Origin of the sequence: Acinetobacter sp. YH12233 (assembly GCF_013417725.1) — a bacterium.
Lineage (GTDB): Bacteria > Pseudomonadota > Gammaproteobacteria > Pseudomonadales > Moraxellaceae > Acinetobacter.
The window spans coordinates 57,672-115,342 of the sequence record NZ_VPDK01000003.1 but is presented as its reverse complement, the minus strand read 5'-3'; the positions used below and the strand labels follow the sequence as shown (position 1 = coordinate 115,342).

Below are 57,671 nucleotides of genomic sequence, written 5' to 3'. Positions count from 1 at the left end.
CAGATGCGGAGCGTTATTATCAGGACTATCAAGACGCCATTCATGCTATCGGCAAGGCATCAACAGATAAGGATGTTTATAACGGTCCCGGTATTTCCATCAAACTGTCTGCACTGCATCCACGTTATCAACGTTCACAAATGGATCGTGTGAATGATGAACTGTATAGCAAGGTACTGAATCTGGCAGTTCTGGCGAAAAACTATAATATCGGCCTGAATATTGATGCCGAAGAAACTGAGCGTCTGGAAATTTCCTTAGAGCTTTTAGAACGCTTGTGTTTTGAACCTGAACTCGATAACTGGAAAGGCATTGGTTTTGTGATTCAGGCCTACCAGAAACGCTGCTTCTATGTCGTGGATTACATCATTGATCTGGCTAAACGCAGCCAGAAACGCCTGATGATTCGTCTGGTGAAAGGTGCGTATTGGGATAGCGAGATCAAGAAAGCCCAGATCGAAGGTATGTCTGATTATCCGGTATTTACCCGTAAAGTGCATACTGACCTATCCTATATTGCCTGCGCACGTAAACTACTGGCAGAACCGGACTATATTTACCCACAATTTGCGACACATAATGCGCAGACTGTTGCCACGATTTATCAGCTCGCTAATCCAGACCGCTATTATGCCGGTCAATACGAATTCCAATGTCTGCATGGCATGGGTGAACCGCTATATGAAAATGTGGTAGGTGATAAAGCGGCTGGTAAACTTGGTATTCCATGCCGGATCTATGCGCCGGTCGGTAACCATGAAACCCTACTGGCCTATCTGGTTCGTCGCTTGCTAGAAAATGGCGCGAATACCTCTTTCGTCAATCGCATTGCTGACAAGAGTTTAAAAGTCGAAGACCTAATTGAGAATCCGCGTCAAACCATTTTAAAAGCAGCTCAACAAGAAAATGCCTTAGGTGCCAAACACCCGCAGATTCCTTATCCAAAAGATTTATACGGTGCTCTGCGTCCAAATTCGTCCGGTTTGGATCTGGCCAGTGACGCAGACCTGCAAGCCTTAAATGAAGTTGCAACTGACTTGGCGAATAGCCAATTCCAGGCTGCTGCAATGGGTACTGCTTTCTCAGAAATTAACAGTCATCCTGTACAGATTATCAACCCAGCCCAGCATCAAGATGTGGTGGGTACTGTATATGAAGCAACGACTGAACAGGCTGAAATAGCCCTGACTCAGGCCGTAAATGCACAAAGTTTCTGGAGCAACTTGCCAAAGAATGAACGTGCTGCCTGTCTCAATAAAGCCGCTGACCTGATGCAGGAACGTCTGTTACCACTGATGGTCCTTCTGTCTCGTGAAGCCGGTAAAACTTATGCCAATGCGATTGCGGAAGTTCGCGAAGCAATTGACTTCCTGCGCTATTATGCTGGCCAGATGCTGGACCTGTCTAATGATGTACATATTCAGCCTTTAGGAACTGTACTCTGCATTAGTCCTTGGAACTTCCCGTTAGCGATCTTTACCGGACAGATTTCGGCGGCATTGGTTGCTGGCAATACAGTCATCGCAAAACCTGCTGAACAGACTCCGTTGATTGCCGCTCAAGCTGTGCAGATTCTCTGGGAAGCGGGTATTCCACAAGATGTACTGCAATTATTACCGGGTCGTGGTGAAACCATTGGAGCTCAACTCAGCCAAGATTCACGCATCCAAGGCATCATGTTTACCGGTTCTACTGAAGTAGCAAAAATTCTACAGAAGACCGTAGCAGAACGACTGAATCAGTTTGGCGAAAGCGTCACTTTAATTGCCGAAACTGGTGGTCAGAATGCCATGATCGTAGATTCATCAGCGCTCACCGAACAGGTTGTGCTGGATGTAGTTAACTCAGCTTTTGATAGTGCTGGTCAGCGCTGTTCTGCCCTGCGTGTACTCTGTGTGCAGGAAGACAATCTGGATACTGTGCGTAAGATGCTACAAGGAGCCATGCAACAGCTACGTGTCGGCAATCCGGTTCTACTCAAAACCGATATTGGTCCAGTGATTGATGCCGAAGCACAGCAGAATATCCAGAAACATATTGATCAGATGCGCAGTAAAGGTCATCAAGTTCATCAGCTGATGTTTAATCAAGATGCTTCTGATCTGGCTCAAGGGACTTTTATTCCACCGACCTTGATTGAACTGCCGAATTTAAATGATCTTGAGCGTGAAATCTTTGGTCCAGTACTACATCTGATTAGCTATAAAGCCGGCGAGCTGCCACAACTACTAGATCAGATCAACAGCAAAGGATATGGCCTGACTATGGGCCTACATACCCGGATCGATGAAACCATGCAGACTGTAATTTCAAAAGCACATGTCGGGAACTTGTATATCAACCGAAATATTGTCGGTGCTGTGGTGGGTGTACAGCCCTTTGGTGGTGAAGGTCTGTCTGGGACTGGTCCGAAAGCCGGTGGTCCACTTTATATCTACCGTTTAATGCATCAGGTGTCTGAGAAGAAACTGGCTCAGCCTTATGCGATGCAGTCTGCTCAGGCACTACTTAAAAATCCGGTGTCGCAAGATTTTAAGGATTGGGTAAGCAAGACTTTTCCACGGGTTTCTTTGCAAGCTCCTGCTCAGATTGCAACGGGACATAGCTTTAGCCTGCAAGGTCCAACGGGTGAAGAAAACCAGTACATGATCTTGCCGCGTGAGAGTGTGCTCTCTCTAGCAGAAAATGATATGGATCAGATTCAGCAAATCTTGGCGATCTTATCGGTTGGTAGCCGCCCGGCCGTACTCGCAGACAATACTTTTATACTCAAGTATCTGCAAAGCATGCCCGCGAGTGTGGTGAAAGCTATTAAAGTTATCAAAGATATTGAATCAGGTGATTTTGAGGCTGTACTGCATCATGGCGAGACCACTGCATTGATGGATTTGCAGCAACGTATTACAAGACGACAAGGAGCTATTGTAGGTATCACGCATTTAAGCTCTGGAAATTATGAGATTCCAGTGGAGCGTTTCGTGATTGAACATGCAATCAGTATCAATACCGCAGCTGCAGGTGGTAATGCTAGTCTCATGACCATGTCAGGCCTATAAACAGCTTTAGTACTTAAATTATTTTAATCCCTTTCCTCTTATGGTCAAATCTCTCCCCTTTGAAGATTTGGCCTTTTTTTAACAGCTTTTCCAGCCTGTTTCCCTGAATAGCCTTAGGCAGAACAGCAAATTTTTGCTACCATCTTGGCTTTCAAAATATTTGCGATTTTTTACTGCATATGACCTCATCTTATCAGCAACAACTGGATGTCAAAGTTGAACGCATTAGCGTGCAATTTGCCGAATATCAACCACCTGCCCTTGAAGTATTTGAGTCGCCTGAACAGTACTATCGCATGCGTGCTGAATTCCGGATCTGGCATACTGAAGATGACCTGTTCTATGCCATGTTTGAACGTGATCAGAACAATAACAAGAAAGTGATCCGTATTGATGAATTCCCTGTGGCTGACCGCAGTATTAATGACTTAATGCCGCAATTGCTAGAAGCCTTCAAAGCCGATGCAACTCTAGGCCACCGCCTATTTGAAGTCCACTTTCTAGCAACACTAAAAGGTGAAGTACTGGTTTCCCTGATCTATCACCGTAAACTGGATGAAAGCTGGGAACCTGCAGCTAAAGCACTGGCTGAAAAATTGAAGATCAAGCTGATTGGTCGTAGCCGTGGCCAGAAATTTGTCTTGAGCGATGAGTTTGTCGTAGAAGAACTCACTGTATTTGACCGTAAATATCAGTACAAACAGATCGAAAGCAGCTTCACCCAGCCGAATGCGCAAGTCTGCCAGAAAATGCTGGAATGGGCATGTAATGCCGCGCAGCAATCTGACAAAGATCTGTTAGAGCTGTATTGTGGCAATGGTAACTTTACCCTGCCATTGTCTACCCGTTTCCGTCGTGCATTGGCAACTGAATTGGCCAAGTCATCTGTGTATGCGGCTGAATGGAATATCGAGCAGAACGGTATCGACAATATTCAGGTAGCACGTCTATCTGCTGAAGAATTTACGCAAGCTTTTAATGGTGAACGTACTTTCCGCCGTCTGCAAGAAGCCAATATTGACCTGTCAACTTATGACTTCGATACGGTATTCGTCGATCCCCCACGTGCAGGGATCGATGATGAAACACTGAAACTGCTACAGCGCTTTGAACGAATCATCTACATTTCTTGCAATCCGGACACATTACACGACAATCTGAAACAATTGTCCCAAACCCATAAAATTACCAAGTTTGCCTTGTTCGATCAGTTTCCTTATACCCACCATGTAGAGTCAGGCGTACTGCTGGAAAAACGCTAAAAATATTGTTTCAATTTATTTTTTTGTTACATAAATGGAGCTTTTGTTAGCTCCATTTTTTATATATAAAATTAGTAACTTATGCATGAATTATCTTGTTTCAATCAAATAATATCGTTCAAAATGTCTTCTGCAATCGAAAATTTAAAATACTGACTGCTGCTTTTATCACATAGGTCCTATTGCTTTATTTATTAAATTGGATATATTTCACCCTATGTTAGGTTGTGTATGAAGGCTCTATGAGTTTCTGGCAGAAGTTGTTTTCAGATGAACAACAAAATGAACACAAGAACCAGATTGCTTGTGTTGAAAATGATTGCTCTTGCAAGACAAATGAACAGCTCCTTGAAGCACTGTCTAAAGCAACTGATGAAGATATCATTATCGGAATCAAAAAAGTTCTAGCTTCTCGCGGTTATAGCCGTAAAGAACTCAATGAACTTCAGCACCTGCCGCTGCAATAAGCAGCTTAGGTCTTGATAAAAAGCATTTGCATACGCAAATGCTTTTTTATATCTATCATTTGGATTTTTGCCTACCCTTCTTTGCTTTTAATCAGGTGGAACCTACTCCTTCTATCTAAACCTAAGTGTCTATATCTTTATTTCTTTTCAAATATGCAGATAAATGACTTTTCATATTTGCTTAGGCTATTTAAACATTATAATTTTAGATCTATCCAATCAGTTCACATACAGCATTTATAAGGTTCGAGAAATTTAAGGATGACTGTCTAGACAACGAATTCTGGATAGAATTAAGTTCTAAAACATCGATTAATTCACAAAAAAACAGTACACTTGCTGTTTAAAATACACTTGTTATTAAATGGCTTAATCTTTACATGCAGCGAACTAAACGGTTTCCCATAGGTGCGCATCTTATGGTTAAACATTTCGGTTATACTCATCACGGGATTTATGCCGGGCGTGGTCGTGTCATCCACTATTCCGGTTTTGCACATTTATTTAAAAAGCATCCAATTGAAATCACCTCAATTGAGAAATTCAGCAATGGCAAACCGATTCAGATCCAGTATTATGCCTCAGCAAAATACAAAGGCCGTAAAGTGGTTCGTCGTATGCGTTCCAGAATGCATGAAAATAACTATCACCTGATTATCAATAATTGTGAACATCTCTGTACCTGGGCAATCACTGGTGTAGAAAGCAGCCCACAAGTCATTCAGATGATGAATCGCCTGACGACGATCGGTTATATCAGCTCCATGATGAGCTTTATGAATAGCCTTTTCCTGACCTTGACGACCACCTGTTTCGCTCTAGCTCTCTATATCAAGAAAAAGCTACGTGACAAGGCCAAACAACGTTTAGAGCAATATCGTGAGCTACATGAGCAGGTTAAAAACAATAGCCCAGATCTTGGCAATCATTTAAAACATCGCTAGGGTCATAGTTTCTTGCTTTTAAAATTTTTAAGCCAGCCACTCAAAAATAATTTAAAAATAAGATGATTTTCATTTAATTTATTTAATGATTAGCTTTTCAATAAAATCAGTTTAAACCTAAGTTAAATAAGCTTTTTTAGCTTTAATCGCTTCAGGTAATTCTTGTCCTAAAGAACTCAGGGTTTCACGTTCGATCAATCTTACAATAGAGTCTAAAGGCAGATCATTATCCTGAAATCCAAAAGGCTCTTCCAGTTCCGCACTCAGTTCATCTAACCCTAACAGCATATAGGCAATCAGGCCGACTAGAATCGGAGTCCATAAACCAAGACTGGCTTCCAGACTAAATGGCAGGATAAAACAGAAAGAATAAACAGCACGATGCAACAGCACCGAATAGGAAAATGGTAACGGCGTCGACAGGATCCGGTCACAACCCGCCTGTATATCGCCTAAAGCCACTGTATGCTGATTCAGATTGTTATAAATAATGTCTGTAATCTTGCCTTGTTTATAGAGCAGAACCAAATCTTTCTGGATTTGTTCCAGTACCCATTGTGATGCATTGATATGCGTGGGCAATTGATCAAATGCAGCAACTTCAAAATTAGTGTGGGCTTGGTAATGCTGAATACTTTGCTGCTTCTGTCTCAAACGGTCACGTAATAAATGAGTAAACAGCATCATTCGATACAACAGGATTTCACGTGACTGATCATCAAGGACATAGCTATCACGGCATAAATGACGTGTCGTAGCAATCAGCGCTCCCCACAGCTTGCGCCCTTCCCACCAACGGTCATAACAGGCGGTGTTACGAAAGCTGAGAAAAATCGACAGAATCACCCCGAAGATGGTAAAGCCTATGGCCGGCACTGCAGGAAAGCTAAAAAAATGCGCCTGACGCAGATAGACCAGCAAGCCTGAAAGAAAAATTACCAGCCCCAAGGCAGGCAGAACTTTAGGCAAAATTGTGCCATGCCATGCAAACAGCAGACTAAAGCTATTACTTTTATCACGAACAATCATTCATTCTTTCCTGCCACGATTGAAAAAGCCCAACCGGAGTTGGGCTTTTTAGGGATTTCGCTTAAATTATTTGCCAGGTTTAAAGCTGTCTTTCAAATCTAGAATACGGTTGAACACTGGTTTGTCGCTGGTATGATCATATTGATCCGCTACGAAATAGCCTTCACGTTCAAACTGGAAACGATCTTCCGGTTTTGCCTCAGCCAGCGCAGGCTCAATAACTGCTTGAACCACTTTCAATGATTCAGGGTTCAGATTCGCCAGGAAGTCATCCCCAGTTTCTGGATCAGATTCAGTGAACAGACGATCGTAAATGCGAACTTCGGCAGGAATACCTTTGGTTGCAGATACCCAGTGAACTACACCTTTTACTTTACGGCCTTCAGGATTTTTACCTAAAGTTTCAGGATCGATTGAGCATTTCAATTCAACCACTTCACCGTTCGCATCTTTAATCACTTCATCACATTTGATGACATAAGCATGACGAAGACGCACTTCACCACCCGGGATTAGGCGTTTGAAGCCTTTAGGTGGCTCTTCTTCAAAGTCTTTATGGTCGATATAGATTTCTGAAGTGAGCGGAATAATACGTTCGCCCATATCTACGTTTGGATGACGTGAATGAGTCAGATCCATATCCGCTGGCAAATTGGTTAAAGTCACTTTCAGTGGATTCAATACTGCCATACCGCGAGCTGCAGTATTTTCTAAAGATTGACGGATGCAATATTCAAGCATTGCTACATCAACGATACTGCCATCGACTTTAGACACACCTACACGCTTACAGAAATCACGTAGACCTTCAGGCGTGAAACCGCGACGGCGCATACCGACAACTGTCGGCATACGTGGATCATCCCACCCATTGACATAACCGCCTTCAACCAGCTTACGCAGCTTACGTTTAGAAGTGATGGTGTAATCAACATTCAGACGGCTAGATTCGTATTGACGTGGAACTGATGGCGATTTAACTTTTTCCACCACCCAGTCGTAGAATGGACGGTGATCCTGGAATTCCAGTGTACAAAGTGAATGCGTAATGCCTTCAATCGCATCTGATAATGGATGCGCATAGTCGTACATTGGATAAATTTTCCATTTATCGCCAGTTTGGTGATGCGCAGAATGCAGAATACGATACAGGATTGGATCACGCATATGCACATTTGGTGAGTTCATATCTATCTTGGCACGCAATACCGCTTCGCCTTCAGCATATTCACCAGTACGCATTTTCTCGAAACGCTCAAGGTTTTCTTCCACAGTCGCATCGCGTTGTGGCGAGTTTTTACCTGGCTCTACAAAGTTACCGCGGTTTAGCTTGATCTCTTCCGGAGTTTGCAGATCCACATAGGCATCGCCCTGTTCAATCAGTTGAATTGCCCATGCATATAACTGATCAAAATAGCTTGATGCATAGCGTGGTTCACCATTCCACTGGAAGCCCAGCCATTTCACATCATTGGCAATACCATCCACATATTCCTGCTCTTCTGCATCGGGGTTGGTATCATCAAAACGCAGGTTGCACAGGCCACCAAATTCTTCAGCAATACCAAAGTTCAGGCAGATCGCTTTTACATGACCAATATGCAAATAACCATTTGGTTCAGGCGGGAAACGGGTGACCACTTGCTGGGTACGACCAGCTGCTAGATCGTCAGTAATCACCTGACGTACAAAGTCTAAGCCTGGTTGTTGTTCCTGCTGCTGCACTGAATCGACTGCATTCTTATTTTGGGTCGGGTTGTCGGGCAGAGACGTCACAACATCATTTGGCTTCATGATTAATCATTCACTTCTAAAGTTAAAAAGGGATTAATGAATATGCAGTAGCTCACGCGGTCTAACTGTATTCACTAAATAAAGGTTCTTTAGTTTAACTATAGGTGAATGATCTCTCAACCGTTAACTTAGGTATTTGATTTCAATTCGTTCATTTTCAAATTGGAAAATACAATAGCTTACCAAATCGTAAAATATCCGCTTTTGACTGAGCCAGCAGATCAGTGCATGCTCTTAGGGTCAGACAAGCTTTATGAAGACGCATGATCTCGAAGAAATGACTTTGTAAATCAATGCATAAATAAGATACGATTTTTATGTTTTTAACAAAGAAAATTATGTTTTTGCTTGCCTTGTCGATTGTAGTTTGCTTATGCTTCCTTCATTCAGAAAAAACCATGGCATTAGTCCATGATTAGGAGATTACACAATGAGTTTTCCTCAAGTCGAATTAAACACCAATAAAGGTCGTATTGTTCTTGAATTAAACGCTGAAAAAGCACCTAAAACAGTAGCTAACTTCTTGCAATATGTACGTGACGGTTTTTATGACGGCGTAATTTTCCACCGCGTTATTGATGGTTTCATGATCCAGGGCGGCGGCATGGATGAAAACTTCAAAGAAAAAGCAACACGTGATGCGATTGAAAACGAAGCTGACAACGGTTTAAGCAACGATGTAGGCACCATTGCAATGGCACGTACTCAAGCACCTCACTCTGCTTCTGCTCAATTCTTCATTAACGTGAAAAACAACTCTTTCCTTAACCATACTGGCAAAACTGCACAAGGTTGGGGTTATGCCGTATTTGGTAAAGTAGTTGAAGGCATGGATGTTGTTGATGCAATCAAAGGTGTTCGCACTGGCAACCGTGGCTACCACGCTGACGTTCCTCTAGAGAACGTTGTGATCGAATCTGCAAAAATCATTTCTGAGTAATTTTAAATCCTCCCTAATCCTCCTTTAATAAAGGAGGGAACCACCATTTTTAAAGATGGTTTTTCTCCTCCCTGAGTAAGTTTTAAAGCACTGCTTTTAAAACGAAACGCAAGAAAGGGAGGTCGGGAGGGATTAAAAAATAAGGAAAAGATTCGTGACCTATCTGTTTATCTCAGATTTACATTTGTCACCTGATCACCCTCGACTCGTTCGGGGGTTTTTAGATTTATTAGCAGCTTATCAGCATAAAAATACCCAACTGTATATTTTGGGCGACTGGTTCAATGCCTGGATTGGAGATGACTACACTGCTCCCTGGCTGGATGAAATCGTCAGTGCTTTAAAACAGTTTAACCAGGCCGGCAATCAAATCTATTTTCTCATCGGTAACCGTGACTTTGCCTTAGGCCAAGATTTTCTGGATCAATTTTCCGGACAGCTTTTACCTGAAATGACCAGTTTAAATATCGGTTCGATCCGATACCGGATCGAACATGGCGATGCACTCTGTACCGATGATGTGTCCTATCAACGTTTCAGAAAAATCATCCGTCATCCCTGGATGTTAGGTTTTTTAAGAAAAATGCCTCTTAGCTTTCGAGCCAGACTCGCCAACGGTTTCCGCAAGAAAAGCCATGAAGCACAGCAATTGAAAAGCTATGAGGTTATGGATGTAAACCCATCTGCGGTAGAAGCAGCACTCAAAGAAGCAGATGTGCTGATTCATGGACATACTCACCGCGCTGCAATCCATGATGTAAATGGTAAAAAAAGAGTTGTTTTAGGAGATTGGAAAGCTGATTATGCTGAGATTTTAGAGCTGGGCAGCTCGGATATTGATATTCATAACATTCAGCTAAAAATCTGGTATTACCCATAAAAAAAGCAACTGCGAGCAGTTGCTTTTTATATTTTATTTAACTTAAACGGTATAACTGGTTAAAACCAGTATAGAAACTTTTACCATCCAGATTAAATGGATATTGTTCACCATTTTCAAGTTCAATCATCTTGCCCACATTGACCATAATCATACCATTGATGGTATTTTGCTGACGTTGCATTGGTACAACTTTGACTTGAATTTCACAACCATTAATGGCGGTCGCGATAGACCATGTATTTAAATTTTTCAAAATATTCACTCATAATATGAGCTTTTTGTGATTAAACAAGGAGAGCTATAGACTAAAAATAAATCTTATTTCTGGGTTTGCTAGAGTTTTTTTAACAGGAAAACCTGTCTTTCGTGTATCACAATCAGCTAAAAATAAACCAGCGAAAACAGTATTCGCTTTAAAGTAATTATCTTATAACTCTTTTTTGACCAAATAGCAAAATTACATTGTAATGACATATGTCAAGAGTAGTATTTTTCAGATGCTTTTTCGCCTATCTGAATGTCCAGTAAAGAAGTATTTCAACATATAAAACAAACCGATCAACATCATGATACTAAAGCCAGAGATCAAATCACCTGAATCAAGAAAGTTTAAAACTGCCAGATATCCACTAAGCAATGTATAAGTCAGCATTAAAGACGAATAAGATACGTTGCCCTAAATGATAACGTTGTTGTTTTTTTGCTCATGGATCTGTTTTTGCTGCTCAAAAAATATATCAATTTCTTCTGGTTTCATTTTACAATCCCACCCATCTTATTTTTTAAACTACTATAGCTAAAGTAAATAAAAAAGCTCTGACAAATCAGAGCTTTTATAAAATATCTTCTATGTAAGTAATCAATATTGAGAAACCACAATTTACGACTCTCTGATATTTTTATAATCAATAACCGCCTTCTGACTTGATGACTTCAGCATCAGGTTTATATTTCGCCAAAAGTTCACGAAGCGAATTCATCAGAACACTGGTATCAACCCCTACTGCAACGAACTCAGTTCCAATGTCCAAATATTTCTGGGTAGCTTCATGCTGCGTCGATAAAATCCCAGCAGCCTTACCTGATGCACGAATCCGCTGAATAGCGTCTACTACTGCTTTTTGTACTTCAGGATGGTTCGGATTCCCCTGATAACCCATAGTCGCTGAAAGATCTACCGCCCCAATAAATACACCATCAATCCCCTCAATCTTGAGGATTTCATCCAGATTTTCCAGACCTGTCACCGATTCAATCTGAATTAACAAACAGATATTTTCATGAGCAGTCTGATAATAATTCGGGATACTGTTCCAGCGTGTCGCACGTGCCAGCGCAGCACCCACACCACGAATTCCTTCCGGTGGATAACGGACTGCTTTGACCATTAATTCGGCCTGCTCCACAGTTTCTACCATAGGAATCAATAAGGTCTGTGCGCCAATATCCAGTAACTGCTTGATCAGTTGTACACTGCCGATTGGTGGGCGTACTACAGCTTGAGATGGATAAGCAGCGATACTCTGTAATTGAGAGAGCGTTGTTCTTAAATCGCTTGGGGCATGCTCGCCATCAATCAAGAGCCAGTCATAGCCTGCATTTGCCGCAATTTCTGTTCCATACGCGTCAGCCAGTCCGACCCACAAGCCAATTTGCTGCTGCGTCTTTAATTTACGTTTAAAGTAATTGGTATATTGCATCGGCCCACCTATCTTGCATGCTATTGCCTGAAGTCCTTATTAAACTCCTGTTACCAGAAACTGCCAATATACAAAAGCTTGCTTTTTATCTGATTTAACTCTTAGTTTTTCATAAAATTTCACTCAAGATTATATAAATATAAACTTTGCCGATGATGTTTTTATTGTAATAATCTTTTGATCAGAAAAATCTAGATGCCTAAAGCATATTTCTAAACGCCTTATCAAAAGATTGGAGTCCATCAATGGATTTACTCAAGATCGCTCAAACCCGTTATACCACTAAAGCTTATGACCCTAACAAGAAGGTTCCAGCAGAACAATTTGAACGTTTATTAGAAATCTTACGCCTGACGCCATCTTCGATTAACATTCAGCCCTGGCATTTTTTTATTGCCGACAATGATGCCGCTAAACAGCGTATTGCCAAAGCACTAGTTGGAACTTATGCCTACAATGCTCCCAAAGTGCTGGACTCTTCACATACCATTTTATTTTGTACCAAAGCCGATATTGACGAGTTACATCTGGACAATCTGTTAAATCGTGATGATCTCAGTGGTCGTTTTAAAGATGAGAGCGCCAAAGAAGGTCAAAAGAATACCCGTACCGGCTATGTACATTATTATCGTAATGAAAAAGGCGATATTCAGCGCTGGGCAGAAAACCAGACCTTTATTGCATTGGGACAGATCTTACTGGCTGCAGGAAGTGAAGGTATTGATGCCACACCGATCGGTGGTTTTGATGAAGACATTCTGAGTGAGGAATTACAGTTAGCTGAACAAGGCCTGATTCCATCAGTACTGCTTACTTTAGGTTATCGCAGTGAAAATGATTTCAATGCCAAATTGCCTAAATCTCGTCTGCAAGCTGAAGATATTTTCACCAAACTGTAAGCATTTTATGGTATAAAAGGGGTCTAGTGCCCCTTTTCTTGTCAATTCGGGCCTAATTTTTGCTTTATTCTCCAAACATCCAACTAGAATAACAATTAGAGGTACCCATGTCTGTTTTACCATCCAGCTCTTTAAAATTCGAATGCAAACACTGCGATAAGATCTATTTACATCACTATGCTAATGCCCAGCATCGTTATCCGCATTGTCCAGACTGCAAACAGGCAGGCTTATTGCTTGGACGGGCTGAAAAAGAAGACCTGTTACGTTATCCGCTTGAATTTGCATCTTCCTATGTTAAACAGACATTGCATATGCTAGGCAAACAACACTAATCACACCTAGAATCAACCCGATCACACTTGCAGGTTTGAGTCGTTCTTTAAAGATGAACAATCCTGCAATCACACCAAAAATCACCACCAGAATATTCATGCCCGCAAATACAATCGCTGGCGTATCTTTGAGCATCATGTGTGCTTTGACGTAAAAAGCAATATTGGCAAAGTTCAACGCACCCAATAACAGACCGAAACCAATATCCTTGCCAGAACCCAGATGACGATATTGCAGCAGCAGATAGATCATCGACAGAATCATGGCGCAGATAAACATCAAGTTCAGTGCCACAGCAAATTGTAGACCAAGGCTGGTGGTATATTTCAACAAGACATCAATCAGTGCATAACCAAACCACACCAGACCCAGAAAAAACATTCCCTGCCTGGAGCTTTCTGATGCCTGACGGTGTGAGAATAGAATGCACAGTACGGAACTTATGCCTAAGACAATACCCAGCATCTTGAGCTGGTTAAATTGTTCCTGAAAAATGAAATAAGCAGCGGCCAGTGATAGTACAACCGATAATCGCTGGGCAATTTCAGTTTTTAAGATTCCTGCTGTCTGTAATGACTTGGCCAGAAATAGAAATACGCTCGGCAATAAAACGCCAAGCGCCAGAATCAGTAGCCATGGAGTCTGACTCATGGAAATATGCTGGATGTCTGGCTTGAACCAGAAAAAACACAATACGCTGGCTGTAACATAATTCCAGCTAATCATGTGGATGGGGCTCAAGCCTCTATTTTTAGCAATTTTTAAGAGTATCGAGACTGCAACACTACATAATGCTGCAATAAAAATCAGTTCCATATGCTGCTCTTATTCTTCATCTTTATTTAAATATAAAAAAGCCCACATTCGCTGTGGGCTCTTCTTATAAATTATTCACAAGGAATTATTTATAACGCTCAACCATTTTCTCTAAAGAGATTGGGCGAATCTTGTCTGCATTACCTGCAGTACCAAATGCTTCATAACGGTCGATACAGATTTGCTTCATTGCATCTACAGTTGCGCTGAAGAATTTACGTGGATCGAATTCGCTTGGTTTTTCAGCCATCATACGGCGCATTGCACCTGTAGACGCTAAACGCAAGTCAGTATCGATGTTGATTTTACGAACACCGTGTTTGATCGCTTCAACCAGTTGCTCAACAGGAACACCATAAGTTTCTTTGATGTCGCCGCCATACTGATTAATCACAGCCAGCCATTCTTGTGGCACAGAGCTTGAACCGTGCATTACAAGGTGAGTATTTGGCAGTGCTTCATGAATTTCTTTAATGCGGTCAATTGCAAGAATATCGCCTGTAGGTGGACGAGTAAACTTGTATGCACCGTGAGAAGTACCCACAGCAATGGCTAATGCGTCAACATTGGTATCTGCAACGAATTGACGAGCTTCTTCAACTGAAGTTAGCAGTTGAGAATGGTCAAGTACGCCTTCAGCGCCTACACCATCCTCTTCGCCTGCCATACCTGTTTCAAGGCTACCCAGACAGCCGATTTCACCTTCTACTGAAACGCCACATGCATGTGCCATTTGTACAGTACGGCGAGTCACATCAACGTTGTATTCGTATGAAGTTGGTGTTTTACCATCTTCACCCAGTGAACCGTCCATCATAACTGAAGTAAAGCCTAACTGGATTGAACGTTGACATACGTCAGGGCTAGTACCATGATCCTGGTGCATTACCACTGGAATATGTGGCCATTCTTCAACTGCAGCCAAGATAAGGTGACGTAAGAATGGTGCACCTGCATATTTGCGAGCACCTGCAGATGCCTGCACGATCACAGGTGAATTCGTTGCATCTGCTGCGAGCATGATTGCGCGCATTTGTTCTAAGTTGTTTACGTTAAACGCTGGTACGCCGTAAGCATGTTCGCCGGCGTGATCCAAGAGCTGGCGCATCGAAATAAGAGCCATAATATCCTCCCAGGTAATGGGCCATATTCTACATGTTCAACTATTGCAATACAGCCAAAAAATACAATATTTTATAAAAAATCCCTGCAAAAGCAGGGATTTTTACTTGCATAGTCTGAGTTAAGGTGTCATAGGCTCAGAAGCACCTGATACAGATTGATCTACAGTTGCGGCATCTGCAGGTGCATTGGCAATTTCAGCCGGAACATCTGTATTTTTTTCATCCAGAACCGGTTTATCAATCGCATCAATTGCGGCTTGCTGTTCCGGACTAATGCTCTCTTCATTTACAGCTGTTGTATTTTCTACGTTCTCTGCCGGTGTATTTTCCTGCTGGGTACAGGCAGTAAAAATAAAAGATGCTGCCAGCAATGCAGCTAAAGTGAGGTGCTGTTTCATCAAAAGATCTCATCTTCATACTCTATTGTCTGCATCTTATGACAGCTTTATTGCACTTTAATGAATCATTGATGAACAGATCTGGAATAAATAAGCGATAAAAATAAAAAAAGCTGGCATCAAGCCAGCTTTTTACATTAGGGCATGCGATTAAGCACGCTCTAACAATACCGCAACTGCAGGAAGTGTTTTGCCTTCAACGAATTCAAGGAATGCACCGCCACCAGTCGAGATGTAGCCAATTTTGTCAGCAACTTCGTATTTGTCGATTGCAGCTAAAGTATCGCCACCACCAGCAATCGAGAAGCCTTCAGATTCAGCAATTGCTAAAGACAGTGCTTTAGTACCTTCACCGAACTGATCTACTTCGAATACGCCGACTGGACCATTCCAAAGGATTGTTTTAGACGTTTTCAGGATTTCAGCAAATGCTTTTGCAGTTTCTGGACCCACGTCAAGGATCATGTCATTGTCTGCAACATCTTCAACTTTCTTCACAGTCGCTTTCGCTGCAGCCAATGAACCCAGGAAGTCATCAAAGTTGATTTCAGAGGCATCAGCAACCACAACATCAGTTGGAAGCGGAACTGAAACTTTTGCGGCAATCGCTTTCGCTGTATCGATCAGGTCATTTTCACACAGTGATTTACCTACATTGTAACCAGCAGCTGCAAGGAACGTATTTGCGATACCACCACCAACGATCAATTGATCACAGATATCAGACAATGAAGTCAAAACATCAAGCTTGGTAGAAACTTTAGAACCCGCAACGATCGCAACCATTGGTTTTTCAGGCGTTTTCAATGCACGGCCAAGAGCATCTAGCTCAGCTGCCAATAAAGGACCTGCTGCTGCTACTTTAGCTAAACGAGCGACACCTTCAGTTGATGCTTCTGCACGGTGTGCAGTACCAAATGCATCCATCACGAATACGTCACAAAGTGCTGCATATTTTGCTGCAAGTTCAGGATTGTTTTTCTTTTCACCCACGTTGAAACGGCAGTTTTCCAGTAAAACCACTTGACCCGGCTGAACTTCAACACCGTCCAGATAGTCTGTGAAAAGTTTTACTTCCTGACCCAATGCTTCAGTCAGATAAGCTGCTACAGGCGCAAGAGACTGTTCAGCCTTCGGCTCACCTTCAACTGGACGACCAAGGTGTGAATACACCATGACAGCCGCGCCCTTTTCTACTGCAGCTTTAATTGTTGGTAATGCAGCACGTAGACGCGCATCGCTAGTGATTACACCATTTTTAACCGGTACATTTAAATCTTCACGGATCAGAACACGTTTACCCGTCAGGTCAAGGTCAGTCATACGCTGAAAGTTCATTGTAGAGCTCTCTTTATAGATATTAAAAACGAGGCGATTTTAAATGATTATGCAGAAAAAGGTTAGCATCTTTTGCAGAAAACATTATGAATGCCAAAGTTTTGTTATGATAGAAAAAAGCTTCTTCCAGATTCAGTACCTATGTCGATACATCCTGATCCTAATCTTAACCGTCTTAATGTTCTGGGCGAGCCTTTGGCAAGCTGTTGTTTTGATCCCATTACTGGGTATTTCCGTAATGGCTTTTGCCATACCGCACCTACCGATCTGGGACAGCACACTGTCTGTGCACAGATGACCTCTGAATTTCTGAATTTTTCCCAGAAAGTGGGCAATGACCTGATTACACCATTACCAGAACTGGGATTTCCTGGACTGCAACCTGGTGATTTCTGGTGTATCTGCGTTACACGCTGGGTAGAAGCTTATGAAGCTGGACAAGCGCCACCGATCAAGCTGCAAGCCTGTCACAAAGCTGTCCTTGCTTACGTTCCTCTCCATATTTTAGAAGAATACGCTGTCTAATGAATACCGCAAAAATCATCTTGGCTTCTTCAAGCCAGACCCGTAAAGAACTGATGAACCGTCTACGTCTTGATTACGTATCGGTCGTCCCGGACATAGATGAATCACCCCAAGGTGAAAATCATGCGGATGAATTAGCCAAACGCCTGGCTTTTGAAAAAGCTCGTCATATCGCTGAGCTACATCCTGATGCGATTGTAATTGGTTCTGATCAGGTAGCCTGGCGTGAAGGCGCACCAGATATCTTTATGGGTAAGCCTTTAACAATAGAAAAGGCCATTCGCCAGCTGCAGGCCAATTCGGACAAGATTGTGTATTTCAGTACAGCGCTCAGCGTTCAGCAGAAATCTACCGGTTTTGAACGTACGCTGGTAGAACATTACAAAGTCAAATTCCACAAACTGTCTCAAGCGGAAATTGAGCGTTATGTAGAGATCGAACAGCCGCTGCATTGTGCCGGTAGTTTTAAATGTGAAAGCCTTGGGATTAGTCTGTTTGAAACCATGATCGGTCAGGATCAAACTACCCTGATGGGTATGCCAATGATTCAGCTATGTAATATTCTTCGTGAGCTAAAGATTTTAGTTCCTTAATCTCCTTTATTTTAGGCTTTATTTATGTCCCTACCTCTAGACGTTTTAGGCGGTATTACCGCTGAACAATTCCTTGCCGAATACTGGCAAAAAAAACCGCTGCTGGTACGTAATGCCATGCCTGAAATCGCAGGCCTGCTAGAGCCTGATGATGTGATGGAGCTAGCACTTGAAGAAAATGTCACTGCACGTCTGATCAAGCAGAAAGATCGTGATCCAAATCAGTGGTCGGTCAAGACATCTCCTTTATTAAAAGCTGACTTCCAGAAGATGCCTAAGCTTTGGACTTTACTGGTTCAGGCTGTGGATCACTATTCTTTCGACCTGTCTGAACTCTGGAAAAAGTTTGCCTTTATCCCTCAATGGCGTCGTGATGACATCATGGTGTCTTATGCACCTCAAGGCGGTTCAGTCGGTCAACATTTCGACTTTTATGATGTTTTTCTGGTTCAAGGCTATGGTCATCGCCGCTGGCAACTGGGGCAAATGTGTGATGCTGAGACCGAACTTGTACCGGGGCAGCCATTAAAATTATTGCCAGAAATGGATGTGAATTTTGATGAAGTCCTTGCACCCGGTGATTTGCTGTATATTCCACCCGGTCTGTCTCATTACGGCGTAGCAGAAGATGACTGTCTGACTTTCTCTTTTGGTTTCCGTATGCCAAATGTCAGTGACATGATGGACCGTGTAGGCGATAAATTTTCGGAAAATGAAGTCTTACGCAATCCATTGACTGACATCATTCGCGATCATATCAGTGCTGCGGGTGAAGTCACAGGCAATGAACTTGAATATCTGAAAGGCAAAATCATGGAGCAGTTGCATAACTCCAATGTGCTTGAAGATGCCATCATGAGCCTGATGTCAGAACCAAAATATGAAGAGAATATTCCGGAAGCTGAAGAAATTGGTACAGGTGATCTGGAAGAAGCACTTGATCAGGGCTATAGCCTGATGCTTGAACCCGCTTCACGCTTACTCTATACAGAAGAAGATGGTGAAACCTTATTCTGGGCCAATGGTGAGGGAATCTGTATTTCTGAAGCATTTACTTCAAAACTGAAGCAGATTGCTGATGGTGCGCGTGTCTTATTGGATGAAGATTTCACTGACGAAGATATACTGGAGGATGTTGCTGAGCTATTGAATGATTCTGTACTGATGCTAGTGCCACCGGCTGAAGAAGAGTAAGTTTTTATATCTCGGTCATTTTAAGTCTATAAAAAAAGAGGATCATATGATCCTTCTTTTTTATGTATGTATAATTTTGAGATGATTAAGGCTGATAGAGTTCCATCACCACGTGTACGCAAGTATCGCCTTTCGCAGACTGAATATCCAGCATTCCACCCATGCGTTCAATACGCATTTTCATACTGCGCATACCAATGCTCATGCCATTTTTCTGCACCATCTCCGGATTAAAACCGATACCATTGTCCTGAATTTTTAAAGTCAGTTGATGTGGTTGTGTATATTCCATACTCACACTCACTTTTGTGGCCTGACTATGCTTGATAATATTGGTCAAGCTTTCTTCTACCACACGGATCAGGGTCAGACATTGTAAAGCCGTAGGTTCACGCTGCCAGACTTTAGGAAATGACCATTCTACGGCGATATCTATTTCTTCCAGCAATTGAGTAAATCGGTAACGTACTGGCGCAATCCAGATCACTGGCGTTTCAGGCACTTTATTGTCAATAGAAGAACCGCTATCGATGATTTGACGCAGGTCATCCCTAAGCAGCTTCAGCATAGATAAAAACTGTCGATTGGAAATGTTTTCGGTACTTTGATCCACCAGAATCATGGAACGCACAATCGAGCCACCTAGTCCATCATGCAGTTCATGTGACAGATTAATCCGTTCCTGCAAACGCACATTATCCAGTTCCAGCTTATGCTGATCACTCAGGCTTTTATTTAGATCTGCACTGACTTGCCGTACTTTGGATTCCAGCTGCGTATTAAATTTTTCGATTTTTTTAATATTACGATTCAGTCGTGTCCCCATAATTAGCACAACAAACAGAATAATAATCGGTGATGTATAAGGTGATAAAGGTGAGAATTCACTAACCGCCGTTCGCCCCAGAATAATCAGATCTATAATGACACACAGCAAAATTCCCCACAGACAAAGCATCAGAAACAGATATTCGCCATTTCGAGTTTTAATTGCCCAGTAGCTAACATAGATGACACAACTAATATAAAGCAGCACATAGCAGACAAAAGCAACACTTAGCACTGCTTCTAAATGATCTAAAGAACTGGCTATGATGAATAGACTGAATAAAGCAGTCACCCCGATAAGTCCCCGCTCCAAACGCTGAAATTTCTGCTTCAAGAACCGAATTAGATACAGACAAAAACAGTGCATATAGAGGATAAAGAAAATCAGATTGGCTTTACCGGCCCATATACTGGAGGGAAAAGGAAAATTCTCTGTGGTTAATACATTGGAGATAAACAGAATCCACAATAATGAACTCAACGCCAGCCAGCCAAAAGTGGTTTCTGAACGTCGGAATAGCCAGATAATCAGGCTAATGACTCCAATCGTACCGGATAGAATCATATTGATCTGAAAGAGCGTACGGCGATCCCAGATCTTTTTTGAGTAATGCTGGTCATTGGCCATGATGTTGTGAAATTCAATTCTGCCAAGCCCTGCACCCTGGAAACTATAGCCTCGTACATAAATCAGCAGTTCATTGTCTGTCTGCTTCAAGCCCGCAATGGGCAAAATCCAGTAACGTGGTACATTCCAGCTTTTAGACAAAGGCTCTTGCAGGTTTTGATCCGACCACAGCAGATCATCATTCAGGAAAACAGCTCCAGCAGAGTTCAGATAATCAATACCAAAAACAATGGGTTCAGCGAGACGTATATTGTCCTGACAAGACCAACCCCAGCGAATTTTATACCAGGCACCCCCATTATATTTCGGCCAGTTATTTTTCCAGTTATCCGGTAATGTTACAGGTTGCCAGCCCGCCTCCGGAATTTCGAGATGACTTGGGACTTGAACTTTTTGTTGCTGTTCAATGTTCACCTGACAAAGCTCGTTAATCTGAAAATTATTCTGTGCCAAGCTGATGCAAGAGAATAGGCTCAGCCAGCTCCCTATCATTAATAGAGCGAAGAGCCTTAGTCTTTGCCCAAACATCTTGCTAACAGACAGCATTCGCACTAAAGAATACCTAAATGCCGGGCGGTGCTGACTGCTTTGGTCCGCTTGCTAACAGAGAGTTTGCGGTAAATATGCTTGATATGACTTTCAACGGTATAACGTGACACGCAGAGTTCATCAGCAATTTCACGATTGCTGAGCCCCTGTGCCACCAATGAAAGAATTTCTTTTTCCCGTTGAGTCAAGCTTTCCTGTTCAGGATCAAGTACGATCTGCTCCAAAGAGGAAGATGGCTCTGAACTGGAAATCTGCTTGAGAATTTCCCGTGCAATAAAAGGATCAATGGGTGCGCCGCCACGCAAAATACTACGAATTGCCAGACTTACTTCTGTATCATCACGTTCCTTGAGTACATAACCAGTTGCTCCTGCTTTAATTGCTTTTAGCAGACTGTCCTGAATACTCCAAGCGGATACGACGAGTATCAAAGTTTGTGAACCGAGCTCATGTATTTTTTCAATAATGGAAATGCCATTTCCATCTGGCAATCCAAGATCAATCAGTGCTAAACAGAACGGTTCTTGCTGCAGAAGATATTCGGCTTCCCTGACATTATTGGCGAATAGCAATACCTCATCACTATACCCCAGATCCTTCAATATGTTCTTTAAACGGCACTGAATGACATATTCGTCTTCAACAATTAATACAGGTACCGGTAGCACGGCGTCTTGTGCTGTCATAAGCACACCCCTTATCGTTATTCTTATCACCCCATTGAAATTAAAATATAAACAAAAAAAGAAGAAAAATCATGAGTTTTTTTAACTTTATTGTGAGTAGCTCTAAGTATGAATAATTTTGAAAGCAGAGTTCTTGTTCTTGGAAAATTTAAATTTATAAACCATAAAAATGCCATCTATTTTCAGATGGCAATTTTTTATCTTCCAAATATTAGGAGCAGTTTATTTTTTGCTTTTCTTCTCAGGACCATATTGCTGCTTCAAATACTCCACAATATCTTTGGACTCAAACATTTTTGTATTGGTATTTGGGTCAACCAGATAAGGAACCTGAATATTATCTCCCATTACTTTTAAGACCTGTTCACGCTTACCACCCGGTAAAGGTTCATATTTCCCCGGTTTTAAACGCAGTTTTGCCAGACCTTGATCCTGCCAACGTTCTTTTGCCACATTATGATAGATGTAAGGGATTTCCAGTTCAGACAATACGCCACGGACAATACGGGTATATGGACTGGCTTCAAAGCCCCACAGCTCAAGAAGCTGTTCAGGCGCAGGGCTATTCTTCGACAACGGTTTAGCCATGCCACCACGTAGACCATTCACCATCGTACCTGCAATGGCAGCAACCGGCACTTTTGGATAATTTGAATATTTGGCTGGAGTCTTACCTGTCTTGCCATAATGCTTAAACAGGTGATGAATAATATCCTGAGATTCGTATAGCTTATCTCCGGTATTTTCATCTACTAAAAATGGAAACTGAAGTTTGCCACCTTGCTGTTTCACTTCGGGACGAAAGCGTTTACCGCCTCGTGGGCACGGATACACTTCATAATCGAGATTCAGTAAAGTCATGACCTCACGGACACGACGACAGAATGGCGATCCTTCATATTCATAAAGCTTGAGAGGCTTTTCAGGCTGATTCGGAAATGGTGTTCCAGTGGTACCACGTCCACCTTCCAGAAATGCGGATGCCAATGCCTGTGCTACTTTAATCTGATGGCCTAACATATCGTCTGTCCTCTTTATTATTTTCAAACCGTGAAAGCAGCAATCTAAACTGCCTGACTTCCACGGTATAGCTTGTTTTTGTATATTTTCAATAACCGGAATTAGTCCACCAGTTGCTCTTTGGACAGGACAATGCCGTTGTTATCAGCATAGACATACTCGCCTGATTTAAAGGTCACGCCACCAAAATAAAGCGGCACATCTACCTCACCAATCCCCTTACGGTTGCTCTTTTGAGGAATAGAAGCTAAAGCATGTACACCAAGATCAAGCTCAGCAATCGCATCGACATCACGGACACAGCCGTAGATAATTACACCATTCCAGTGGTTTTTCACCGCAGACTCAGCAATCAGGTCACCCATCAATGCACAACGCATCGAAGCACCACCATCTACAACCAGAACCTTGCCGGTACCATCTGTCGCCAATAACTCTTTTACTCGAGAGTTATCTTCAAAACATTTTACGGTCACAATCTGGCCGCCAAAGCTTTTACGTGCACCATAGCTTCTAAAGAATTTGCCATCCAGGCATGGGGTGACCACCTGCAAGTTTTTATCCGGATTGTCATCAAGCAGGTCACAAGTTACAAATGGTACGCTGGACACGATTTTTTACCCTCATTTCATTTTTTGTATGGCTAAATTATCATAAATTTCAAATTTCACAGTCTGATTCAGCGCTGCATATACCATAGTATGAGCCACCTGCTCTGCTGTCACTGGCTTGTATTTAAAAGAATCGGGGATGAAATGCGAAAACTTGTCAAACAGGTTCTGTGCCGCGTCTTCCAGTAAACGCTGATGATCTCGCTCACCAATCAACAAAGAGGGTCGGAACAAGCTGATACGCTCCAGAGACAAGGTCTGGATATAATCCTCTAATTCACCCTTTACCCGGTTATAGAACAGTCTGGATTTTGAATTGGCACCCATCGCACTAATCAACAGATAATGAGCATCCGTTTGCTGCACTAGTTCGGCAAAATGGGCGTTGATGGTGTAATCGGTATTATAAAAAGCTTCTTTGGAGCCGGCTTTCTTTAGCGTGGTACCCAGACAGCTAAAGGCATGAGTATGGCCACTGACATCCTGATCATTGAGCATTAAGAAATCCTCAACGACCACCTGCTTGACCTTGTGCCACTGTTCAAATTCTGGTTGATGTTTACGCACGATGACGCTAATACGCTTACAACTAGGTTCATTTACCAGCTGTTGTACCAAAGTCTTTCCGACCAAGCCTGTAGCGCCAATCACGATAGGATATGTAATGGTTTTAGTCATTTTTTGTACGATCTCCCTGCTTAGATACTAATCTAACGTTTTCTTTAGAATTTTTCTGCAACTAAAATGTTGTCAAAGCATGTCAAGACTTGACTTAAGCCCATAGTTTCCTCAAAATATGGCACTTGTTTACGGGCTGGTGATAGTTCTTCTGATGTGGTTTTCAGTTGAGTTTCAGCCCGCCCAGACCAATCTATTTCAAGGAGTGCACGAGTGGCAAACTCTGCTCAAGCAAAAAAACGTGCTCGTCAAAACGTTAAAGCACGCAAACACAACGCAAGCTTGCGTTCTATGGTTCGTACATATCTTAAACGTACAGTAGCTGCTATTGCTGCTGGCGACTATGCTGTTGCTACTGAAGCTTACAAAAAAGCTGTTCCAGTAATCGACCGTATGGCTGACAAAGGTATCATCCATAAAAATAAAGCAGCTCGTCATAAGAGCCGTTTGAACGCGCAAGTTAAAGCATTAGCTTCTAACTAATCGCAAATCAAAAGAAGCCCTTTTAGGGCTTTTTTTGTGCCTGAAATTTAATACCAAATCAACAATAAAGAATGATGAATACCAGATTATTCCCAATTCTAGTCATAGAAATCTTTTACTTAGACAAAAACAGAATAAACTATTCATCCTTATCCATAGAATGAGGTGTTGTGGTCTGATCTTGCTGCGCATTGTCTGTATCACGCTGACAGGCAGTTAATCCCAGCATAACGACCAGACTTAAAATTGTGATTATTTTCATGATGACTCCTATGCTTCCAAAATTGGTTTAAATATCAGCATAGTGATATTTCATCATTACTCTATTTCACTTTCATACGATAAATGTAAAAAAGCTCAACCTAAATGATTGAGCCTTTGAATTATTTATTTACCTTTAATTCGGCATTCTGAAATTGGGAAATATCCAGCTCATGCACTTTGCCCCGCCAGATCCATTTTAGTTTAGATTCCTCAAATACATCGCCTTCAAACCAGACAAACAGACCTTCCATCATTTTCGGCCAGTCTTCACGACTGACTTCCTGATGCCCAGACATCACTGCAATCATCGCTGCCAGAATGGTGTCATGACTGACCGCCAGACTGAGTCCATACAGCGTTTTCGGATGAGTGTTGTAAATTAATTCCAGTACATCCACTACGCCATTAATGGGATGTTTCATTCCGGGCAAGGCATTATTGACGAAGCTATTGATAAAGCCCAATGCCCCCTGTTTTTTGAAATATGGCCCTGCTTTTTGAATATCCAGTACAAAGCTGCCTGGCTCAACTAGCAAACCCTGTTCAACGATTTCAATCTTATGGGTATGCGGTGCTTTATCCGTTGCATCTGCCCCCTCGATCATCAATGCTGCGGTATCTACACAGCGCTGAATCGGACTCGATATACAATGCTGGATATGCCGATCTGTCTGATTGACCAGATAAGCGCCCCATTCCTGCGCCAGATCACGTCCTTGCGGCGTCAACTGCAAATCATAACCTGCCAGTCCCTGACCAGCGACATCTTCACGCAGAGAATGCCGCGTAAACAGAGTCACAGGTGTCTTGGTATCAGGCAATAAATCTATTGCACTGAGCATACTTGGTGGAAGCAGTTTTAATGCCACAATCTTGCCAACTGATCTATCAACGGAATCTTCCTCACTATACCATGAACGGCTATGAGCTCAATCATTGTCTTGCATGTCCGCCAGTGCCTGTAAGGCTAGTATTTTCATAGCTTCATTCTTATAGGCGATAAATCCGCCATTCAGTAAGGTCTTGCGCTGATTGTAGATGAATGGCCGACCTTCCAGATCAACCAACCCTCCACCAATTCGCTCGAGCATGCATTGACCGGCACTGGTGTCCCATTCCGAGGTTGGATGGAAACGAGGATAAATATCTACCCAGTCTTCAAGAAACATGCAGAATTTATAGGCACTTCCTGCCTTGAACTCGGTGTACGCGCTAAGTTTAACCAGGCTTTGCAGATACTCGACATATTTAGGTTTTTGCTGGCTGCTCTGACTCAGACCGACAAAGACATCCTGATGATTTATAGCTGCTTCATAACCAAACCATGCCTGATTCTGAATATCGTATTTTAAAGGCATGCCCTGTTCTGGGCAGAAATAAATTAGCTGCTGCGCAGGAACCGCCAAAATAGCAAAGGTAGTCAGACTGCTTCTGACCAGACTGAGATTAATCGTGAATTCTGGGCGCTGATGCAAAAACTCTTTAGTGCCATCCAGAGGATCAAGTAACCAGAAATCTGTCCAGGCATGACGCTGATCCTGCTGCCCCTCTTCTGACAATAAAGGCAATTCTGAGATTTCCGCTAAAGCTTGGGTTAAATAACTATTCACCCGATAGTCTGCCTGGGTCACAGGAGAATCATCACTTTTCTTGACAATATCAAACGCAGCACCTGAACAATAACGCTGATATTCTTCTCGCAAAATTTCACAGGCCTGTGTCAAAATGGGCACAAACTGCAAAATCATCGGATCTTGTGGTGCTATTGTCGCTTTAAACATAGAAAACCTTATATGTCGAATTGCTCAGAAAAACCGCCTGTCATTTTTGATATGGACGGAACTTTACTTGATCTTGCCTACGATGATTTCATCTGGAACGAGTTATTACCGGTCCGTTATGCTGAAACACATGGCTGTAGTCTGGAACAGAGCCGCGAAACGCTTTATGCATTCTATCAGCAACATAATCATACCCTAAACTGGTACTCTTCTCGCTTCTGGACGGCTAAAGTCGAAGTCGACGTTCTGGCCATGCAAATCGAGCATAAAGATAAGGTTAGCTTACGCCCTTATTGCCTCGAATTACTCGATTATCTTAAAAATAATGGCTATCCCATCTGGCTTGCCACCAATGCCGACTGTGCAGGACTCGCCTTCAAACTGGATCATCTGAATCTCAAAGATTATTTTGATGTGATTGTCAGCTCGGAAAGCATTGGACATGCCAAGGAATTTGTAGAATTCTGGCAAGGTCTGAATGCTTTGCACCCCTTTGATCCTGAGCAGGTCTATTTTATTGATGATACCGAAAAAGTCCTGAATGGTGCCAAGGCTTATGGCATCCAGAACCTGTTCTGTATCCAGCAACCATCTTCCAGTAAAGTTGCACGCCAGACTTGTAATTACCCGATGCTGCACCAATTAACAGATTTAATCACTCATTTAAATCAGTCTGAGGTAAACAAGCAATATGCGTAAATCGTCTTTACCCGAAGATGCGGTAGGCATGCGTATAGATAAATGGCTGTGGGCGGCACGTTTTTTTAAAACCCGTTCCATTGCCAAGAATGCTATTGAGGGCGGTAAAGTCCATCATAATGGTGAGCGTGTAAAAGTATCTCGCGAAGTCCGTGTGGGTATGGAGTTGTCGATTCAGCAAGGTATCGACAAAAAAACCGTAGTTGTAAAAGAACTTTCTGATGTTCGTGGTCCTGCACCTGTGGCACAGAAACTGTATGAAGAAACTGAAGTCAGTATCGCTCGCCGGGAATTGATTGCATCACAAAGAAAGTTGCATAATCTAGCGCGTCCCGATCATCGGCCAAGCAAAAAAGATCGTCGAGACATCAGTCGATTCAAGAATGAAAATAGTCAGAACTTTGATCAACATTGGTCATATAATGATGATTAAATTCAAGCGTCAGCATGTGTCGTAACACTGCTGGATTTTATAGAACACAAGGGAAATTTCTGTCACTATATTCCTGTGGAACGAAGCTCTAATGTAAGACATCCACTTGAGTACTAAGTTTGTGACATCGTATTGAGGTTGTAAGATGGATGAGAATAAAAACAAGGCGCTCAATGCTGCCTTAAGCCAGATTGAAAAACAGTTTGGTAAAAACACAGTGATGCGTCTTGGTGACAATACCGTGCAAGCAGTTGAAGCTGTATCTACAGGTTCTTTAACGCTTGATATCGCACTGGGTATTGGTGGTTTACCGAAAGGCCGTATTATCGAGATTTATGGTCCTGAATCTTCAGGTAAGACCACAATGACATTGCAAGCGATTGCTGAATGTCAAAAAGCTGGCGGTACATGTGCATTCATCGATGCCGAGCACGCGCTTGATCCTCAATATGCCCGTAAACTCGGTGTAGATATTGATAACCTGCTGGTTTCTCAGCCAGACAACGGTGAACAGGCACTTGAAATCGCTGACATGCTGGTACGTTCTGGCGCAATTGACCTGATTGTAGTCGACTCTGTTGCTGCATTGACGCCTCGCGCCGAGATTGAAGGCGAAATGGGTGACTCACATATGGGTCTGCAAGCACGTTTGATGAGCCAGGCACTGCGTAAAATTACCGGTAATGCCAAGCGTTCAAACTGTATGGTGATTTTCATTAACCAGATCCGTATGAAGATTGGTGTAATGTTCGGTAGCCCAGAAACAACTACTGGTGGTAATGCACTGAAATTCTACGCTTCTGTACGTCTGGATATCCGCCGTATCGGTCAGGTGAAAGAAGGCGACGAGATTGTAGGTTCTGAAACCAAAGTCAAAGTTGTGAAAAACAAAATGGCGCCACCATTCAGAGAAGCTCTGTTCCAGATTCTGTATGGCAAAGGTGTTAACCATCTTGGTGAACTGATTGACCTTGCAGTACAGCAAGAAATCGTTCAAAAAGCGGGTGCATGGTATTCATATCAAGGCGACAAGATTGGCCAAGGTAAAAACAATACCATCCGTTATCTTGAAGAACACAAAGAGCTGGCGGATACTATTGAAAAACTAATCCGTGAGCAACTGCTTACTACAGGCAAAGTAGTCGAAGATAAAGACGAAGAAGAACCAGCAGACTTTCTGGATGCATAATCCTTGAACGTCATAGCAGAGCGCCCTACGGGGCGTTTTTGTTATTATGGAATAGATATTTTTATCGAGATCAATATGTCAGACGCAAAATTCAGCAAACTTTTGGACTATGACGCGATTAAACAGCAGTTTGGTGATGCTGAAGATTCAGCCACTTCTTCACCTGTTGAGTCACAGGCTTTGCCAGAATTTGATCCGGAAGACAGCTTATTTGGTAACTCCGATAAAGAGCAAAAGAAACCCGGTCTAACCGGCTCGCGTTTGCGTTCTTACGCCTTTGCTGTACTGACTCGCAAGGAATACTCCAAGGCTGAACTCATTGAAAAACTGGCGCTTTATGCAGAAGATCGTAATGATGTGGTCACTTTGGTTGAAGAGCTATCTAGAGAAAACTATCAAAGTGACCAGCGTGTTGCTGAAATCATGTTGTCGAGCCAAAAGCGTAAAGGCAAAGGTCCCAATCAGATTAAAATGAAGCTGAAAAGCAAAAAAATTGATACTGCCCTGATCAGTGAAGAACTAAAAGAAACGGACTGGGTACAACAGGCTTATGAACTGAAGCTTAGAAAATATGGTCCAGAAGTGACGAAAGACCCAAAACTTAAAGCCAAACAGATCCGTTTTCTAATGTATCGTGGTTTTGAAATGGATGCGATCATGAAAGCGATTAGCCGCAAAGCCGAAGATTAATTCTTTTGTATTTGTGAAAAATATGCTTAGGCTATTTTTTTATTTTCCTCTTTGCCATCCTGCTTAACTTAAATAGTTTCCCTTAATTTACAATTAATCCCGAACAACAAAAAGCTTTCAAAAGCTCAAATTAAGATAATCTATTTTCATGATTGAATTTCAATGTTCCAAACAATTCAAGTATCCAAGGAAGCGGCATTAGATAGAAATTTAAAAGTAAACATTAAAGAAAGGGAAAACAATGAAGATTAAGATTGAAAAATAAAGAGAGAATAGAGAAATTTTATAATTATAAATCTGGTGGCAACCCTACCAGCAAAGCTCCGGCACATCATAGATCTACTACCGTTGCTACCTTCCGGTCCTGGCGGGGTTCATAGAGTACAATTGCGAAGTAACCGGCAGGGCTACCATTACAGGAACAGAGTATAGAGATTTTTATTGAAGTTGCAAGGGCTGTATTTCAAATTTTCGGCATAAGCTATCCGTTTGATTATTTTAAAAACAATATGCCCCAAGATGCTGATTTTTTAATATTCTTCACAATTAATTCATGAATATCGAAATTCACATGATCTTTGTAAAACCTTGTTGCAATTTCTAAAAATGCCGTTTTAAATGTGAAGCTATAAACGGGTTATCTCTTTTAGAATAAATGAGCTGCGGATACATAATCTCGCCAAGAATCATGGAACTTATATGATGTTTAAGAAACAGGTATTGTGTGCCCTCACTGCACTCTGTACAACCTCTCTTTTTGCTGCGATTCCTATCGAATCACGTGGACTCAGCCAAGGTGCTCAATCAAATAATATCAGCACTCAATCTGCCATTGCGACAGGCGCAGATGCACCTCAGACCAATACCAGCTGGCAGCTTATGCAAAAAAACCAGCAGCTTGAAAATGATCTACGCAGTTTACGTGGAAAAATCGAAGAACAAGAAAATGAGATCGAGAGATTAAAGAGCGAATTAACCAACCGCTATGCCGATCTGGATCAACGTCTGGAACTATTGCAGCAAAAAATTGAACCTGCTGAAGATACCTCCGCGGAGGATAACCAACAGGATATTTCTCCCAGTTTAAGCTCTAATGCTCCAGTAGCCACTAATCAGGCATCTACAACGCAACAGCCGAGTGAGCAGGAAAAAGCGGCTTATACCATTGCACTGGATGCCTATAAAAATGGTGGTGCAGCTAAAGCCATTGCACCCATGCAGAATTTTATCAAGAATAATCCGAATAGTGTCTATATCAGCAATGCTCACTTCTGGTTAGCTGAGTTTAACCTGTCCATTGACCCACCGAATTTTAATGAAGCAAAGAAGAATTATCTGATCGTGGTTGACCGCTATCCGAATTCTGCAAAAGCCTCTACTGCCCTTTATCAGCTTTATAATATTAGTAAGGATGTAGAAAAGAACGCTACTCTTGCTTCACAATATAAAGCGAAACTACTCAAGAATTATCCGAAAGCTGAAGAAGTTAAATTTTTGAAGTAAATAAAAAGTCCCATAAAAAAGACACCACGAAGGTGTCTTTTTTAATTTTACTTTCATTTCTATAACTTAACGCACAATGCCACGCTTGGATTGTTCGAGTGAATCAATCAGACGTTGTGCTTCAGAAACTTCTGGAAGAATCTCGTTACGGATTTTCTCAATAGCTTCCTGAGTCGTTAAACCAGATTTGTAAATCAACTTAAAGGACTCACGTAAACCGTTAATTACGTCTTTCGACCAGCCTTTACGACGCATGCCTTCAACATTCATGGCAAATGCATGTGCCGGATTACCCGATACCATCACATAGGCAGGAACATCTTTCAGAATCAGTGAAGCGCCCCCAATCATGCTGTAAGAGTCAATTTTACAGAACTGGTGAATACCTGAGTTACCACCAATCACGACATAATCGCCTACGTGTACGTGACCCGCCACACCAACATTATTTGCGAAAATATTATGATCACCAACCATACAGTCATGTGCAATATGGGTATTTACCATTAACAGGTTATGACTGCCAATCTTGGTAATACCTTTATCCTGAACCGTACCGCGGTGCAGACTGCAGTGTTCACGAATCTTGTTATAATCACCAATTTCCAGCCAGGTTTCCTCACCTGCATATTTCAGATCCTGGCAGACTTCACCGACGCTGGCGAACTGAAAAATTTCATTATGTTCACCAATACGTGTGAAACCACCTACCACGACATGTGAATGCAGTTTGGTACCAGCACCAATCGTGACATTTGGCCCAATAATACAGTAAGGGCCAATCTGTACATCTGCAGCAATTACTGCAGATGCGTCAATGATGGCAGTTGGATGAATTAGGGGATTATTGCTCATGCCTGCTCGACTTTCAGATGGGAAACCATAATTTCCGCGGTTGTTGCGACAATGCCATCTACTGTGGCAATACAATTATATTTATAAATGCCACGTTTTTGCATCACTAATTCAGATTTAAGTACTAATTGGTCGCCAGCAACCACTTGTTTTTTAAATCGAACCTTTTCAGCGCCAGCAAAAAGGAATAATGAACCTTCTTTTGGAGTTTCATTATTCATGACAAAACCAAGAATACCTGAGATCTGTGCTAATGCCTCTACGATCAATACACCTGGCATGATTGGATAGTTCGGAAAATGCCCCTGTAGAAACTCTTCATTAATTGAGACGTTCTTATAACCAACAATGCCATTTTCGGTAATATCGACAACGCGATCAACCAGCAGAAATGGATAGCGATGGGGCAAATATTCACGAATCTTTTGAATATTCATTGGCAATTCAGGCTTCGTGAATGTAGGCAAATTCGACTCTGTCATCATAATTATTTACGCAACTTAAATGTTGATTCAATGGACTCAATTTGAGATTGCATATGATCCAATCGTTTCACCAACTGGGTCAATGGCACATCTGCTAATTGTCTTAAGCGAACCACTGTGCGTTTCCATTGCTGATTTGGCAACAATCCCATGCCTGAAGAATAAGTACCTTCTTCAGTAATGTTATTTGTCACCATTGACATTCCTGTCAAGGTCACATTATCGGTGATATGTAGGTGTCCTGCTACCCCACAGGCCCCTGCGAGAATACAGTTTTTGCCAATTGTGGTACTACCGGCAATCCCGCATTTGGCTGCGATCGCAGTGTTTTCACCAATCTTGACGTTATGGGCGATTTGCACAAGATTATCAATAATGACACCTTGTTCCAGAATTGTGTCATCCAGTGCACCCCGGTCAATACTACAGTTTGAGCCGATCCGGACATCATCTGCAATACGGACTGAACCCAACTGGACAATTCGATGCCATTTCCCTTGATAAGGTGCAAACCCAAAACCTTCACTACCAATTACGGTATTGGCATGGATCCGAACACGATTACCGATTTTTGTAGCACCTGTTAAAGTCACATGTGCATCAATAAAACAGTCCCGACCAATTTCAACCTGGTCATCGATCTGAACGTGTGACTGGATAATCGTATTTTCACCCACCACACAATTCTCACCAATAACGGCATAGTGGCCAATATAGGCACTGTCAGCAATGATGGCAGATGGATGAATTTGTGCGGTACTTTCAATTCCCTGAATCGTATGTTTTTTCTCAAAAACGTGAGTCAGAATTGCAAAAGCCAGATAAGGATTGGCTACGACAATGAAGTTCTGCTGGGAAGTTAGCTGCTCTTTTAATTCAGCAGTCACAATTAAAGCGCCCGCCTTACTCTGAGTTGCCTGTTCCAGATATTTATCTGCATTGACAAATGCAAGGTCATGAGAGGTTGCATTTTCAAGACTTGCCAAACCTCTCAAACATAAATCTGCCTGACCTACATACTCACCTTGGACAAGACGAGCGAGGTCAGCTAACTGAAGTTTTTGATGATTCATCGATTATTTAATTGCATTAACCTTTTGAATCATTTTATCAGTTAAATCATACTTCGCGTCATAAGCAAGTACGGAATTTTTATTTAAAACCACATCTAGCTTGTTTTCTTGGCGTAATTGTTCAGCAGCACGCTTCAAATTTCCTTCAAAAGCCTTATTTACACTTTGCATACGCGTTTGCACGGTTGCCTGTACCTGTTGCTGCACCCCTGCCAGTTGAGTCGCTTTGCCTTCAAATTCTTTGGCTATTTTTTCACGTTCTGCTGGTGTTTTTGCAGCCTGACCTTTTTGCTTGATTGCAGCAAGGTCTTTTTGAAACTGTGCAATCTGTGCGGTTTGCGGCTTGATTTCATTTTCCAGAGTGGCATTTTGCTGCTTTAAATAGGTACTGTTTTGTACCACTTTTTCCAGATCAACAATTCCGTAATCATCCGCATGTGACAATGAAGTTAATCCCGCTAAAGCAATACCCATTGCCATCATCATTTTTTTCATGTTTTTACCCATTCAAAAAATTTTGCTCACAAAACCTGATGGCTTCATGAGCAAAATTTATATTTAAGATCAAAGTTTTCTTAGAAAGTACGTCCAATTTCAAACTGAACATTTTGAGTTTCATCACCGTCTTTATCATTCAACGGGTATGCATAGCTCAGTGATAATGGACCAATCATGGTAATCCAGGTGAAACCAGCACCTACGCTATAACGCATATTGCCTGCATCGAAACCAAAGTTATCTTTACAGTACTGTTTACCACTAATCGAGCTGCCATTCACGAAAATATTATCATTAGATACATCACACTGAGTATCAAATACTTGAGCACCTTCAGCAAAAAGTACCGGACGAACCTGACGCGCCCAATCTCCCTTAAATGGAACAGGCAGAACTAACTCAGTACCAAACTGAACTAAAGCATTACCGCCCACTTCTTCTGGGGATGGATCAGTTCGGCCGATGTCAGAGAAATATACGCCTGGATATTTAGGACCTAAGGTACTGTTTTCATAACCACGTACCGAACCATAACCACCGGCATAGAAGTTCTTATAGAAAGGCAGATCATTACCATAGCCTAAACGGCCATAACCACGCAGAACAAAGTCTTTGCCTAATGGGAAGAAAGCCTGTGCGTCATAGGTGAGCTTTTGATATTCCACATCACTACCTGGCAAGGCAATTTCTGCATTGACACGATGTGACATACCTGTAGTCGGGAACATTGGACGGTTCAAGGTATTATAAGACCAGCCCAGATTCAGGTTATAGGTCAAGAAATCGCCTTTAAACTCTTGACCATATGAAATAGTATCAAGTGGAGCACCATTTGCATCTACACAGTTGCCTGTTGCAGATTCAACCTGACTTGGACAGAAGTCACCACGCTTGGTTTCTTTACCACCATTACGTTCCAAATAGTCAGCCACATATGTAGATACATATGGCCCTGTGGTCACTTCAGTCTGGTCTATATTCAGACCCAGGCTTACACTCTGGTTCTCATCAATTGGATAACCAAAGTTAATACCACCACCCAAGCTGTCTGTAACATAGTTATTTACGTTATAGTCATCATCCAGCTTTGTTTTACGGTAGTAAAGATTATAACCGCGACGTACACCATCAATCGTGAAGTACGGGTCCATTACACTCAAGTTATAATAATCTTGAGTTTCAGAACGTGACAGATCAATCGAAACGCTGTTCCCTGTACCCAGGAAGTTAGTCTGACTTAATCCAGCCTGGAACGTTACACCACCACTTTGAGAGAAACCAACAGCTAGAGTACTTGTACCTGAATGCTGTTCTTCAACTGCCACATTCAAATCAATTTGATCCGGTGATCCTGGAATACGAACAGGTTTGATATCGACTGTTTTAAAGAAACCAGTACGTTCTAAACGCACTTTAGACAGGTCAATCTTCTCATTGCTTGCCAGCGCACTTTCCATCTGGCGCATTTCACGACGCAATACTTCATCGGCAGTTTTAGAGTTACCTGTGAAGTTGATCCGACGTACAGTCACTTGCTGACCCGGATTAATATAGTAGTTCAGGTCAACCTGTTTAGTTTCGTTATTGATTTGAGGTACAACATTTACTTCAGCATAGTAATAACCAGCATTACCATATTTACGTAGCAATAGCTGCTTGACCGCATTCACTCGTTCCTGAGAGTAGGTATCACCTTCTTTATACAACTGCAAAGCTTGTAGCTCTTCAGGTTTATAAAGCGCATCGCCCAGGAATTTGGTTTGTCCAAACTTAAACTGTTCGCCTTCATTCACTGAAACTTCAATAAAGACATTCTTTTTATCTTCACTCAGGTTCAGACTTGAATTGGTAATATTGAAGTTGATGTAACCACGGTTCAGATACATCGCACGTAAAGCTTCCAGGCTCGCAGCCATTTTTTCACGTGCATAACGGTCATTACGCGAAATGACCGAGCTCCAGCCACTTTCTTTAACAGCGAATGCCTGTTTGATATCTGATTCTTTAAAAACAGTATTACCGATAATATTGATATCAAAAACTTTAGCGGCTTTACCTTCAACAAAATCAATCAGCACTTCAACGCGGTTATTTGGTCGCGGTGTCGTTGTTACCGTAATATCGGCATCATAACGACCTTGCTGCATATATTGCTGTTCCAGCTCGGTTTCGACTGTTTGCAGTGCAGATTTCTTCAGCACCTCACCTTCAGCCAGACCCATTTTTTTCAGGCCTTCTTCCAGTGCTTCCTTTGGAATCAGCTTATTGCCTTTCAACTCAATTTTCGAAATTACCGGACGTTCTACGACCTGGAATACCAAAGTATTGCCCTGTTGAACGGCTTTAATGTCATCAAATAGTCCAGATGCATACAAACTACGAATCGCATTGGCAATAATCGGATCATTCACCCGGTCACCACTGTTGATTGGCACCAAGCCGTACACATTTTCTGGAGTTAAACGTACCAATCCATCAAATTTTATATCTTGTACAATGAAGTCTTCTGCCGCATATACTTGTTGTGCTACTGCCATTGCACTAACGAGTGCCAAAGGCATAAATAAATGTGTGTGCTGCATGCCAGTCTTTTCCGCTGTTAATTATTCCATTTACGTTATTATAAACGCATAAAGTCATTAAATAATGCCAAAAGCATCATACTGCCGAGCAGTACCATACCAATTTTTAATCCAATCAATTGTATTTGTTCAGAAACAGGTTTACCACGAATTAATTCGATAAAATAATAAACCAGGTGTCCGCCATCAAGCATTGGGATTGGCAATAAGTTTAATATCCCTAAACTTACACTCATTAGCGCCATAAAGGAAATAAAAGTTTCCCAACCCATTTCCGCGCTTTGTCCTGCCACTTTGGCAATGGTAATCGGGCCAGAAAGATTATCCAGACCAATCAGACCACGTACCATTTTGACGATCGAGTTCAGAATCATTGAAGACAGATGTGCTGTCTTGTCAAAGGCCATCACCATCGCCTCAACAGGCGTATAGTGAATCGTCTGTTTATATTCAGCAGGAATTGTCACCTTGCCCGGATCGCTTTGAACTCCGAGCATACCGGTTACATTCCCCATATTGTCACGTTTGCCTTGCGGCATGACCTGAAGATGCACGACCTGATTACCACGTAATACATCTATCTTAAGTAATTTTTCTGGTGATGCCTGTACCACTTGTACCACATCGAACCAGTCTTTCATCTGTACACCATCAATCGCCAGAATCTTGTCACCTTCTTTAAGACCCTGACGAATGGCTGCACCATCTTCACTCAGTTTGCTCACCACAGCCGGAATTTCCGGACGATATGGCAAGAAACCTAATGTATCAAGGGGTGACTGACTTTGATCTTTAAGAAAGTCTTGAATTGGTAACTGGAATATCTTGTTTTCACCCGCACGGTCTGCCTGAATCGAGACCACACCAGTTTCACCCACACGATCCACCAAGGCATAACTCAGTTTTTCCCAAGTTTCGACTTGTGTACCATCTACAGCAACAATCTTGTCGCCCGGCTGCATCTGTACCTCGGCTGCAGGTGTGTTTGGTAAAACCTTACCTACACGAGTATTCAGCTGTTCCTGTGCAGGTAAAAAAAGTACCCAAAACAGGACAACAGCTAAAAGCAGGTTAATGAGAGGACCCGCAGCAACGATGGCAATACGTTTCCAGGGATGCTGACGGTTAAAGGCTTTAGGCAAGTCTTCTTCTGCCACACTGCCTTCACGCTCGTCCAGCATTTTGACATAACCACCCAAAGGCAAAGCTGAAAGCTGATATTGGATACCGGATTTTTTGGAAGTCCACTTTAGAAGGGTTGGTCCAAAACCAATGGAATAGACCAGTACTTTAACGCCCAGTTTACGTGCCACAATGTAGTGACCAAACTCGTGAATCGCAATTAAGGGACCGAGTAATAGGATTGCGGCTGCAATAATAAACAAGGCGTTCATGTCTTAACTTCCTTTATTCACAACATATTGCTGTGATAAACCTCGTGCTGTGTGATCTGCATGCAGGATAGTATCCAGATCGTGTGCTGGTTGATTGTCCATCTGGTTCAGGACAGTTTCAACCACCTGAGGAATTTGGGTAAATCTGATTTGCTGATTTAAAAATGCAGCAACTGCAATTTCATTGGCCGCATTCAAAATTGTAGGCGCAATTCCACCACTCTTCATGGCTTGACGCGCTAATTTCAGTGCCGGAAAACGAACCACATCCGGTTCCTGGAAATTCAGTTGTGAATGCTTAACCAAATCCAGAGCCGGGATATGGGTACTGATCCGTTGTGGCCATGCCAAAGCATGTGCAATTGGCGTGCCCATATCCGGGTTGCCCATTTGTGCCAATGTTGACCCGTCCACATATTGCACCATGGAATGAATAATACTCTGTGGATGCACAACAACTGTAACAAATTGTTCTTGAACTGCAAACAAATGACACGCTTCGATAAGTTCCAGTCCCTTATTCATTAAAGTAGCGGAATCTACGGAAATCTTTTGCCCCATTGACCAGTTAGGATGTTTGCAGGCTTGAGCAGGTGTCACATCATGCAATTGTTCAAGCGAATGGTTCAGGAATGGACCGCCAGAAGCAGTCAGTAAAATCTGATGAACACCGAGCTTAGGTTGACCATTACGTTCGGCATCAAAGTAGTTTTGAGGCAGGCACTGGAAAATTGCATTATGTTCAGAGTCGACAGGCAATAATAATGCACCATAATCTCGCGCGGCTTGCATCATGATGTCGCCGGACATGACCAAGGCTTCTTTATTGGCCAACAGGACACGCTTACCCGCTTTGACTGCAGCCAATGTAGGAAGCAGGCCTGCCGCCCCGACTATTGCTGCCATCACAATATCAACATCAGCATGCTCTGCGACTGAAATTAAGCCCGCTTCATCCTGAAGAATTTCGATATCTGATAAGCCCTGCACTTGTAGCAACTGAGAAAGCTCATCGACCTTATTTGCAGGCACTACAGCCACTTTAGGACGGTACTGCCGACAGATTTCCGCCAGCTCAGTAATACGACTTTGCGCTGTCACAGCGAAAACCGAGTAAGCTTCAGGATGTTGCTGCAAAATTTTTAAAGTACTTTGACCAATTGAACCTGTAGCACCCAGTATACAAACAGCTTGTGACATTTATAAATCTACGCCAATAAGTTTTAAAACATATATGCCTGTTGCAAAGATAGGAGCTGCAGCAAGCAAAGAATCAATACGATCTAGTACACCACCATGACCCGGCAAAATACGGCCCGAATCCTTGATTCCAGCACGACGCTTAATCATGGATTCAAACAGGTCACCTAGCACTGAACTAAACACAGTAATAACAGAAAGGATCAGGAACAGACATAGCTCTGGCCAGGTCATATCCAGATAAAGTGAAGCGACGACAACCACGATGAGCATGGAGGTAAGAATACCGCCGTATAGACCTTCTAGCGACTTGTTTGGGCTGACATTTGGTGCGAGTTTTTTCTTGCCGAATTTGCGTCCAACAAAGTAAGCGCCACTGTCTGCACCCCAAACCAGCAGGAACAGGTACATTAACCACCATGGAGAGTTTAGCCAAACCGAGAAGATTGCTGTAACAGCAGCAGAAACCAGCACAATCCCGATGCCATGCAAGCTGACATTGTACCAGCCATCATAATCAGGATAGGTTTTAACCCAGTAAATACTCAGCAACCAGGTCAGGATAGATGCTGACCACAATAATAAGGCCACATCCCAATAGTATAAAGCCAGTGCAGATAAGGCTGCAGTCAGTAGACCATAGCCCCACGCCACTGGCTTGATTACATTTTTACATTTTCGCGGCATGAGTTTAAACCACTCATAGCCTGCCACCCCGGCAGCCACAACCATCAATGCGAACATTGGATATTGTGATTTGGTCGCAAACATACAGCTCAGTACGACTGCAACCAGCACCAATGCGGTTATAATCCGCTCAAACATGTGTATTAATTCTCAAGTCTTTCTTGAAGAATCTGCTCTGATGTTTTACCGAAACGACGTTCGCGCCCGCCAAATACAGCAAGTGCGTCATCGAATTCCTCTACGGTAAATTCTGGCCATAAGGTCTCAGTAAAATACAGCTCTGCATATGCTGCCTGCCAGAGCAGGAAATTGGACAGGCGGAAATCTCCACCGGTACGAATCAGCAGATCAACAGGCGGCAAGTCACTCAAACTGACATATTGACCGAACACATCAGTATCAATTGCTTCAAGATCTAATTTATTTGTTAAAACATCCGCAGCAATCTGCTTTGCAGCTTGTGCCATGTCCCACATTCCACCATAGCTGATTGCAATAGTAAGCGTCATACTATCGAAATTAGCAGTCCTTTGTTCTGCTTGCAACATCAATGCTTGCAGTTCAGGAGATAAACGCGACCGATCACCAATAAAACGTAAAGCAATATTAAATTTTTGCATACGTGGCAACTGTTCATGAATCGTGTCTTCCAACAACTTCATGAGCAAGTCGACCTCATATTGGGGACGGTTCCAGTTTTCGCTGGAGAATGCAAAGACCGTTAAAGCCTGGATATTTCTTTTTCTACAATGTTCAACAATCGGGTCTAGAACCGTTTTTCCTTCACGGTGTCCATCGCCTTTCTGCATCTGATTTTTTTTGGCAAAACGATTGTTGCCATCCATGATGATGGCAACATGTTTTGGAAGACGGGAATTTTCTTCAGAAGCGGTCATTGATGAATTAGACCTTCATCAATTCAGCTTCTTTCGCAGCCAAGCGTTTGTCTACTTCAGCAACAAATTTGTCTGTGATTTTCTGAATTTCGTCAGATGCACGACGTTCATCATCTTCAGAAATTTCTTTTTCTTTCAACAATGCTTTGATGTCACCTAAAACATCACGACGGATGTTACGGATCGCAACTTTGGCATTTTCAGCTTCGTTACGTGCAACTTTCTGCATGTCACGACGAGTTTCTTCAGTCAACGCTGCCATTGGTACACGGATCGCGTCAGCAGTAATCGGGTTCAAGCCAAGATCAGACTCACGGATCGCCTTATCAATTGCAGCAACCATTGAACGTTCAAACGGTTGAACCAGCAATGTACGTGAATCTTCCACGCCTACGTTGGCAACCTGGTTCAATGGCACATCAGAGCCGTAGTAAGGAACCATGACACCGTTCAAAATCGATGGATGCGCACGTCCGGTACGAACTTTTGCGAAACCATGTTCTAACGAGTCAAGAGACTTGTTCATACGCTCTTCTGCGTCTTTTTTAAGATCGTTAATCATATGATCTTCCTTACTTAATTCTTAAAAGATGTATTTACTAAATTAGGAGGTAGTATAAAGGGCTTTGTAGCTCACGTCATTAATTGGTGACGTGAGTTCCTTCTTTTTCACCCATCACCACTGAAAGCAATGCGCCAGATTTGTTCATGTCAAATACTTGAAGTGGCACATTGTGGTCACGACATAAGCAGATCGCGGTTAAATCCATGACGCCCAACTTCTCGTCCAGCACCTGATCAAATGTCAAAGTATCGTATTTCACGGCATCTTCGTATTTGCTTGGATCTTTATTGTAAACCCCATCCACCTTAGTAGCTTTCAGGATCAGGTCAGATTCAATCTCGATACCACGCAAACAAGCTGCTGTATCCGTAGTAAAGAACGGATTACCTGTACCCGCAACAAATACGCACACTTCACCTTGAGTCAGATGACGGATGGCATCGCGACTAGAATAAGATTCAACCACTGCACCAATCGGCAATGCAGACATCAAACGGGTTTTGATATTACGGCGCACCAAAGCATCGCGTAATGCCAGACCGTTCATGACAGTTGCCAGCATACCCATCTGGTCACCGGTTACACGACCAACAAGACCGTCTTTTTGCAACTGGCTACCACGGTACAGGTTACCACCGCCAACTACGATACCGACTTGTACACCCAAACCCACGAGATGCGCAATAGAAAGTGACATCTGATCGAGCACTTGTGCATCGATACCCATGTCCTTGTTTCCTGCCAGTGCTTCACCAGATAGCTTTAGCAGGATGCGACCAAATCGTGGCTTTTTAGAATCCAACATCTCAAACTCCAAATTATTTAATATAAATTCTTTTAATTCAAAATCTTAAGCAGACTTGATTGAGATCAGCTTGGCAAATAAATCATATTCATCTGCATCAGTGATTTCGACTTCAAGCAAATCCCCTGCCTTAATCACACTTTTGTCGATATCTTCAACAAAAACATTACCATCAATTTCAGGCGCATCCGCATATGAGCGTGCTACAGCAACCGGGAATTCTTCTTCCAGGTCATCGACTAGCACCGTCATTTTCTGGCCAATACGTTTTTGTAGCTTCGCTGCTGAAATTTCCTGCTGAACCTGCATGAAACGTTCATAACGTTCTTGCTTGATCTCTTCAGGCACATGATCTGGAAGATCGTTCGCTGTCGCACCTTCAACTGGTGAATAAGTAAAACAGCCCACGCGATCCAGTTGTGCTTCTTTCAGCCAGTCCAGAAGCATCTGGAAATCTTCTTCCGTTTCGCCCGGGAAACCCACCACAAATGTAGAACGGATGACTAGGTCAGGACATTTCTCACGCCAAACTTTTAAACGCTCCAGTGTATTTTCACTGTGAGCAGGTCGTTTCATCAGCTTCAGGATTCTTGGGCTGGCATGCTGGAATGGAATATCCAGATAAGGCAGGATTTTGCCTTGCGCCATCAAATCGATTACGGCATCTACGTGTGGATATGGATAAACATAGTGCAGACGCACCCAGATGCCCAATTGACCCAATGCTTCACACATGTCATAGAATTTAGTTTTAACTGGCTGGCCGTTCCAGAAATCCAGTTTGTATTTGGTGTCAACGCCATAAGCAGAAGTATCTTGGGAGATCACGAGTACTTCTTTGACACCTGAACGTTTCAGTGCTGCAGCTTCTTCAAGCACAGAACCGACTGGACGGGAAACCAGATCACCACGCATGCTTGGAATGATGCAGAAGGTACAACGGTGGTTACAGCCTTCTGATATTTTCAGGTATGCATAATGTTTAGGGGTTAAACGGATACCCTGCTCAGGCACCAGATCAATAAATGGATTGTGTTTTGGCGGTTCAGGAACATACTCATGTACCGCATCCATCACTTCTTCATATGCTGCTGCACCTGTCACTTTTAGGACATTCGGGTGCATTTGGCGAATTTTATCTTCGTCTTTTCCTAGACAACCTGTTACGATGACACGACCATTCGCGCTCATCGCTTCACCGATGGCATCTAAAGACTCTTGTACTGCAGATTCAATAAAACCACAGGTATTTACTACTACTAAATCAGCACCGTCATAATCCGATGCGACATCATAACCTTCAGTCTTTAACTGAGTTAAAATTCGTTCAGAATCTACCAATGCCTTAGGACAACCTAAAGATACAAAACCGACTTTGGGGGACTTCATGAATCTGCGCTCCACTAGAATGCGCGTATTGTATGTCTTTTCGCATCATAAAAATAGTTGAAATGGCCACTCTTTGCATCACGCACTAAAATAACGCCATAAAATATTCAATATAAAAGCTTATGCACCAAAATGAATCATTTTAGGTTTACAGCCTCAATTTAATCCGTTATACCTGAGTTTGATTGGGCATCCCCGTCAGATTTCGTGCATTTTTCAGCAAAATTTTAACAAGAGTTCTAAAGTTGGCGTGCATCTTGCTTAATTTGCCTCAAATCTGAACTTTGAAATTGTTATTTTGCTTTATGAAGATGCCATTGCGCCATTTTAATACAGGAAAACCACCGCTAATGGATCAGCCTCTTTCCATCGACTATCGCCTTTTGGTGGACAATCTGACCACTGCCATTATGCTGGTTGATAGCCACCTGAATATTTATTACTTAAATACGGCCTGCGAGGCCATGTTTGATGTCAGCCTGTTACGCGCATCAGGCACGCCGGTATTAAATATACTGCAAGCACCGACAGATGAATTCAACACTGAAGAATCTCTATATAACACGCTGCACACAGGCCAACCTTATACTCGCCGTGAGGCGACGATCATTGTCAATTTTAAAGACATTCATGTGGACTATACGGTTTCCCTGCTCAATGCGGGCAAGCCAAATCATCCTTTATTGTTAATCGAGCTGAATCAGCGTGATCGTATGCTGAAAATCTCACGTGAAGAAAACTATATCCAGCAGCACCAGGTTGCGCGCCAATTAATTCGTGGCGTGGCACATGAAATTAAAAATCCACTTGGTGGTATTCGTGGTGCAACCCAGCTTCTGGCACGTAGCCTTGAAGATCCAAAATATAAAGAGTTCACTGACATTATTATTAGTGAAGTGGATCGCCTGAGAAATCTGGCAGATAGCATGCTCGGTTCACGCCAGTTACCAAGCTATGAAATGGTCAATGTACATGAACCATTAGAACGCGTCCGCTCACTGATTGTGAATCAGACTAAAAAGAAAATAAAAATTACTCGGGACTATGATCTGTCCCTACCGGAAGTTCTGGCAGATCGCGATCAGCTCATTCAGGTCATGCTAAATATCTGCGTAAATGCCGTTCAGGCGATGACAGAAAACAAGGATTTCTTTGTCGAGCATCAACCGGAACTTATTTTAAGAACCCGAATTCAGCGGCTTTATACCATTAGTGGTGTGATTCACCGATCTGTGGTTCGAATCGACATTGAAGATAATGGCCCTGGTGTTCCAGACGATATTATCGAAGCCGTGTTCTATCCACTGGTGACCAGCCGTGCCAAAGGTACCGGACTAGGTCTCAGCATTGCTCAAAATATTATGCATCAACATAACGGAATGATTGAATGCCAGTCAGTTCCAGGAAAAACCGTATTTAGCTTATTTTTACCTTGGGAGTCAGATCATGTCGCGAAATAAAATATGGGTGATTGATGACGATCGTGCCATGCGTTGGGTACTAGAAAAAACATTTAAAGAAGAAGGTTTCGACGTTACTAGTTTTGAAGAAGCCCAGTCAGCACTTGATCAGTTGGGTGTCGATGCACCTGATGTGATCCTGACCGATATCCGTATGCCGGGTATTGACGGTTTGACCTTTTTAGGCAAGGTGAAAAATACCAATCCTGATTTGCCGGTTATTATTATGACGGCGCATTCAGATCTGGAATCTGCGGTATCCAGTTATCAAACGGGTGCTTTTGAATACCTGCCAAAACCATTTGATATTGATGAAGCATTGGCACTGGTCAATCGTGCAATTTTACATATCACTAAATTACAGCAGCAAGAATCTGCCAAATCTGCACCAACCATTCAATCGACTGAGATCATTGGTGAATCGCCAGCAATGCAGGAAGTGTTCCGTGCGATTGGTCGTTTGTCTCAATCACATATTACCGTATTGATTAATGGTGAATCTGGTACAGGTAAAGAACTGGTTGCGCATGCCTTGCATCGCCATTCACCACGTAGCAATAAACCGTTTATTGCACTAAACATGGCCGCGATTCCGAAAGACCTGATTGAGACTGAATTGTTTGGTCATGAAAAAGGCGCTTTTACCGGTGCAAATACGCAACGTCAGGGCCGTTTTGAACAGGCCAACGGCGGTACGCTGTTCCTGGATGAAATTGGTGACATGCCATTTGAAACACAAACGCGTTTATTACGTGTCCTAGCTGATGGGGAATTCTATCGTGTTGGTGGTCACATTCCGGTTAAAGTTGATGTACGTATTGTGGCTGCAACGCATCAGGACCTGGAAAAGCTGGTACATGATGGTCGCTTCCGTGAAGACTTGTATCACCGTCTAAACGTGATTCGTATTCATATACCTAAACTGGCACATCGCTCTGAAGATATTCCGATGTTGGCGCAGCACTTCCTGGCGCGTGCAGGTAAAGAATTAGGCGTTAATCCTAAAATCTTACGTCCTGAAACTCAGGAATATATGCAGAAGCTGCCTTGGCAAGGGAACGTTCGTCAGCTTGAAAATACCTGTCGCTGGCTCACAGTGATGATCACAGGCCGTGAAGTTTATCCAGAAGATCTGCCACCTGAATTAAAACAGATTCCAATTCAGCAGCAAGACCCGGGTGCTCCAATTCCAAACCCGAATCAGATTGCGCCGCATCACTGGGATGAATTACTGGGTCAATGGGCAATCCAGAAACTGAAAAACGGCGAAATGAAGCTGTTAGATGTGGCTACACCAATGTTTGAACGCACACTCATTAATGCTGCACTACAACAAACCCGTGGTCGTAAGCGTCATGCAGCCGAACTATTAGGTTGGGGGCGTAATACCCTCACCCGTAAGTTGAAAGAACTCGGCATGGACAGTGCGGAGGATGATGAAGTCGAAGAAGTCGAAGGCCAAGCCTGAAATTAAAAAAGCACCCTTGGGTGCTTTTTTATTGCTTATGTATAGTAATGAGATTCCTACACTGTTAAACCGATATAACGCGAATAACCTGCTGCACCTAAATCTGACTTTAAAATCAGATAATTCGGATAAGTACTTGTGGTGATTTCTTCGAACATGTTGACGATGTCATCATTGGCATGCAGTTCATCCACTGTTTTTCGCATAGTTTGCTCAAATTCATCGGTGATGTATTCAAAGCCGATATCCATGGCAATAAATAAGGTATGTTCACAGGGTTGAACATACTGCTCTTCTTGCCAATTAATGATGTCTTGATGGCAATGAGGGCAAGCGATGTTGTCTGTGGCTTGGATATCGAGTTCAACGAGTTGGTATGGCATTGGAATGATCTAGATGTGGAACTTTTGAATATTTTAGCAAATCCCAACATCATCGCAGTCATTCTTTAGAAAATTTCTACAACCATTGCACAAGCAATTCTTCCACCATTTCTTTACCTCGTAAATGATTCATCCAAGATGATGGAATTGCATCTACACCATAATATAAACCAGCTATACCACCCGCCACACATGCAGTCGTATCTGTATCATTACCCAGCGCAATTGCTGTCTTAATCACCTTTTCATAATCGCTAGCTTGTAGTGCGTAATATGCCGACTTTAAACAATCTACGACATAGCCAGTACCTGTCGGTCGATCCCAGTCATCACTTAAAATATGGTGCTCAAGCTCATCTAACGCACCATTCTGATCACTCAATTCACGCTTGAGTATTTCAATTGCTTCTATCCATGAATCTTGAATAGAACAACCATCTAAAATTTTACGTACCCATAAACAATATAATGCACAACATAATTTAGAACGGATATGCGCATGAGTCAGATGTGATTGTATAAATGCCGCCTCTATTAATTCACGATTAGAGCCTTGATGCCAGAGCGCTAAAGGCAATACACGCATCAGCGCACCATTACCATTGGCATATTCATCATTTTTCGCAACTTGATTTAACTCGATACCCGATTGATAACGATGTATCGCATCAACCGTTTGAATTCCCACATCAAATACCTGACCATCGACAGCCATATAACCTGATTGGTACCAATCGCAAATCCGTTGCATAAAATCTTCAGGATTGAGTTTCTTTTGATCTAACAATGAGGCCAACAAACATAATGCTTGTGCACCATCATCTGACCACGTTCCAATTGGAAGACTGGCATAAGTCCGCGCAAATCCTTTTGGGGGAATCATATCAATTTGTTCAATATCAGGCAGCTGGCTCGGCACTTTAAACTCATAAGGCACACCTACCGCATCACCAACAAGTAAACCGTAAATCGCGCCACGTATGTATTTTTCTCTATCCATGTTTTAGATTCATTGTTGTACATTTCCCATAATTAACATAGCAAAATTACTGAATCTATCTTGAAATAATTGATCTTTAATTTTTTTCAAACTTATTAAACATAAAAAACCCGCATTACGCGGGTTTTTTACTTCCAAATCTTAAGCAGATTTTTTCGCTTGGGCATTCTTACGAATCGTAATCATCACCAATTGAACTGCTGCAGGGGTTACACCCGGAATACGGCTTGCTTGAGCCAGTGTTTCAGGACGAATATCTTTTAACTTCAATGTAATTTCACGAGAAAGACCTGAAACAACATCATAGTCAAAATCAGCAGGAATCTTGGTTTCCTCTAAACGTTTCATTTGTGCAACGTCTTGATGCTGACGGTTGATATAACCTTCGTATTTCACCGCAATCTCAATTTGATCACCCACTTGTGGTGAAACTTCAGAACCTGTGAGCTCTGCAATTTGAGCAAAGGTGATGTTTGGACGTTTTAACAAATCAATTGCAGAACATTCTTTAGAAAGATCCGCACCCGTCATTTCTACGAATTTTTTACCCATTGGATTGTTTGGTGCAGCCCAAAGGTGTTGCAAACGACCTGTTTCTTTCTCTACAGCTTCCATTTTTTCACAGTAAGCTGCCCAACGTTCGTCATCTACCAGACCCATTTCACGACCGATTGGTGTTAAACGCTGATCCGCATTATCTTCACGCAACATCAAACGGTATTCCGCACGTGAAGTGAACATACGATACGGTTCTTTAGTACCTAAAGTAATTAGGTCATCAACCAGTACGCCCATGTATGCTTCATCACGTTTTGGTGTCCATTGTTCTTGATCCCATGCACGACGTGCAGCGTTCAAGCCTGCAAGCAAGCCTTGAGCACCCGCTTCTTCATAACCGGTTGTACCGTTAATCTGACCAGCAAAGTACAGGTTATTGATCGCTTTGGTTTCCAAAGTGAACTTCAACGCTTGAGGGTTGAAATAATCGTATTCAATTGCATAACCCGGACGAAGAATGTGCGCATTTTCCATACCACGGATTGAGCGTACCAGTTCAAACTGTACGTCAAATGGCAATGAAGTCGAAATACCATTTGGATAAAGCTCATGTGTATCCAGGCCTTCTGGTTCAAGGAAGACCTGATGGGAGTCTTTATCAGCAAATTTATGAATTTTATCTTCAATTGATGGACAGTAACGTGGACCTACACCTTCAATCACACCAGTGTACATCGGTGAACGGTCTAAACCGCCACGAATGATCTCATGGGTACGTTCATTGGTATGCGTGATGTAGCAGTTCACTTGCTCTGGATGCATCGATGCATCACCCATAAATGACATGGTTGGAGACGGGAAATCACCCGGCTGCGGTGTCATGACAGAGAAGTCGACTGAACGTGCATCAATACGTGGCGGTGTACCTGTTTTTAAACGACCTACAGGTAAGTTTAACTCACGTAAACGATGTGCCAATGAAATTGAAGGAGGATCGCCAGCACGACCGCCTGAAGCATTGTTTAAGCCAATGTGAATCACACCACCTAAGAATGTACCTGCAGTTAGCACCACAGTTTTCGCATCAAAGCGAATACCCATTTGGGTCACGACACCTTTAACAGTATCGCCTTCAACAATCAGGTCATCTGCTGCTTGCTGAAAGATATCCAGATTCGCTTGATTTTCTAAAGTCTCACGAATCGCTGCTTTATAACGAACACGGTCAGCCTGCGCACGAGTTGCACGTACTGCTGCACCTTTACGTGAATTCAGAATACGGAATTGAATACCGCCTTTATCGGCAGCCAGCGCCATCGCACCGCCCAAGGCATCAATTTCACGCACTAAATGTGATTTACCGATCCCGCCAATGGCCGGGTTACAGCTCATCTGCCCTAAAGTCTCAATGTTATGAGTTAAGAGTAATGTCTGTCGACCCATACGTGCTGCAGCCAGTGCTGCTTCCGTACCTGCGTGACCGCCACCGATAACAATGACATCGTATACTTTAGGATAGTGCATAGTGGTAAATAGAGAGATAGAAAAAGGATAGCTGAACATTATAGCAAACTTCCTTCCAAAGTTGACAAAATCACTTGAATTTATCCTTCGGAATTTACTCTGCCAGCCAATAAAGCAATGTAATTAAACTTTGCATACTTACTATATAAATTAAACATCTAAACTCAAAAAGTTACCCGACTCATATTGTTTAATATTGATTAGTTTTTAATCTATAAAGTGGTCACATTACAAACAAAGGTATACATGATGAATAAGAATATTTTCCTAGCAACAGCGCTCTGCGGTCTATGTTTCGCTCCATTTGCAGCCTCAGCAAATGATAAAGTCGAGAAGGTTTATAATGCCCAAAAATACCAGCAAGTTTGTAAAGGTAAATCAGAGGGTGCTCCTGTAAGTTTTGCTTACCGCGGCATTATCTGGAATGGTACCTGTCAGCAACAGTTCTTCCCTTCATCATCAACCAATATCAAAGGCGATGAACCTGAACTTTATACATCTTGTAGTTCAGGCGGCAAAACTTCAGCAACCATTAATGGCACTCAGGTCAATGGTAAATGTGCATTAGGCTTTACCCCTCCACGTCCACAGTCACAAATGCAAACTCAGCCTCAAACCCCATCTCAATCAGGGATGTAAATCACTATATAGCTGATTAAATATATTTTTAATCAGAAACTTAACGGGTAAAATGCATAAATTTTACCCGTTTTTATATTGCTTATTTATTCATCTACGCTAAACTCAAAACATACCTAAAAAATGAATAATAAAAAGGAAACTTCATGGATTCGGGGTTTTTTAGTTTGTTTTTGCCGATTACTTTGGCAATTACGATGATGGGGTTAGGACTACAGTTAACAGTCAAGGATTTTCTGCATGTTAGTCGTTATCCCAAGGTGATTTTTATTGTCTTATTCTCACAACTGGTCATTTTAACCGGTTTAACCTTTTTAATCTGTCTGGTACTGGATCTGCCACCATTGCTTGCTGTAGGCATGATGCTGCTAGCTGCCTCTCCAGGAGGTGCCACTGCCAATCTGCTGAGCTATCTTTATAAAGGTGATGTGGCGCTTAATATCACGTTAACCGCCATCAATACGATTATTTCTATTTTCACCTTACCTTTTATTATGAACCTGTCCCTGTACTATTTTATAGGACAGGATACCGGCATCGGCTTACCGCTTGAAAAAATGGCTCAGGTTTTTCTGATTACAATTATTCCGGTTGTGATCGGCATGCTGATTCGGGCAAAATTTCCAAAGCTTTCAGATATTGTACATATGCCAATGCGGTTTCTATCTATCGCTTTTTTAAGCATGCTCTTGATTTATGCCATTTTCCAAGAGCGCTTTAACATCATCGAATATTTTGCCAGTATCGGGATTGCTACTTCCATATTATGTTTTTCCAGCCTGTTTCTCGGTTATTGCCTGCCTTTATTAATGGATATCCCAGACAAGATGGCACGCGCCTGTACCTTTGAAGTCGGCATTCACAACACAACTGTATCAATGACGATTGCGATTTCTGTCCTCAATAATGTCACCATTGCCATCCCTGCGGGTATTTATTCAATTGTCATGTACGTTTTTGCCGGTATTTTTGGTTTTATGATTAGTCAGCAAAAGCTTAGCTATAGTGGCAAGAGTCGTTTATCAGATTTGTAACTTCCTAAGTCAAATGCCTGCTTAAGCTGTATGCTTTTTATAGAAAATTTAAAACTATTAAAATAAATTTCTATAAGGAGCATGCAGATGGACTCTGGCATCATAACAATATTCCTCCCCCTCGCACTCGCCATCATCATGGTGGGATTAGGACTCGAACTCACGCTCAAAGATTTTGCCCGGGTAAGCCAGCACCCTAAAGCAGTGCTGGTTGCCTTGTTTTGTCAATTAATTCTACTGGTAAGCATTGCTTTCATTCTATGTAAAGTTCTGACTTTACCACCTTTACTAGCTGTTGGTCTGATGTTGCTGGCCGCATCGCCAGGTGGCAGTACCGCAAATCTGTTCAGCTATCTGTTTAAAGGCGATCTAGCCCTCAATATTACCTTGACTGCGATCAATTCGGTGGTTGCTGCATTTACCTTGCCTTTAATCATGAATTTCTCGATCATGCATTTTATGCAGGACAGTCAGCAGATCAGCTTGCAGTTCGGAAAGATCCTACAAGTGTTTGGTATCATTATTATACCGGTCGCGATTGGTATGTTGATTCGTCATTATGCCCCAGCACTCACTGTAAAGCTGAATAAGCCTCTTCGCATTTTTGCAGTCCTCTTTCTGGTGCTGATTATTGCCGGAGCAATTTATAGTGAACGCGCCAATATTGCCGAATATCTGACTCAGGTAGGTTTAGCAACCGCCCTGTTCTGTCTCTTCAGCTTAATGATTGGCTATTTTGTTCCACGACTAATGAACATCAATTCTGCTCAGGCACGTGCCAGCGCTTTCGAGATCGGTATTCATAACAGTACACTCGCCATGACCATTGCACTTACTGTCATGTCCAGCACTGTGGTTGCCATGCCTGCTGCGGTCTATTCCATCTTCATGTATATCTTCGCGGCTATTTTTGGATTATTACTGAATCGCTTTGCTCCAGTAACTGCACGTCCTAGCATTTCTCCCACTCAGGAAAATGCGTTTTAACCGGTTTTCATAAAAAGGATGCGAAAGCATCCTTTTTATTTGACTCCGTCTCAAGAAGATCACACCTTCAAGCCGAACTTCCGTTACAATAGCTTTTTGAAAAAATGTATAAAGGTTATTTCTGTGAAGTGGTTACAAATTCATATTACAGTTGATCAAGCTCAGGTAGATTTTACTGAAACATTACTTAGCTCACTGGGCGCCGTAAGTGTCACTCTGGATGATGCTGAAAACCAGGATTTGCTGGAACCACTTCCAGGAGAAACACCGCTCTGGAATAAAGTGATCGTGACTGGCATCTATGCTCAGGAAGATGACGAAGAAGAAATCGATGTAGCTGCATTGGAAACCTTTATTCACGCACAACTACCTGAAGCACCGATCCGCCATGAATTCCTGGAAGATCAAGCTTGGGAACGCACCTGGATGGATGCCTACGAGCCAATCCAGATTTCTGAAAAATTCTGGATTGTTCCAGAGTGGATGGAAGCGCCTGAAGCAGATGCAGTGAATATCAAGCTTGATCCAGGTTTGGCTTTTGGTACAGGTAACCATGCATCTACTTTCCTTTGCCTGCAATGGCTAGGCAAAACCGATGTAAAAGACAAGATCGTGATCGATTATGGCTGTGGTTCAGGTATTCTGGCTGTCGCGGCCCTGTTACTCGGTGCCAAATATGCCTATGCAACTGATATTGACCCACAAGCTGTTTTAGCCACCAAACAGAATGCTGAACTGAATGGCGTATTGGATCGACTTTATGTTGGTTTACCGGAAGAGTTCAACACAGAGCTTGGCGAGCAGAAAGCAGATGTGTTTGTTGCCAATATTCTGGCTGGCCCACTCATGATGCTTGAGCCTGAGTTCGCAGAATTGGTCAAACCTGAGGCAGAGTTCGCACTCGCAGGTGTTATCGAAGAGCAAGTTGCTGATGTTACTAGCATTTACTCAAAACATTTTGATATATTAGAAGTAGAAAAACGCGATGAACACTGGTGCCGTATCTCGGGGAAACGCCATAAGAATTAAAGAGTCTATAAACATTTATGAGTGACAAGCGAACCCACTGCCCGACCTGCTCTACAACCTATAAAGTTACGGTTGCGCAATTAACCATTGCCCAAGGCATGGTTTGCTGCCCAAAATGTAGTACGACCTTTAATGCTTTATCGCATCTGGTGACCGAAGCACAGAATTCGGTCGCCCTTACCCATACGCCAAGTCATGTTTCTTATATTAATAGAAACCTCACCGAATCTACTTCTTCAGCTAATTCTTCAGATCAGCACTATTTACTGAACATTTTTGATGAAAAAGTTGAAAACTCCAATATTGATCTGAAAACCTATCTGAACAACCTGAATTATTTCAGTACTGAACCGATTGCAGTACTGCCTAGCATGAACTGGGATGATCAGGCTGATAAACAGCACAATAAAGGCCCGCTTTATTATTTAGGCTGGACCAGCCTAAACCTGTTCTTATTTGGCTTACTTTTATTTCAATTCTTCTGGTTCAATCCACACTATATTAAGAATAGTCATGTGATGAGTGTGGCTTTTAACAATATCTGTGAAGTGTTCAACTGTTCCAATCTGGAAGAACATTACAATCTGATCAATACCAATAAGGTCAAAGCCAAAGCGATTGCCACAGATAAAACCCAGTTTAGTGGTGAGCTAATCAATTTCCACAAGCGCAGTCTGGAAATGCCAAACTTAAGAGTTCACCTTAAAGATCAGGGTGTAGTCTTGGCGACTTATAATTTAAAACCTCAGGAATACCTGATCGAAAGCCTGGTTAAGATTCAACGTATTCCCCAAAACAGCCCATTTAAATTTGAATTTGTGCTTCCTGTCGACCGTAAAGACTTCGATAATTACAGTTTGGAAATAATTCGACCTTAATATTGATAAAAACTATTAAAAAACGAAAAAAAAGTTAAAAAAAATGCAGTTTTCTTGCTCACTTTTCCCGAGACAATGGTATTATACGCGCCACGAAAGCTATGTGCTGCAAACTCCTCGCTACTTTTTCACAACAAATACAGTCTTGCCTAATGCGCTATAAAACTTATTGCGTATCGAGCAGATTTTTTTGTTTTGATTTTGGTCAGTAACAAAACTTTAACTATTGTTACGCTTATTTTTCGACCAAATCGTCGAGATGTGGCAAGCTACAAGCTCAATGTAATGACCAAGTTTTAGAACTCCAGTTTTAGGATCTAAAATGGAGTTCATTTCAATTTCTAGACCACTTTTATATATCGCTTTACCCAAGTGATATTTGATTTTTCGGATTAATTCGCATGAATAGCAAATCTCCTATTTTTACTGCACAATCTGATGTCGCTCTTCGTATTCACGTAGATCGCGCAGTTCGCCACTACTTTGCACAACTGCAAGGCGAGCAACCTTCTCAGGTGTACGACATGGTGCTGGCAGAAATGGAGAAGCCTTTATTATCTGTCGTTCTAGAATATACGCGTGGTAATCAGACACGCGCTGCCGAGATTCTCGGACTAAACCGCGGTACTTTACGTAAAAAGTTAAAAGCTCACGGTTTAATGAGTGAATAAATGATAAAATGCTTGCGGCTACCGCAGGCATTTTTTTTGACTGTTAATTAGCTATTTAGATTTAATCTGTTCCTTGCTAACTGTGACGAAGATCATGACTATTAAACGCGCTTTAATCTCTGTTTCCGATAAAACCGGTATTGTGGAATTTGCACAAGACCTTGCTGCTCTTGGGGTAGAAATTTTATCTACAGGTGGTACATACAAATTGTTGAAAGACAATAATGTTGCTGTAGTAGAAGTTTCGGAGCACACTGGTTTCCCAGAGATGATGGACGGCCGTGTAAAAACGCTACATCCGAAAATTCATGGTGGCATCCTGGCTCGTCGTGGTCTAGACGAAGCTGTGATGGCTGAACACAACATCGATGCGATCGATCTTGTCGTTGTTAACCTGTATCCATTTGCTGCAACTGTAGCGAAACCAAACTGTTCACTAGCTGATGCAATTGAAAACATCGACATCGGTGGTCCAACAATGGTTCGTGCTGCTGCGAAAAACCACGCGTCTGTTGGTATCGTAGTAAATGCTGCTGACTATGCAACTGTAATTGCTGAGCTTAAAGCTGATGGTGCTTTATCTTATGCAACCCGTTTTGACCTTGCGGTTAAAGCATTCGAACATACTGCTCAATATGACGGTATGATCGCATCTTACTTAGGCGCTCGCGTAGGTAAAGAAGAAGGTCAGGCAGACAAATTTGCGCGTACTTTCAATACTCAATTAAACAAAGCTCAAGACTTACGTTACGGTGAAAACCCGCATCAGTCTGCTGCTTTCTATGTAGATCCTGCTGCGAAAGAAGCTTCTGTTGCGACTGCTAAGCAGCTACAAGGTAAAGAACTTTCTTATAACAACATCGCGGATACTGATGCTGCACTTGAATGTGTGAAATCATTTGCGAAACCTGCTTGTGTGATCGTAAAACATGCGAACCCATGTGGTGTTGCAGTTTCTCTAGACGGCATCAAAGCTGCTTATGATCTTGCTTATGCAACTGACCCTGAATCTGCATTCGGTGGCATCATTGCATTCAACCGTGAATTAGACGTTGCAACTGCACAAGCAATTGTGGATCGTCAATTCGTTGAAGTGATCATTGCACCAAGCATCGCTGACGGCGTACTTGAAGTGACTGGCGCGAAGAAAAACGTACGTGTACTCGTATGTGGTGAACTTCCAGCAATTAACGAACGTGCTCCACAACTTGACTACAAACGTGTAAATGGTGGTTTACTGGTTCAAGATCAAGACTTGGGCATGATCACTAAAGATGACCTGAAAGTTGTGACTAAACGCGCACCAACTGAACAAGAAATTGACGATATGATCTTTGCTTGGAAAGTTGCGAAATACGTAAAATCGAACGCAATTGTTTATGCGAAAAACCGTCAGACCATTGGTGTTGGCGCAGGTCAAATGAGCCGTGTAAACTCTGCTCGTATTGCCGCGATCAAAGCTGAACATGCAGGACTCGTGGTTGAAGGTGCAGTTATGGCATCTGATGCATTCTTCCCATTCCGTGATGGCATCGACAATGCGGCTAAAGCCGGCATCAAATGCATCATCCAGCCAGGTGGTTCAATGCGTGACGAAGAAACAATTGCAGCAGCTGACGAAGCTGGTATTGCAATGGTATTCACTGGCATGCGTCATTTCCGCCACTAATTTTTAAGTATTAAATTCCAAACCCTCCTTTTCGTAAGGAGGGTTTGTTACATCAGTAGATTATTTAATATCTTGCTATAAGATGTTAAAAGATTTTTAAACCTCATTGGGTTTGTGGAATTTCATTTTCGAGGGAATTTTCTAAAGATGAACATTTTAGTTTTAGGTAGTGGCGGCCGTGAACATGCGCTTGCATGGAAAATCGCACAAGACGATCAAGTGGCAAAAGTATTTGTTGCACCGGGCAATGCAGGCACCGCAACTGAAAATAAATGTGAAAATGTCGCTTTGGACATTCTCAATAACCCTGCCATCATTGATTTTGCAAAAAACAATGCAGTTGAAATGATTATTGTGGGTCCTGAAGCACCATTAGTAAATGGTGTAGTTGATGCTTGCCGCGAAGCAGGCGTGAAAGTTTGGGGTCCAACTCAATTTGCTGCTCAGCTGGAAGGCTCTAAAGCATTCGCGAAGCACTTCTTAAAACGCCATAACATTCCAACAGCTTTCTACGATGTATTTACCGAAGTAGATGCAGCGAAAGCCTTTGTAGAGAAAAATGGCGCACCAATCGTGATCAAGGCTGATGGTCTTGCTGCGGGTAAAGGTGTAATTGTTGCCATGACCAATCAGGAAGCATTCGATGCCATTGATGACATGCT

58 protein-coding genes and 1 other RNA gene (2 of these 59 cut by a window edge) are annotated in these 57,671 nt (G+C 42.4%); 27 read left to right on the top strand and 32 right to left on the bottom strand.

Translation table 11 applies throughout. From position 1 onward, the window contains the following. The 4 genes from putA to FTV12_RS02715 form a co-directional block, all read left to right on the top strand. Positions 1-3,056, top strand: the 3' portion of a protein-coding gene (gene putA, locus FTV12_RS02730) for a trifunctional transcriptional regulator/proline dehydrogenase/L-glutamate gamma-semialdehyde dehydrogenase (RefSeq protein ID WP_179992324.1). It extends 697 nt beyond the left edge of the window; the window shows 3,056 of its 3,753 coding nt (coding positions 698-3,753); the start codon falls outside the window, past its left edge; it ends in the stop codon at positions 3,054-3,056. Between the two features lie 179 nt (positions 3,057-3,235). Beyond that, on the top strand, positions 3,236-4,318 hold the full coding sequence (gene trmA, locus FTV12_RS02725) for a tRNA (uridine(54)-C5)-methyltransferase TrmA (RefSeq protein WP_179992323.1): 1,083 nt from the start codon (positions 3,236-3,238) through the stop codon (positions 4,316-4,318). 242 nt (positions 4,319-4,560) lie between these two features. Beyond that, positions 4,561-4,785, top strand: coding sequence for a hypothetical protein (locus tag FTV12_RS02720; protein WP_004786091.1), 225 nt, complete (start codon positions 4,561-4,563; stop codon positions 4,783-4,785). A 380-nt stretch (positions 4,786-5,165) separates the two neighbouring features. Then, entirely contained in the window at positions 5,166-5,729 is a 564-nt protein-coding gene (locus FTV12_RS02715; protein ID WP_125278319.1) for a lecithin retinol acyltransferase family protein, read from the top strand. A 117-nt stretch (positions 5,730-5,846) separates the two neighbouring features. On the opposite strand, the gene FTV12_RS02710 is transcribed toward FTV12_RS02715, so the two are convergent. Together FTV12_RS02710 and FTV12_RS02705 are read right to left on the bottom strand one after the other, a co-directional pair. Continuing rightward, positions 5,847-6,758, bottom strand: a complete 912-nt coding sequence (locus FTV12_RS02710) for a bestrophin family protein (protein ID WP_166136623.1) — start codon at positions 6,756-6,758, stop codon at positions 5,847-5,849. 66 nt (positions 6,759-6,824) lie between these two features. Then, entirely contained in the window at positions 6,825-8,552 is a 1,728-nt protein-coding gene (locus tag FTV12_RS02705) for a glutamine--tRNA ligase/YqeY domain fusion protein (RefSeq protein ID WP_179992322.1), read from the bottom strand. Positions 8,553-8,982: 430 nt separating this feature from the next. Here FTV12_RS02705 and FTV12_RS02700 point away from each other — a divergent pair, with 430 nt between their 5' ends. Together FTV12_RS02700 and FTV12_RS02695 are read left to right on the top strand one after the other, a co-directional pair. Continuing rightward, a complete protein-coding gene (locus tag FTV12_RS02700; protein ID WP_004786097.1) occupies positions 8,983-9,492 on the top strand; it encodes a peptidylprolyl isomerase in 510 nt (169 codons plus the stop codon). Positions 9,493-9,646: 154 nt separating this feature from the next. Then, positions 9,647-10,372: a UDP-2,3-diacylglucosamine diphosphatase gene (locus FTV12_RS02695; RefSeq protein ID WP_179992321.1), complete on the top strand. Its 726-nt coding sequence runs from the start codon at positions 9,647-9,649 to the stop codon at positions 10,370-10,372. Between the two features lie 37 nt (positions 10,373-10,409). Here the strand turns inward: FTV12_RS02695 and FTV12_RS02690 are convergent, their stop codons facing one another. Then, positions 10,410-10,628, bottom strand: a complete 219-nt coding sequence (locus tag FTV12_RS02690) for a hypothetical protein (RefSeq protein WP_004786100.1) — start codon at positions 10,626-10,628, stop codon at positions 10,410-10,412. Between the two features lie 652 nt (positions 10,629-11,280). After that, complete coding sequence (gene hpaI / locus FTV12_RS02685) at positions 11,281-12,075, bottom strand: 4-hydroxy-2-oxoheptanedioate aldolase (RefSeq protein WP_180025439.1); 795 nt, start codon at positions 12,073-12,075, stop codon at positions 11,281-11,283. Between the two features lie 245 nt (positions 12,076-12,320). Between hpaI and nfsB the strand changes: the two genes are divergently transcribed. Beyond that, the gene (nfsB, locus tag FTV12_RS02680; protein WP_166136614.1) at positions 12,321-12,974 is read left to right on the top strand and encodes an oxygen-insensitive NAD(P)H nitroreductase; all 654 of its coding nucleotides are present in this window, start codon (positions 12,321-12,323) and stop codon (positions 12,972-12,974) included. Positions 12,975-13,081: 107 nt separating this feature from the next. Continuing rightward, positions 13,082-13,309: a hypothetical protein gene (locus tag FTV12_RS02675; protein ID WP_004786112.1), complete on the top strand. Its 228-nt coding sequence runs from the start codon at positions 13,082-13,084 to the stop codon at positions 13,307-13,309. On the opposite strand, the gene FTV12_RS02670 is transcribed toward FTV12_RS02675, so the two are convergent. The 4 genes from FTV12_RS02670 to FTV12_RS02655 form a co-directional block, all read right to left on the bottom strand. Further along, positions 13,272-14,126 carry a DMT family transporter gene (locus FTV12_RS02670; protein ID WP_179992319.1) on the bottom strand — a complete coding sequence of 285 codons (855 nt, stop codon included), beginning with the start codon at positions 14,124-14,126 and terminating at the stop codon, positions 13,272-13,274. The two genes, FTV12_RS02675 and FTV12_RS02670, sit on opposite strands and share 38 nt — an antisense overlap. 85 nt (positions 14,127-14,211) lie before the next feature. Beyond that, positions 14,212-15,249 (bottom strand): class II fructose-bisphosphate aldolase, encoded by a 1,038-nt coding sequence (fba, locus tag FTV12_RS02665; protein WP_104426189.1) that lies wholly within the window; start codon positions 15,247-15,249, stop codon positions 14,212-14,214. Positions 15,250-15,369: 120 nt separating this feature from the next. Continuing rightward, entirely contained in the window at positions 15,370-15,648 is a 279-nt protein-coding gene (locus FTV12_RS02660) for a hypothetical protein (RefSeq protein ID WP_052026304.1), read from the bottom strand. Between the two features lie 150 nt (positions 15,649-15,798). Beyond that, positions 15,799-16,986, bottom strand: coding sequence for a phosphoglycerate kinase (locus FTV12_RS02655; protein ID WP_034702596.1), 1,188 nt, complete (start codon positions 16,984-16,986; stop codon positions 15,799-15,801). 141 nt (positions 16,987-17,127) lie between these two features. Here FTV12_RS02655 and FTV12_RS02650 point away from each other — a divergent pair, with 141 nt between their 5' ends. From FTV12_RS02650 to FTV12_RS02640, 3 genes are read left to right on the top strand one after another with little or no spacing between them, the layout of a single operon-like run. Then, positions 17,128-17,511: a DUF2237 family protein gene (locus FTV12_RS02650; RefSeq protein ID WP_034170328.1), complete on the top strand. Its 384-nt coding sequence runs from the start codon at positions 17,128-17,130 to the stop codon at positions 17,509-17,511. After that, a complete protein-coding gene (locus FTV12_RS02645) occupies positions 17,511-18,104 on the top strand; it encodes a nucleoside triphosphate pyrophosphatase (protein ID WP_180033477.1) in 594 nt (197 codons plus the stop codon). Before FTV12_RS02650 ends, FTV12_RS02645 begins: the two co-directional genes overlap by 1 nt. A 24-nt stretch (positions 18,105-18,128) precedes the next feature. Then, on the top strand, positions 18,129-19,298 hold the full coding sequence (locus FTV12_RS02640) for a cupin domain-containing protein (protein ID WP_180033476.1): 1,170 nt from the start codon (positions 18,129-18,131) through the stop codon (positions 19,296-19,298). Between the two features lie 85 nt (positions 19,299-19,383). Here FTV12_RS02640 and FTV12_RS02635 read toward each other — a convergent pair whose 3' ends face one another. The 5 genes from FTV12_RS02635 to FTV12_RS02615 form a co-directional block, all read right to left on the bottom strand. Then, positions 19,384-21,246: an ATP-binding protein gene (locus FTV12_RS02635; RefSeq protein ID WP_180011840.1), complete on the bottom strand. Its 1,863-nt coding sequence runs from the start codon at positions 21,244-21,246 to the stop codon at positions 19,384-19,386. A 59-nt stretch (positions 21,247-21,305) separates the two neighbouring features. Then, the gene (locus FTV12_RS02630; protein ID WP_180033475.1) at positions 21,306-21,989 is read right to left on the bottom strand and encodes a response regulator transcription factor; all 684 of its coding nucleotides are present in this window, start codon (positions 21,987-21,989) and stop codon (positions 21,306-21,308) included. A gap of 222 nt (positions 21,990-22,211) precedes the next feature. Beyond that, the gene (locus FTV12_RS02625) at positions 22,212-23,009 is read right to left on the bottom strand and encodes a glutathione S-transferase N-terminal domain-containing protein (RefSeq protein ID WP_034702605.1); all 798 of its coding nucleotides are present in this window, start codon (positions 23,007-23,009) and stop codon (positions 22,212-22,214) included. Between the two features lie 101 nt (positions 23,010-23,110). Continuing rightward, on the bottom strand, positions 23,111-23,620 hold the full coding sequence (gene rraA / locus FTV12_RS02620; RefSeq protein ID WP_125278329.1) for a ribonuclease E activity regulator RraA: 510 nt from the start codon (positions 23,618-23,620) through the stop codon (positions 23,111-23,113). Positions 23,621-23,632: 12 nt separating this feature from the next. Further along, positions 23,633-24,298, bottom strand: a complete 666-nt coding sequence (locus tag FTV12_RS02615) for an NAD-dependent epimerase/dehydratase family protein (RefSeq protein WP_034702612.1) — start codon at positions 24,296-24,298, stop codon at positions 23,633-23,635. A gap of 213 nt (positions 24,299-24,511) precedes the next feature. Between FTV12_RS02615 and rpsT the strand changes: the two genes are divergently transcribed. Then, a complete protein-coding gene (gene rpsT / locus FTV12_RS02610) occupies positions 24,512-24,781 on the top strand; it encodes a 30S ribosomal protein S20 (protein ID WP_004786139.1) in 270 nt (89 codons plus the stop codon). A gap of 139 nt (positions 24,782-24,920) precedes the next feature. On the opposite strand, the gene FTV12_RS16490 is transcribed toward rpsT, so the two are convergent. The 3 genes from FTV12_RS16490 to FTV12_RS02600 all read right to left on the bottom strand — a co-directional run bounded on the left by FTV12_RS16490 (position 24,921) and on the right by FTV12_RS02600 (position 26,826). Then, positions 24,921-25,043: a hypothetical protein gene (locus tag FTV12_RS16490; protein WP_004786141.1), complete on the bottom strand. Its 123-nt coding sequence runs from the start codon at positions 25,041-25,043 to the stop codon at positions 24,921-24,923. Between the two features lie 121 nt (positions 25,044-25,164). Further along, on the bottom strand, positions 25,165-25,914 hold the full coding sequence (locus FTV12_RS02605) for a histidine phosphatase family protein (protein ID WP_179992317.1): 750 nt from the start codon (positions 25,912-25,914) through the stop codon (positions 25,165-25,167). A gap of 60 nt (positions 25,915-25,974) precedes the next feature. After that, positions 25,975-26,826 carry a 3'(2'),5'-bisphosphate nucleotidase CysQ gene (locus FTV12_RS02600; RefSeq protein ID WP_180033474.1) on the bottom strand — a complete coding sequence of 284 codons (852 nt, stop codon included), beginning with the start codon at positions 26,824-26,826 and terminating at the stop codon, positions 25,975-25,977. Positions 26,827-26,838: 12 nt separating this feature from the next. Between FTV12_RS02600 and FTV12_RS02595 the strand changes: the two genes are divergently transcribed. The 4 genes from FTV12_RS02595 to FTV12_RS02580 all read left to right on the top strand — a co-directional run bounded on the left by FTV12_RS02595 (position 26,839) and on the right by FTV12_RS02580 (position 29,837). Then, positions 26,839-27,525: an HAD-IA family hydrolase gene (locus tag FTV12_RS02595; RefSeq protein WP_179992315.1), complete on the top strand. Its 687-nt coding sequence runs from the start codon at positions 26,839-26,841 to the stop codon at positions 27,523-27,525. Continuing rightward, entirely contained in the window at positions 27,518-27,958 is a 441-nt protein-coding gene (locus tag FTV12_RS02590) for an RNA-binding S4 domain-containing protein (protein ID WP_180033473.1), read from the top strand. The genes FTV12_RS02595 and FTV12_RS02590 overlap by 8 nt, the downstream gene beginning before the upstream one ends. Positions 27,959-28,103: 145 nt before the next feature. Continuing rightward, a complete protein-coding gene (gene recA, locus FTV12_RS02585; RefSeq protein WP_004786150.1) occupies positions 28,104-29,147 on the top strand; it encodes a recombinase RecA in 1,044 nt (347 codons plus the stop codon). Between the two features lie 75 nt (positions 29,148-29,222). Further along, the gene (locus FTV12_RS02580) at positions 29,223-29,837 is read left to right on the top strand and encodes a regulatory protein RecX (protein ID WP_179992314.1); all 615 of its coding nucleotides are present in this window, start codon (positions 29,223-29,225) and stop codon (positions 29,835-29,837) included. Positions 29,838-30,144: 307 nt separating this feature from the next. Here FTV12_RS02580 and ffs read toward each other — a convergent pair. Next, an RNA gene (gene ffs, locus FTV12_RS02575) (signal recognition particle sRNA small type) lies at positions 30,145-30,241 on the bottom strand. Between the two features lie 295 nt (positions 30,242-30,536). Between ffs and FTV12_RS02570 the strand changes: the two genes are divergently transcribed. After that, positions 30,537-31,340, top strand: coding sequence for a YbgF trimerization domain-containing protein (locus tag FTV12_RS02570; RefSeq protein ID WP_179992313.1), 804 nt, complete (start codon positions 30,537-30,539; stop codon positions 31,338-31,340). Between the two features lie 66 nt (positions 31,341-31,406). Here the strand turns inward: FTV12_RS02570 and lpxA are convergent, their stop codons facing one another. From lpxA to rimO, 12 genes are all read right to left on the bottom strand, one after another. Beyond that, positions 31,407-32,195, bottom strand: a complete 789-nt coding sequence (gene lpxA, locus FTV12_RS02565) for an acyl-ACP--UDP-N-acetylglucosamine O-acyltransferase (RefSeq protein ID WP_004786156.1) — start codon at positions 32,193-32,195, stop codon at positions 31,407-31,409. Next, complete coding sequence (gene fabZ, locus FTV12_RS02560; protein WP_171064833.1) at positions 32,192-32,677, bottom strand: 3-hydroxyacyl-ACP dehydratase FabZ; 486 nt, start codon at positions 32,675-32,677, stop codon at positions 32,192-32,194. The genes lpxA and fabZ overlap by 4 nt, the downstream gene beginning before the upstream one ends. Positions 32,678-32,682: 5 nt before the next feature. After that, positions 32,683-33,753 (bottom strand): UDP-3-O-(3-hydroxymyristoyl)glucosamine N-acyltransferase, encoded by a 1,071-nt coding sequence (lpxD, locus tag FTV12_RS02555; protein ID WP_179992312.1) that lies wholly within the window; start codon positions 33,751-33,753, stop codon positions 32,683-32,685. Positions 33,754-33,756: 3 nt separating this feature from the next. Continuing rightward, the gene (locus FTV12_RS02550) at positions 33,757-34,248 is read right to left on the bottom strand and encodes an OmpH family outer membrane protein (RefSeq protein WP_213064459.1); all 492 of its coding nucleotides are present in this window, start codon (positions 34,246-34,248) and stop codon (positions 33,757-33,759) included. An 80-nt stretch (positions 34,249-34,328) separates the two neighbouring features. Next, entirely contained in the window at positions 34,329-36,788 is a 2,460-nt protein-coding gene (bamA, locus tag FTV12_RS02545) for an outer membrane protein assembly factor BamA (RefSeq protein ID WP_373687219.1), read from the bottom strand. An 83-nt stretch (positions 36,789-36,871) separates the two neighbouring features. Then, entirely contained in the window at positions 36,872-38,227 is a 1,356-nt protein-coding gene (gene rseP, locus FTV12_RS02540; RefSeq protein WP_179992310.1) for an RIP metalloprotease RseP, read from the bottom strand. Between the two features lie 3 nt (positions 38,228-38,230). Continuing rightward, positions 38,231-39,427 (bottom strand): 1-deoxy-D-xylulose-5-phosphate reductoisomerase, encoded by a 1,197-nt coding sequence (gene ispC, locus FTV12_RS02535; protein ID WP_179992309.1) that lies wholly within the window; start codon positions 39,425-39,427, stop codon positions 38,231-38,233. Continuing rightward, entirely contained in the window at positions 39,428-40,252 is an 825-nt protein-coding gene (locus tag FTV12_RS02530; RefSeq protein WP_179992308.1) for a phosphatidate cytidylyltransferase, read from the bottom strand. It abuts the gene before it with no gap. 5 nt (positions 40,253-40,257) lie between these two features. Continuing rightward, positions 40,258-41,010 (bottom strand): polyprenyl diphosphate synthase, encoded by a 753-nt coding sequence (gene uppS, locus FTV12_RS02525; protein ID WP_179992307.1) that lies wholly within the window; start codon positions 41,008-41,010, stop codon positions 40,258-40,260. A 7-nt stretch (positions 41,011-41,017) separates the two neighbouring features. Then, positions 41,018-41,572, bottom strand: coding sequence for a ribosome recycling factor (gene frr / locus FTV12_RS02520; RefSeq protein ID WP_005235283.1), 555 nt, complete (start codon positions 41,570-41,572; stop codon positions 41,018-41,020). Positions 41,573-41,651: 79 nt separating this feature from the next. Continuing rightward, complete coding sequence (pyrH, locus tag FTV12_RS02515; RefSeq protein ID WP_004786170.1) at positions 41,652-42,380, bottom strand: UMP kinase; 729 nt, start codon at positions 42,378-42,380, stop codon at positions 41,652-41,654. A 45-nt stretch (positions 42,381-42,425) separates the two neighbouring features. Further along, positions 42,426-43,769: a 30S ribosomal protein S12 methylthiotransferase RimO gene (gene rimO / locus FTV12_RS02510; RefSeq protein ID WP_004786172.1), complete on the bottom strand. Its 1,344-nt coding sequence runs from the start codon at positions 43,767-43,769 to the stop codon at positions 42,426-42,428. A gap of 350 nt (positions 43,770-44,119) precedes the next feature. On the opposite strand from rimO, the gene glnL reads away from it, so the two are divergent. Then, complete coding sequence (gene glnL, locus FTV12_RS02505; RefSeq protein WP_125278343.1) at positions 44,120-45,229, top strand: nitrogen regulation protein NR(II); 1,110 nt, start codon at positions 44,120-44,122, stop codon at positions 45,227-45,229. Beyond that, positions 45,216-46,697 carry a nitrogen regulation protein NR(I) gene (glnG, locus tag FTV12_RS02500; RefSeq protein ID WP_034702648.1) on the top strand — a complete coding sequence of 494 codons (1,482 nt, stop codon included), beginning with the start codon at positions 45,216-45,218 and terminating at the stop codon, positions 46,695-46,697. The genes glnL and glnG overlap by 14 nt, the downstream gene beginning before the upstream one ends. 56 nt (positions 46,698-46,753) lie before the next feature. Here glnG and FTV12_RS02495 read toward each other — a convergent pair whose 3' ends face one another. From FTV12_RS02495 to mnmG, 3 genes are all read right to left on the bottom strand, one after another. Continuing rightward, positions 46,754-47,080: a hypothetical protein gene (locus tag FTV12_RS02495; RefSeq protein WP_179992306.1), complete on the bottom strand. Its 327-nt coding sequence runs from the start codon at positions 47,078-47,080 to the stop codon at positions 46,754-46,756. 76 nt (positions 47,081-47,156) lie between these two features. Beyond that, positions 47,157-48,080, bottom strand: coding sequence for an ADP-ribosylglycohydrolase family protein (locus FTV12_RS02490; RefSeq protein WP_179992305.1), 924 nt, complete (start codon positions 48,078-48,080; stop codon positions 47,157-47,159). Between the two features lie 141 nt (positions 48,081-48,221). Beyond that, a complete protein-coding gene (mnmG, locus tag FTV12_RS02485) occupies positions 48,222-50,102 on the bottom strand; it encodes a tRNA uridine-5-carboxymethylaminomethyl(34) synthesis enzyme MnmG (protein WP_179992351.1) in 1,881 nt (626 codons plus the stop codon). A gap of 249 nt (positions 50,103-50,351) precedes the next feature. Here mnmG and FTV12_RS02480 point away from each other — a divergent pair, with 249 nt between their 5' ends. From FTV12_RS02480 to purD, 8 genes are all read left to right on the top strand, one after another. Next, a complete protein-coding gene (locus tag FTV12_RS02480; RefSeq protein WP_051065385.1) occupies positions 50,352-50,741 on the top strand; it encodes a hypothetical protein in 390 nt (129 codons plus the stop codon). 146 nt (positions 50,742-50,887) lie between these two features. Then, on the top strand, positions 50,888-51,775 hold the full coding sequence (locus FTV12_RS02475) for a bile acid:sodium symporter family protein (RefSeq protein ID WP_179992304.1): 888 nt from the start codon (positions 50,888-50,890) through the stop codon (positions 51,773-51,775). Between the two features lie 87 nt (positions 51,776-51,862). Continuing rightward, complete coding sequence (locus FTV12_RS02470; protein ID WP_125278346.1) at positions 51,863-52,762, top strand: bile acid:sodium symporter family protein; 900 nt, start codon at positions 51,863-51,865, stop codon at positions 52,760-52,762. Between the two features lie 123 nt (positions 52,763-52,885). Then, complete coding sequence (gene prmA, locus FTV12_RS02465) at positions 52,886-53,791, top strand: 50S ribosomal protein L11 methyltransferase (RefSeq protein ID WP_179992303.1); 906 nt, start codon at positions 52,886-52,888, stop codon at positions 53,789-53,791. Between the two features lie 17 nt (positions 53,792-53,808). After that, positions 53,809-54,669, top strand: a complete 861-nt coding sequence (locus FTV12_RS02460; RefSeq protein WP_104426212.1) for a DUF3426 domain-containing protein — start codon at positions 53,809-53,811, stop codon at positions 54,667-54,669. A 401-nt stretch (positions 54,670-55,070) separates the two neighbouring features. After that, entirely contained in the window at positions 55,071-55,340 is a 270-nt protein-coding gene (fis, locus tag FTV12_RS02455; protein WP_001086304.1) for a DNA-binding transcriptional regulator Fis, read from the top strand. 94 nt (positions 55,341-55,434) lie between these two features. Further along, positions 55,435-57,009 (top strand): bifunctional phosphoribosylaminoimidazolecarboxamide formyltransferase/IMP cyclohydrolase, encoded by a 1,575-nt coding sequence (gene purH, locus FTV12_RS02450; RefSeq protein WP_004786185.1) that lies wholly within the window; start codon positions 55,435-55,437, stop codon positions 57,007-57,009. Between the two features lie 147 nt (positions 57,010-57,156). Next, a protein-coding gene (purD, locus tag FTV12_RS02445) for a phosphoribosylamine--glycine ligase (RefSeq protein ID WP_180011844.1) crosses the window boundary here: on the top strand, positions 57,157-57,671 show its 5' end (the start). Its footprint extends 769 nt past the window's final position; 515 of the gene's 1,284 nt are visible here — the first part of the coding sequence; its start codon is at positions 57,157-57,159; its stop codon lies beyond the right edge, outside the window.

Bases quoted from the DNA above. Each gene is read 5' to 3' on its own strand.
- trmA (WP_179992323.1), top strand. From the start codon at position 3,236: ATGACCTCATCTTATCAGCAACAACTGGATGTCAAAGTTGAACGCATT.
- FTV12_RS02720 (WP_004786091.1), top strand. From the start codon at position 4,561: ATGAGTTTCTGGCAGAAGTTGTTTTCAGATGAACAACAAAATGAACAC.
- FTV12_RS02715 (WP_125278319.1), top strand. From the start codon at position 5,166: ATGCAGCGAACTAAACGGTTTCCCATAGGTGCGCATCTTATGGTTAAA.
- FTV12_RS02710 (WP_166136623.1), bottom strand. From the start codon at position 6,758: ATGATTGTTCGTGATAAAAGTAATAGCTTTAGTCTGCTGTTTGCATGG.
- FTV12_RS02705 (WP_179992322.1), bottom strand. From the start codon at position 8,552: ATGAAGCCAAATGATGTTGTGACGTCTCTGCCCGACAACCCGACCCAA.
- FTV12_RS02700 (WP_004786097.1), top strand. From the start codon at position 8,983: ATGAGTTTTCCTCAAGTCGAATTAAACACCAATAAAGGTCGTATTGTT.
- hpaI (WP_180025439.1), bottom strand. From the start codon at position 12,075: ATGCAATATACCAATTACTTTAAACGTAAATTAAAGACGCAGCAGCAA.
- nfsB (WP_166136614.1), top strand. From the start codon at position 12,321: ATGGATTTACTCAAGATCGCTCAAACCCGTTATACCACTAAAGCTTAT.
- FTV12_RS02675 (WP_004786112.1), top strand. From the start codon at position 13,082: ATGTCTGTTTTACCATCCAGCTCTTTAAAATTCGAATGCAAACACTGC.
- FTV12_RS02670 (WP_179992319.1), bottom strand. From the start codon at position 14,126: ATGGAACTGATTTTTATTGCAGCATTATGTAGTGTTGCAGTCTCGATA.
- fba (WP_104426189.1), bottom strand. From the start codon at position 15,249: ATGGCTCTTATTTCGATGCGCCAGCTCTTGGATCACGCCGGCGAACAT.
- FTV12_RS02660 (WP_052026304.1), bottom strand. From the start codon at position 15,648: ATGAAACAGCACCTCACTTTAGCTGCATTGCTGGCAGCATCTTTTATT.
- FTV12_RS02655 (WP_034702596.1), bottom strand. From the start codon at position 16,986: ATGAACTTTCAGCGTATGACTGACCTTGACCTGACGGGTAAACGTGTT.
- FTV12_RS02650 (WP_034170328.1), top strand. From the start codon at position 17,128: ATGTCGATACATCCTGATCCTAATCTTAACCGTCTTAATGTTCTGGGC.
- FTV12_RS02645 (WP_180033477.1), top strand. From the start codon at position 17,511: ATGAATACCGCAAAAATCATCTTGGCTTCTTCAAGCCAGACCCGTAAA.
- FTV12_RS02640 (WP_180033476.1), top strand. From the start codon at position 18,129: ATGTCCCTACCTCTAGACGTTTTAGGCGGTATTACCGCTGAACAATTC.
- FTV12_RS02635 (WP_180011840.1), bottom strand. From the start codon at position 21,246: ATGATAGGGAGCTGGCTGAGCCTATTCTCTTGCATCAGCTTGGCACAG.
- FTV12_RS02630 (WP_180033475.1), bottom strand. From the start codon at position 21,989: ATGACAGCACAAGACGCCGTGCTACCGGTACCTGTATTAATTGTTGAA.
- FTV12_RS02625 (WP_034702605.1), bottom strand. From the start codon at position 23,009: ATGTTAGGCCATCAGATTAAAGTAGCACAGGCATTGGCATCCGCATTT.
- FTV12_RS02615 (WP_034702612.1), bottom strand. From the start codon at position 24,298: ATGACTAAAACCATTACATATCCTATCGTGATTGGCGCTACAGGCTTG.
- FTV12_RS16490 (WP_004786141.1), bottom strand. From the start codon at position 25,043: ATGAAAATAATCACAATTTTAAGTCTGGTCGTTATGCTGGGATTAACT.
- FTV12_RS02600 (WP_180033474.1), bottom strand. From the start codon at position 26,826: ATGTTTAAAGCGACAATAGCACCACAAGATCCGATGATTTTGCAGTTT.
- FTV12_RS02595 (WP_179992315.1), top strand. From the start codon at position 26,839: ATGTCGAATTGCTCAGAAAAACCGCCTGTCATTTTTGATATGGACGGA.
- FTV12_RS02590 (WP_180033473.1), top strand. From the start codon at position 27,518: ATGCGTAAATCGTCTTTACCCGAAGATGCGGTAGGCATGCGTATAGAT.
- recA (WP_004786150.1), top strand. From the start codon at position 28,104: ATGGATGAGAATAAAAACAAGGCGCTCAATGCTGCCTTAAGCCAGATT.
- FTV12_RS02580 (WP_179992314.1), top strand. From the start codon at position 29,223: ATGTCAGACGCAAAATTCAGCAAACTTTTGGACTATGACGCGATTAAA.
- FTV12_RS02570 (WP_179992313.1), top strand. From the start codon at position 30,537: ATGATGTTTAAGAAACAGGTATTGTGTGCCCTCACTGCACTCTGTACA.
- lpxA (WP_004786156.1), bottom strand. From the start codon at position 32,195: ATGAGCAATAATCCCCTAATTCATCCAACTGCCATCATTGACGCATCT.
- fabZ (WP_171064833.1), bottom strand. From the start codon at position 32,677: ATGACAGAGTCGAATTTGCCTACATTCACGAAGCCTGAATTGCCAATG.
- lpxD (WP_179992312.1), bottom strand. From the start codon at position 33,753: ATGAATCATCAAAAACTTCAGTTAGCTGACCTCGCTCGTCTTGTCCAA.
- FTV12_RS02550 (WP_213064459.1), bottom strand. From the start codon at position 34,248: ATGAAAAAAATGATGATGGCAATGGGTATTGCTTTAGCGGGATTAACT.
- bamA (WP_373687219.1), bottom strand. From the start codon at position 36,788: ATGGCAGTAGCACAACAAGTATATGCGGCAGAAGACTTCATTGTACAA.
- rseP (WP_179992310.1), bottom strand. From the start codon at position 38,227: ATGAACGCCTTGTTTATTATTGCAGCCGCAATCCTATTACTCGGTCCC.
- ispC (WP_179992309.1), bottom strand. From the start codon at position 39,427: ATGTCACAAGCTGTTTGTATACTGGGTGCTACAGGTTCAATTGGTCAA.
- FTV12_RS02530 (WP_179992308.1), bottom strand. From the start codon at position 40,252: ATGTTTGAGCGGATTATAACCGCATTGGTGCTGGTTGCAGTCGTACTG.
- uppS (WP_179992307.1), bottom strand. From the start codon at position 41,010: ATGACCGCTTCTGAAGAAAATTCCCGTCTTCCAAAACATGTTGCCATC.
- frr (WP_005235283.1), bottom strand. From the start codon at position 41,572: ATGATTAACGATCTTAAAAAAGACGCAGAAGAGCGTATGAACAAGTCT.
- pyrH (WP_004786170.1), bottom strand. From the start codon at position 42,380: ATGTTGGATTCTAAAAAGCCACGATTTGGTCGCATCCTGCTAAAGCTA.
- rimO (WP_004786172.1), bottom strand. From the start codon at position 43,769: ATGAAGTCCCCCAAAGTCGGTTTTGTATCTTTAGGTTGTCCTAAGGCA.
- glnL (WP_125278343.1), top strand. From the start codon at position 44,120: ATGGATCAGCCTCTTTCCATCGACTATCGCCTTTTGGTGGACAATCTG.
- glnG (WP_034702648.1), top strand. From the start codon at position 45,216: ATGTCGCGAAATAAAATATGGGTGATTGATGACGATCGTGCCATGCGT.
- FTV12_RS02495 (WP_179992306.1), bottom strand. From the start codon at position 47,080: ATGCCATACCAACTCGTTGAACTCGATATCCAAGCCACAGACAACATC.
- FTV12_RS02490 (WP_179992305.1), bottom strand. From the start codon at position 48,080: ATGGATAGAGAAAAATACATACGTGGCGCGATTTACGGTTTACTTGTT.
- mnmG (WP_179992351.1), bottom strand. From the start codon at position 50,102: ATGCACTATCCTAAAGTATACGATGTCATTGTTATCGGTGGCGGTCAC.
- FTV12_RS02480 (WP_051065385.1), top strand. From the start codon at position 50,352: ATGAATAAGAATATTTTCCTAGCAACAGCGCTCTGCGGTCTATGTTTC.
- FTV12_RS02475 (WP_179992304.1), top strand. From the start codon at position 50,888: ATGGATTCGGGGTTTTTTAGTTTGTTTTTGCCGATTACTTTGGCAATT.
- FTV12_RS02470 (WP_125278346.1), top strand. From the start codon at position 51,863: ATGGACTCTGGCATCATAACAATATTCCTCCCCCTCGCACTCGCCATC.
- FTV12_RS02460 (WP_104426212.1), top strand. From the start codon at position 53,809: ATGAGTGACAAGCGAACCCACTGCCCGACCTGCTCTACAACCTATAAA.
- fis (WP_001086304.1), top strand. From the start codon at position 55,071: ATGAATAGCAAATCTCCTATTTTTACTGCACAATCTGATGTCGCTCTT.
- purH (WP_004786185.1), top strand. From the start codon at position 55,435: ATGACTATTAAACGCGCTTTAATCTCTGTTTCCGATAAAACCGGTATT.